The sequence below is a fragment of the Kitasatospora sp. NPDC057595 genome (genome assembly GCF_042800875.1).
Classification (GTDB): domain Bacteria; phylum Actinomycetota; class Actinomycetes; order Streptomycetales; family Streptomycetaceae; genus Kitasatospora.
On the sequence record NZ_JBHVGL010000034.1, the window covers coordinates 1 to 46,797 of the forward strand.

The following is a 46,797-nucleotide window of genomic DNA, read 5'->3' on the forward strand; positions in this document are numbered from 1 at the left end:
GCGGCCACCGTCGCGTGCGGGTCGGCGTCGAACCCCAGCTTCCGGCCTTCGAGGAAGCGCCGCAGCGCCGTCTCGGCGTACCACTCGTCCTCGAAGCCGCCGCGACGAATCGTGCGCCGGCGGCCCGTGAGGGAGGGGATGTCGACGGCGAACGTCCATGTACCGTGCCTCTCCTCGGCCAGGCGCGGACACGCTGCTCCGAGCTGGCGCCGGTCGGCGTCCCGGCACCCGCAGCGGCGGTAGACCCGGCCTGGCCGTCCTGACTTGCGCACTTCTTGCCCCTCCAGCGGTCATTGGCTCTTGATCGGCTCGCGGAGGCTACCGGTGCAACGGGCCGGAGGGTCGTATGCGACCACCATGCGATCACCAACGCCGAATCAGGCCCCTGACCTGCGGCTCGCGGTGAGGATCCGCACCTGGGCGGGCCGGATGTGCGGGAGGCTCTGGCTTGGCCTTTCTCGGCTGTTCGGCTGCCTGCGGAAGGGAGTGCGGACGCCCAGATTCGTTACCTTGTGTAACCGTCCTGGGGTTGTGGCCGGGAGGCTGCGCGGGTTGCGCCCGCAGTGCAGACTCTTGACGGATGGCCGTGTTTGGGATAGGGAGATGGGCCGACCTGGAGGTGTGTGGTGCGGCCTTCGAGCGCCCCTCCATCCGCAAATTGGTCACATAGCGTTACTGGAATCATCAGATGAGCGGTTCGCGGTGGGCGGCGGTCTCACGGACGAGCTGGGCGAAGCGCTCGCGGCTGCGCTTCTGGCGCAGGGCGGCCGTTCGGGTGTCGGCGTCGGGTGGGCGCCGGTCGGTCATTCGTCGTCCGGAGCCTCCGTTGGTGTGTCGCCGGTGAGGCCGGAGATCATCCGGGCGTAGGCGTGTTCGGCGCGTTCGTCGAGCTCGTCGAGGGGGATGCCGGTGTCGCGGGCGTACGCCTCGCGGAAGATGACGTAGCCGACCAGGGCGGATGCCGCCATGACGTGGGCCGCCACCGCGTCGGCGTCGGGCGGCAGTGCGCCTTCGCGCTGGTCGCGCTCCAGGCTGCGGCGGGTCCGGGCGAACCGGGGCAGCGCGTTGACGCCCTCGTCGCCGTCGAGGGCCAGCAGGGCCTCCAGCCGGACGACCTCGGGCTCGGCCAGCCGGTGCCGGAACATCGCGGCCCTGCGCTCGGCGAACGGCAGGTCCCAGAACTGCGGCTCCTTGTCCGCTGCCTGACGGTCGACCAGGTCTGCGACCGAGGCCCGCAGCAGGGCCTGCCGGCTGCCGAAGTACTGGTAGATCTGCCCGTGGTTGACCCCGGCCTCGGTCGCGATCTCCCGCAGGTTCACGCCCGCGAGGACGCCGTCGCGCTGGAGCAGGCGGCGCGCGGCGTCGAGCAGGTCGGCCTCGGTCTCCTGCCGGCTGCGGCGCCGTCGCCGTGGCCGGCCGGTGTCGTTCGCGTCCGGTTTCTCGTCCATGGGCCGGGCTGTCTCCATTCGCCGCGATGTGCTTCCGGGGTCTTGCCCCCGCGCGGGTCCTAGCCTAGGGTCCCGCTAACAACGTTCCGTTAATAACGGAACGTTACGTAAAGCTTAGGGGCATCGCATGGCGACTCTTCCACTCGCGGGCATCCGCGTGCTCGACCTGTCCACCGTTCTCGCGGCGCCGGTCACCGCGACCTTCCTGGGCGACTTCGGCGCCGAGGTGATCAAGGTCGAGGAGCCCGGGCACGGCGACTTCACCCGGGGCGGCGCCGGCGGCGGCCGCACCCCGTACTGGGCCCAGGAAGCCCGCAACAAGAAGTCCGTCACGCTCGACCTGCGCACCGCCCGCGGGCAGGAAATGGCACGCGGGCTGGTCCCGCACTTCGACGTGGTCATCACCAACTACCGGCCCTCGACCCTGGAGAAGTGGGGCCTGGACCCGGAATCCCTGAGCGTCCTCGCGCCGGACGCGATCCTCGTGTACGTCACGGGTTACGGCCTGACCGGCCCGTACCGCGACCGCGGCTCCTTCGACCGGATCGCCAGCGCCTTCGCCGGGTTGACCCACGTCACCGGCGACCCCGACCGCCCGCCGGTGCGCAGCGGGTACTCGACGATCGACTACATGGCCGCCTACCTCGGCGCCTTCTCGGTGGTCACCGCCCTCTACCACCGCGACACGGCGGGCGGCGGCGGCCAGGTCGTCGACCTGGCGCTCTACGAGGCCGGGTTCCGCGCCTCCGAGGACGCCCTGGCGGCGTACGCCACCACCGGCCGGGTCCGTGAGCGGCTCGGCAACCGCAACCCGCTGATCGTCCCCGCCTCCGACTTCACCACCGCGGACGGCCGCCGGCTGTCGCTGCACGCGGGGACCGATCCGCTGTTCCGCCGGCTGACCGCCGTCATGGGCCGCCCGGAGCTGGCCGACGCGCCCGAGTACGCCACCCGCCTCGCGCGCAGCGAGCACGCCGACGGCCTCTACGCGATCATCGCCGAGTGGGTCGCCGGCCACACCGCCGACGACCTCGCGCGGCTGCTCAACGACGCTGGCGTGCCGGCCTCGCCGCTCATGAGCATCGCCGACATCGCGGCCGACCCGCACTACCGGGAGCGCGGCAGTGTGGTCCAGGTCGAGGACGCCGAGTTCGGTGAGCTCCCCATGCCCGCCCCCTTCCCGCGCCTGTCGCGGACCCCCGGCAGCATCCGCAGCACCGGGCCGGCGCTCGGTGAGCACAACGCGGAGGTCTACCGGGACCTGCTCGGCCTCGGCCCCTCCGACCTCGCGGCCCTGCGGGCCGGGGGAGTGATCTGATGAGAGCGGTCGAACCGGCGGCCTTCGGCGCCCGCCTCGACCGGCTCCCGCTCAGCGCGTTCCACCGGCGGCTCGTCCTGGCCCTGGCCGGCATGATCCTCTTCGAGTGGGTCGAGACCTACTCCTTCGCGTTCGTCGCCCCCGCGCTTCGCTCTCAGTGGGGCCTGTCCCTGGGGGACATCGCCGCTGTCGCCGGCGTCGCCTCGCTCGGCGCGTTCGCCGGCGGCATCCTCGCGGGCCGGCTCGCCGACCGTGCCGGGCGCCGCCGCACGATGCTCGTCTTCGTCACGGTCTACTGCGCGGCGACCGTGCTGTGCGTGCTGGCGCAGAATCCCTGGCAGCTCGTGGTGGCGCGCTTCGCCGCCCACTTCGGCACCCAGGGCATGGCGGTGGTGGCCATCGTCGTCCTGACCGAGTTCGTCCCGGCGGCCCACCGGGGACGGTTGCAGACCTACAAGGTGGTCATCGGCTCGCTCGGCATTCCCGTCGCCGGATGGTCGGGCTACCTGCTCGTGCCGTACGCGGACTGGGGATGGCGGGCGGTCTTCGCGCTCGGGCTTCTCGGGAGCGTCTTCGCCTGGCTGATCCGCCGGTGGGTGCCCGAGAGCCCGCGCTGGCTGGCCGCCCGGGGCGACCTCGTGCGCGCGGAGACGATCGTCCGCCAGATCGAGCGCCAGTGCGGGGTGGACACGGCGGAACACGGGCCCGCGGCCCAGGCCGCGACGGCGGCCGGGTCCCCGCCCGCCGCGCCCGCGCCCGCGCGCCTGCGGGACCTGCTGGCCGGCACCCGCCGCCATACCTTCCTCACCGTGTCGGCGATGTGGACGGCCGGGCTCCTCGCGTACTCGGCCTTTCAGACCTGGACGCCCACCCTCCTCTCGGAGAACGGTCTCGAACTCGACGACACCCTCCTCCTGTCGGCCGTCCTCGCCACCGCGGCTCCGCTCGGCGCGCTGCTCGCCGCACCGCTCATCGACCGCTGGGACCGGCGCGTCAGCCAGTTCGTCCTCGGCCTGCTGACCGCGTTCGCCCTGGTGCTCTTCGCGCTCGTCCGGTCCCCGGCCGCCGTCCTGGTCCTCGGCTGCGCCGTCAACCTGCTCTTCCAGATGGCCATTCCGTTCCTCCAGGTGTACTCCGCCGAGGTCTTCCCCACCCGGATCCGCGCGCTCGGCTCCGGCACGGCCAACGCGCTGTCCCGGGTGGTCAACCTCGCGGCGCCCGCGCTGATCGCCTTCCTCTACACCGGTGTCGGCTACACGGCCGTCTTCGTCTTCCTGGCCTGCCTCGCCGCCGCGGGAGGCGTCATCGCCGTCACCGTCGGACCCCGGACGACCGGACTCAGCCTCGAAGCCGCCGCCCACGACGAACCCCACACCCCGTCCGCCGGCACCCCGCACTCCGCGCCCCATCCGCACCCAGGAGCACCCCGCCCATGACCGTCACCGACCTCTCCTACGCCTCGGCCACCGAACTCCTCGCCCTCATGCGACGCCGCGCCCTGTCGCCCGTCGAGCTGATGCACCACACCCTCGACCGGATCCGCACCCACGACGGCGCGCTGAACAGCGTCGTCCGACTCGACGCCGAACGCGCGCTCGCCGAGGCCGCCGACGCCACCGAGCGGATCGCCCGCGACGACGCCGCACTCGGGGCGCTCACCGGACTGCCCGTCCTCGTCAAGGACGGTGAGGACGCCGCCGGCCTGCCAACCAGCCACGGCACCCGCGCCTTCCGCGACAACCCGCCCGCCGCACACGACAACCTGCACGTCGCCAGGCTCCGCGCGGCCGGCGCCATCATCGTCGGCAAGACCAACATGCCGCCCATGGGCGCGGGCGTCCACACCGCCAACGAGGCGTTCGGCACCACCCGCAACCCCTGGGACACCACCCTCTCCCCAGGCGGCTCCAGCGGCGGTTCGGCCGCGGCCGTCGCCGCCGGACTCGTCGCCCTCGCCACCGCCGGCGACGGCGGCGGCTCCACCCGCATCCCCGCCGCCCTGTGCGGGGTCGTCGGCCTCAAGCCGAGCCGCGGTCGCATCCCGCAGGGGCTGGCCCGCACCACCCACTGGCCCCGCAACACCGTCCTCGGCTGCGTCACCCGCACCGTGCGGGACACCGCACTCCACCTCGACGTCGCCGCCGGACACCACCCGGCGGACCCGTACTCGCTGCCCGCGCCCGCCGCCCCCTACCTCGACGCCCTCGACCGGCCCGTCCGGCGCCCGCAGGAACTGCGCGTCCGCGTCATGCGCACCTTCGGCGTCGCCGAACCCGCCCAGCCGCAGCTCGCCGCCCTCGAACGGACCGTCGACACCCTGTGGGCCCTGGGCTTCCGCGTCGTGGACGAGGACGCCCCGCTGCCCGGTGCCGACGACTTCCCGTTGTTCGCCCAGCTCCGGCAGAAGGTCCTCGCCCGCGCCCGGCTCACCAGCGTCCTGGACACCTACACCACCCGCCCGCAGGACTTCGAGCCGTGGTTCGCCGCCGCCCTCGACCAGGGCCGCGCGGTCACGATCGAGGAACTCGCCCGGTACTGGGAGCACCGAACCCGCCTCGACCGATGGGCGGCCGCCCTGTTCACCGACCACGACCTCCTGCTCACCCCCACCGTCCCGACCACCGCCTGGCCGGCCGAAGGCCCCGACATCGAAAAGGCCCTGCGCGAGCGGACCATCCCGATCGCCTACACGTCCGTCTTCAACGACACCGGACACCCGGCGATCAGCGTGCCTTCCGGGCCCGCCCCCGGCGCCGCGGGGCCGCCCTGCGCCGTCCAGCTCGTCGCACCCCACTACCGCGAGGACCTGCTGCTCGCCGCAGCGGCCCTGCTGGAAGAGGCCAACGGGGTCCGCCACCCCTGAGCGCCACCGGAAGGACCACCTTGTCGGGCCGGCTCGATCCCGCTCGCGGAGACCGGCCACCAGGGCCTCCCGCTCACCGGCCCGCCCTGGCGGCGGGCCCCGCAGCTCGGCACCCTGCTCAACGCCGCAGCCTGACCGAACTGATCGTCCTCAACCGGCCCGAGACGGTGACGGGCAACTCGGCGGTGACCGGGCCCTCGGTGATGACGGCCACCGCCAACTCGACCAGCGCCGAGGGCACCCCGACGGCGGCGCCGGCTACGACGACGGGCGTGGCCCCGGTCAGTCCCGGGAGGAACGAGGCTTCTGGCCAGCGGGTTTGGAGAGCAGACCGGAGCCCTGCGCATGGGGGGACGGCGAGAGGAAGCGGGGAAGCGCCAAGCAGCGCTCCGGCAGGCGGGGACGGGTGTTCATTCCGTCCAGCGCCTTCGGTTGCCACTCGTCGTGCCGTTCTTCCTCGCCGCCGTGCCGGCGCAGGCCGCCGGCGGCTCGCTGAACGTGTCGGTGGAGGCGGTCCCGGGGACCGTGAAGTCCGGTGAGGGCGCGTCATTCCGGGTGCAGTGGACGTGCAGCGGCAGCGGAACGTGTGACGACGCGAAGATCTCGGTTCCGGTACCGACGGCGCTGGCGTCGTCGAACGCGTTCCCCACGCCCACCCCGTCACCGCCGGTGACGGGCTCACCGTGACCGGACCGGCCGACGGCACCCTGCTCATCAAGGGGACCGTCGCACCCGGTCAGACCGCGACCGTGACGTATCAGGTCAAGGTCAAGGCCCACGGTGGCCAGGGCGACCACCGCCTCGGGAACTTCCTCGCCCCGGCCGGCCAGGAGCCGCCGACCGCGTGCGTCCCGCAGAACCCCCTGTGCACCGAGAACCCGACCCGCCCGTCGGCCACGCCGGGGTCCGAGGGGCCGGGTGGGATCCTGCCCAGGACCGGTGCCCAGATCTCGGCCGCCGTACTCGCCGCAGCCCTGCTGCTCGGGTTCGGCGGCTGGATGGTCGTGCGCAGCCGACGCCGCCACCCCGGTGAGGGCGCCGACGAGTCCTGACACGCGGCCCCGGGCCCCAACCCGACAAGGGTTGGGGCCCGGGGCCGGGGTTCCCACGTGCCGTCCCACGCGCCGCGTGGCTACCGGCGCTTCGCGGTGGGGGCGCGGCGCGCGGGGTGTTCGAGCCCCTTTCGGCGGTGGAGACCGAGGGGGTTCGTGGCGGTGCCGCTCGGAGGGGGATCCGAGCGGCACCGGTGGCGAGGGGTGTCGAGGCCCTGGCTCAGAGGACCTCGTAGTTGGCCATCATGGCCATGTCCTCGTGTTCGAGGTTGTGGCAGTGGAGCATGTAGCGGCCTCGGTAGCCGTCGAAGCGGACGAGGACCTCGACGACCTCGTAGGGGCGGACGTCGACGGTGTCCTTCCAGCCGGCGTCCGTGGGGGCCGGGGGCCTGCCGCCGCGGGAGAGGACCAGGAAGTGGGCGAGGTGGAGGTGGACCGGGTGGTGGAAGTCGCTGCTGAAGCGCCATCGCTCGACGGTTCCCAGGCGGGGGTTCGCCAGGGACTCCGCGCTGTTGAAGGGCTTGCCGTTGATCGTCCACATCGCGTGTCCGTCGTCCCCGCCGCTGCGGCGGAAGTCGAACCGGCGGGTCTTCGTGGCGGTCCTGGGGTCGGGCGAGGCGGGGGTTCCGGAGAGCTGGGTGGGGATCCGGCTGGTGTCGTTCTCCTTGCGGGTGACGCGGAAGCGCATCACCTGGCGCATCCTCCCGTCGGCCAGGGTGTTGACCAGGGTGACGTGGCTGCCGACGGGGCAGGCGGCGAAGTCGACGACGACGTCGAAGCGTTCGGCGGGTGCGACGGGTATCGCGCTGAGGGTCCGCGGCGCCGGCAGGAGGCCCGCATCGCTGCCGACCTGGACGAACGGCAGGTCGTCCCCGTGTTCCCGCTCCAGTGCCAGGCGGTAGCGGCGGGCGTTGGAGGCGTTGAGCAGCCGGAGCCGGTAGCGGGTGGCCGAGACCTCCAGGACGGGCCAGGGGGCGCCGTTGACGAGCTGGACGTCGCCGAGCACTCCGTCCATGTACGCCTCGTCCACGCCGGGTGTTCCGACGCAGCCCGGTGAGACGGCGGGGTAGCGGAACGAGCCGTCCTCCTCGAAGGCCCGGTCGCACAGGAGGAGGGGAATGTCCTTCTCGCCCTTGGGCAGGGGGAGGGCGTCCTCCTCGTCGTCGTGGACGAGGAACATGCCGGCCAGTCCGCGCCATACCTGCGGTGCGCTGAAGTCCATGCGGTGATCGTGGTACCAGAGCGTCGCCGCGCGTTGGTTCAGCGGGTATTCGTAGGACTTGTAACCCTCCATGACGTTCCAGTCGGAGGCCGCCACGTTCATGCCGTGGTCCGCCTGGTGCGACTTGTAGCTTCCGTTGCGCAACTCGGCGCCGCACTGCGCGGGGAGGAGCAGGTCGGTGGGGTAGCCGTCCGAGTCCGGTGGTGTGACACCCCCGTGGAGGTGCATGGAGGTGGGGACGGACAGCTTGTTGGCCAGTTGGACGACCATCGGCCGCCCCGACCGGCCGACGAACGTCGGACCGGGGAAGATGCCGTCGTACCCCCACACGGTCGTCTTCGTGCCGGGCACGATCTCGACGGCGGCCTCGCGTTGGGTGAGGTCGTAGTAGTCCGTGCCGTTGACGGTGCGGACCGGGGTCGCGACGGGCGGCAGGGCCAGCGGCACGGTGAAGGCCTCGGGCGGTCGCAGTGCGCTGGTCAGCACCTTGCCGGTCTTCTCGCCCGTCACCGCGGCGTACGTGGCCGCGCCGAGGGGGACGGCCAGGCCCGCGCCGGCGCCGGCCGCGAGGGTGAGGAACCGTCGGCGGGAGGTCACCGGCCGTCCTCCCAGGCGGGCTTCCGGGGCCCGGGCCGGGCCGGGCGGAAGGTGAAGGCCCAGTACGTCAGCGCCGCGCCGAGCCCGAAGATGGCCATGCCCAGGGGGAGGTGGCCTCCGAGCATCCGGGCTGCGCCCAGCCCCTGCTGGGCGCTGAGCAGGCCGAGCAGGCCCACCGCGCCGAGCAGGGGCCACAGCGGTCCGCGCAGCGCCCGCCACACGGCGGCGGCGGCGAGGGCCTCGACGACGACCAGCGCGCTCAGGAGCTGCGCGTTGGCCGCGTGCCAGGCGAGGAACTCGACGTCGCCGGTGACGAAGAGACCAGCCAGGGCCGCCTGGAAGAGCGTGTCGAGGAGAAACAGGACGGAGACGGCTCTGAACAGGGTGACTGCCCGAACCCACGGTGACCGGGGTGCGTCGGTCACCAGGAGGGCCTGTCGGGCGAGAGACTCGGCTCGGGCCGGAACGGATGCCGGCGCGGCATCGCGTGTGTGGGCCATCTGCGTTTCTCCGATCTTCGTGGTCCGGCCCCGTCCTGTCACGGGGGCGCTAGTGCTGTGGTGCGGGCGCGGCTGCTCGGGCCGGGTCCGCACGGAGTTGACGGGAGGCGAGGAGCGTGAGGGCTCCGGCCGCCGCCAGGACCCCGAAGGCCAGCCGGTAGGACGCGCTTTGGGCCTCCGCGCCTCCGAGGTGTTCGGCGGCGTTCAGCTGGATGGTCGCGATCAGGTTCACGCCGACGGCGGCACCGACGTTGCGGCACAGCGTCACGGCGCCGGTGTAGGAGCCCAGCTGTTCGGCGGGGGCCGTGTTCTGGACCTGGACCAGGCAGGTGGCGGTGGTGAAGCCGGTGCCGAGCCCGACGCAGAGCTGGGTGACGACCGCGAGCGGCAGCGACGGGTGCGTCGTCGTGATGAACAGCAAGGGGCCCAGAGCCAGCAGCACGGCTCCGGAGGTGGCGACCGTCCGGGCGCCGAACCTGCTGATCAGGCCTCCGCAGACGGCGGCGCCGCCGACCCAGCCGAGCGCGCCGACCATGACCACGAGACCGCTCGCGGTCTCCCCGGTCGCGCCGCTCCGGGTGAGTGCCAGCGGGAGCTGGGTGACCGAGGCGTAGAGCACGACGGAGGCGCCGATCGACACGACCGCCGCGGCCCGGATCTCCCGCCGGCGCACGAACGCCACCGGGACCAGGGAGGCCGCCGGGTTGCGCCGTACCTGGGCGATCTGGAGCGCGGCAGCACCGATCAGGACCACACCGGCCAGGACCAGGACGGGCAGGGCCGGGGAGACCAGGAGCGTCAGCAGCGCGGTCAGGCCTGCGGAGAAGGTCACCAGGATCGGGACGTTCAGCCGCGCCCGGGCCCGTGTGCCACGGCTCGCGCCCGGTGCCAGGCGTGCGACGACCAGGGCGGTGCCGAGCGCGATCGGCAGGTTGAGGGCGAAGACCCAGCGCCAGCCGACCGTGGCCTGCGCCGCCGACCCGAGGGCCGGCCCGACGACGGCGGCCAGCCCCCACACGCCGGACAGCAGCCCCTGCATCCGGGCGCGCCCGGCGGCGTCGAAGAGCTGGCCGACCAGGACGTAGGACAGGGTGACGACGGCTCCGGCCCCGAGCCCCTGCAGGGCCCGGGCGGCGATCAGCAACGGCATGTCCGGGGCGGCGGCCACGCCGGCCGAGCCGGCGGCGAAGAGCAGCAGGGCGACGCTCATGGTCGCCTTCGAGCCGAACCGGTCGGCGGCGGCGCCGGCCACCGCGGTGGCCAGCACGCTGCACAGCAGGAAGCCGGACACCAGCCACGGGTAGAGCTCTTCGTGGCCGAGCGTGCGGGCCATGGTCGGCAGCAGCGAGCCGACGACGGTCGAGTCCGCGGCGGCGAGGAAGAGCGCCAGGAGCGCGCCGGCGATCAGGGCGCGGCGCCCCGCCGGGGCGCCGCCTCCCGTCTTCGCCGTCTCCGGCGCCTCGTCGAGGAGGGTCACCGGGCCCCGCCGTCGGACTTGAGGCTGCGCTCGAACTCCTGGAACCCGTCCTCGATGCCGATGTGGATGTCGTTGAGCACGAGGTAGCCCTGGGCCACGAGCGGGGAGTCCCGCAGTTCCTCGACCAGGAAGTAGTACGCCTTGAGGTCCTCGGTCTCCAGGAGCGCGAAGTCGGTGAAGGTGGTGTGGAACGCCTCGGCGTCGAAGAAGCGGGCCTTCACCCGGTCCGCGTACTTGCCGAAGACGGGGTGGATGTGGGCGGCCTCCAGGGCTCCGCGCTCCTCGCGGGGCAGGTTCAGCCAGGCCGGCGTGAACGAGTACTTCAGGATGACGGCGTACTTCATCAGGGGATCCTTCGCTTGTGGGACTTCAGCGGACTTCAGGAGACTTCAGGGGTCTTGCGGGTGGGGCCACGGCTCCGGGACCCGTCGGGGGACACGGGCCCCGGAGCCGTGGAGCTCTGTCAGACGTGGATCGAGGTGGCGCCGCTGAACCTCTCCAGGAGGGCGCGCGTCTCCTCGTCGATCGCATCGTCGAGCTTGGTGATCGGCCCGGACAGGGCGTGCTTCGAGAAGGCGATCCCCAGCTGGGTCTGCATCTCGTGGATCAGGTTGCCCTCGGTGTAGTCCAGGCCGAAGACCGTCTTCGCCTGCTGCTCGAACAGCCCGGCCAGGCGGAAGTTCAGCTCCTCCGTCGCGGTGATGATGCGTCGCATCGCCGCGTGCTCCTCGGCGTCGAAGGACGGGATGAGCTGGTCGATCACCCAGTGGTCGGTCCGGATGTGACGTTCCTCGTCCAGGTTGTGCAGGTGGAGCAGCTTGGACAGGAAGTACTGCATCTGCGGGTCGTGGGACCGCGTGCGGCGCTCGATGACGGTGATCAGCGACTCGCCGATGTACGCCGTGCAGCAGAGCGCCGCGAGCTTGACGTACGGGGACTCGTCGCCCAGGAACAGCGCGAGGCGCTCGGCGAAGAGGTTGTCGGGCAGGGTGAAGTCGGTGCCGCCGAGCTCGCGCACGTACCGGTAGAAGGCGTTGGCGTGGTTGAGCTCCTCCGAGGCGAAGCAGGAGAGCGCGTCGTGGAGGCCGCGCCCCTCGGTGAACGGGTCCTCCTTGCCCTGGACCTCGGACAGCACGATGGACATGACCGCCGAGACGTGCCGCTCGATCTCCGCGAGCTGGGCGAGCTCCTTGACCGCGTAGGCGACGGCGGCCTGCTCGTGGCCCTCCTCGGCGAAGCAGACCCGGGACAGGAAGGCCAGTTCGGCCTCGCCCCGCGCCTTCTCCCAGGGGAGGGCGTTGGGGTGGAAGGTGTTGATGTGGGCGAGTTCGTTGACCCGCTCCAGCGCCTGGGCGGTCACGCGGCCTCCACCTCGATGTAGCTGAGCGCGTTGTAGATCGTGCGGGCGGTGTCGACGATCTCCCGACGGCCGTGCATCACCCGGGTGTTGTCGATGAGGGCGACGTCGCCGTCCTGCCATTCGAGGTTCTCGGTGAGCCGCTCGGTGACCTCCTCCACCTCCGCCAGCAGGGCGGGGGCGAACTCGGTGCCGTCGGCGAACGTGATGCGGGGCTTCTCGTAGTTGGTGGAGGGCCCGAGGATCGAGTTCGCGAAGGCGATCCGGTCGCCGAACAGGGTGGACGCCGCGGCCGGCGTGCGGAACGCGTAGGTGATCCCGCCGTCCTGCTGGAGGGCGACCTCGGTGCCCGGGGCGGCGGCCGCGAGGCTCAGGAGGTGGTCGAAGGTGATCTCCTCCTGCGGCACCCGCTGCTGGAGCATGTGGAAGGCCATGGCCCGCCACTGCTTCTCGCCGACGTACCGGGAGTAGACGATGTCCTGGGCCGAGAAGGCGGCCCTGGCCTCGTCGGAGAGCGCCTCCCACACCCGGTGGCCGTCGCAGACGGTGGTCTGCGAGCCCTCCCGGGCGGCCTTCTCGGAGAAGAACCAGGCGAGGTGGGAACGGAACGGGTTGTTGCCGTTCTCGGTGTGCAGGCCGATCGGGCCCGTCCCGGCGTCGACCTTCTGGGCGACCTCCGAGTAGAAGTCCCGCGCCGGGTCGATGGTGGTGGAGACGCTGGTGTTCTTCACCAGTGCGGTGAACGACTCCATGTCGGCGCCGAACCCGCGCAGCAGGAGGAAGCCGGACTCGGCGAGCAGCTTCAGCAGGTGGTCCCGGTCGATGTCGGCGATCGAGCCGGGGCCGGCCGGCGTGATCACGAGGCCCCGGCCGTGGCCGTAGGGCGCGGTCAGCAGTGCGGTGGTCATGCGTGCTCCTCGATCAGGTCCTGCTGCAGCAGGAACTCGCGGACGGCCGGCCGCTTCGGGCGGCCGGTGACGGTGAAGCAGGTGAGGTAGCGGGGGTCGGACTCCCGCATCAGACGGATCTCGGTGACCCGTTCGACGTCGGACAGGTGCTCCTGCCCGAAGGCGGCGATCCGGTCACGGATCTCGTCGTGGTCGCCGTCGTCGTCCACGACGAACAGGCCCCGGACGGTGTCCAGACCGTCCGCCAGGACGACGGCCTCCCGGACGAACCCGAGCTGCCGGTACTGGCCCTCGACCCACTCCGGCGAGATGTTGCGGCCGCCGGCGGTGATGATGATGTTCTTCTTGCGGCCGACGATCCGGATGTAGCCGTCCTCGTCGATCTCCGCCAGGTCGCCGGTGTGCAGCCAGCCGTCCTCGTCGACCGCACAGCTGGACGGGTCCTCGACGGTGTACCCGGCGAACAGCGAACTGCTGCGGACGTACAGCTCGCCGTCCTCGGCGAGGCGTACCGAGACGTGGTCGAGCGGCTTGCCGACGGTGCCGGGGCGTACGTTCCCGGGGAAGTTCCACGCCACCACCGAGCTGTTCTCGCTCAGGCCGTAGCCCTCGTAGAGCGGGAGCCCGTACTCCTGCAGCCGGACGAGCACCTCCGGCGGCACCGGGGCGCCCCCGCAGGCGATGAAGACGCTGTCCGGGTGGCCGAACAGCCGCTCGCGTCGCTGCGCCAGGCTCTCGTCGGGCCGGGCGTCGCACACGGCGAGCAGCAGGGCCGCCATCGTCGGCGGGACCACCATGGCGGTGGGCCGGGCCGAGCGCAGCAGCGCGAGCATGCGCGGCGCGGCGTCGCCCGAGGTGCCGACCAGGGCGGTGCCCGGCGGCAGGAACGCCACCGATCCGCCCGCCAGGAAGGGCATGTACAGACCGGTGACCTGCTCCACGAGCAGGCTGAGCGGCACGATGGACAGGTACCGGTGGAACACCTGGGGGTCCGTGCGGGCGGCCAGCGAGGCCAGGAGCGACTCGACCCCGTGACGCCTGATCATCACACCCTTGGGGACCGAGGTGGTCCCCGAGGTGTGGATGATCTTGAAGACGGCGTCCTCGTCCTCGGAGGGCGGGGCGGCGGGCCCGCGCTCGCCGCGGTCGGCGGCGGACAGGAGTTCCGGCAGGTCGACCGGGAGGACCGGGCAGTCCCGCGTGAACACGTTCTCCGCGCCCCACTGCGCCAGCCGTTCGCGGCCTCGCCCGTCGACCAGGCAGGCGTCGGCCGTGGCCAGCAGCGAGGCGGCCTGCTCCGCGGAGAACGCGGTCGGGACGGGGACCTCCACCGCACCGGAGAAGAGCAGCCCGAGGTCGGCGACGACCCATTCGGCCGAGTTCTCGGCCAGCAGGCCCACCCGAGGGGCGCGACCGATGCGGGCGGCCAGGGCGGACAGTTCGGCGGCGAGCTCCCGTGCGGCCCCGATGATCTGACGGTACGTCCAGGTCTGCGAGGCGCCGCCGGTGGCGGAGAGCACCTCCACCATGGTCCGGTCGCTCTCGGCGCGGGCCAGCAGCCCGCCGATGAGGGAGGCGCGGGGCTCAGACACCGGCGAGCTCCCTGCGGCTCGGGATCAGCTTCATGTCGATGGAGTTGAAGTGGTAGCGGCCGACGCCGTTGACGAAGGACGAGGTCTGGTCGGCGATCACCGCGTAGACGACCAGGGGCTTCTGGTCGTAGAAGGTCCCCCAGTTCTTCAGCTCCTCCGGGTCGAGGCGCCCCGGGTCGGCCTCGCCGACCGGGTTGAAGATGATGCCGAGCCGGCGCTGGAGGGCCAGCGAGCGCTGCGTCGAGGTCATGACGGCGTACCGGCAGCCCCGGCTCCACAGGACGACGGCGAGTGCCTTGAAGAGTTCGGCTCCGGCCGTGGCGCGGACCGAGGCCACGGACCCCAGCTGGATGATCTCGCCACGGTTGACCGGGACCTGCCGGTGCGAGGAGATCAGGCTCTCGACCGGGACGTCCAGGTACGTCTCCAGGAAGAGCGGGTCGGCGCCGGCGACGGTGATCCCGGTGCAGGCCAGAACCTCTTCGGCACCGGACTCGGAATCCTTCTCCAGATAGGAGAGGAAGAATTCGGGGTTCACTTCGACATTTGCGCCGAAGCTGTCGGAATAGACCTTCTGGACGAGCTTGGCGGATTCCATCCACCATGTTGATCCGCGTTCAGACAGAAGAATTCTCATGAGATTCTATCTCCCCGTTGATGTGCGCGTTTCTTGATGCGGCAGCGAGGATCTCTCCGGGTCGCTGCCGGGTGAGCCGCCGCCGACCATCACTGGAGAGCGGCGACAGTGATGTCGTCGAGGCCGTGCTCGGTGGCGTTGACGTGCTGATTCGCCGGCCACCCGGCCAGTGGCCCACGTGGCCCACGTGGCCCACGTGGCCCACGTGGCCCGCGCGGTGCGGCGGAAGCGGCGAAGAGGCCCAGGGCCAGCGTGGCCGGCGACAGGAACTCTGCGGATTCGATGGGTTCCGCGAACATTTCTCACCCCCCAGGGAAATGTCGTGACGCGCCTGGGGTCTGCGCTCTCGCCCCCCCTGGCGATGAGGAAACCATACCGCACCAAGCGGAAGGTCCCAAGCGATTTACGGGTGGATCTCCGTGCACGCAGCAGCCGTTGAAAAATTGACTTCCCGCGCCCCGTCGGGTGCCTTTTCCATTGCCCTTTTTCGGACGATTGGCCGCGCCGCTTCCCCGATGCCTACACGCCGGCGCGGACGCGCTCGCCGACGGACGCGGACGGGGGCTCCGCGTCCTCGCTCTCGCGCACGCCGTGCCGCTGCCACCACCGGGCCATCGGGGCCGGGGCCCACCAGGCGGCGCGCCCCAGCAGGCGCAGGACGGCGGGCATCAGCAGCAGCCGCACGATCGTGACGTCGAGGACGATCGCGACCGCCATGCCGACGCCGATCATCTTCACGAAGCTGATGCCGGAGGTGGAGAAGGCGGCGACCACCACGACGAGGAGCAGCGCGGCACTGGTGATGATGCGGGCGCTGCGCTGGACGCCGGAGGCGACGGCCTCGACGGGGTCCCCGGTGCGGTCCCACTGCTCGCGCATCCGGGCGAGCAGGAACACCTCGTAGTCCATCGACAGCCCGAACAGCACCGCGAGCATCAGGATCGGCTGGCTGGCGTCGATCGTCCCGGTCGCGGTGAAGCCGAGCAGGGAGTCCCCGTGCCCCTGCTGGAACACCCAGACCACGACACCGAAGGCGGCGAACAGCGACAGCGCGTTCATCAGCACCGCCTTCGCCGGCAGGACGACCGAGCCGAAGGCGAGGAAGAGCAGCAGCATCGTGGCGAGTGCGGCGGTCAGCGCCATCCACGGGAGGTGGGATCCCAAACTGTCGAGCTGGTCGACGAGTTCGGCGCTGGTCCCACCGACCAGCGTGGCGGAGTCCGCCGGCGGCTGCACACCGCGGATCGCGGTGACCAGGCCCCGGGCCTCCTTGCTCATCGGGTACTGCGAGTATCCGACCCGGACGAGGGCCGAGGAGCCCGCGGCGGAGACCACCCGCGCGTCGTCGACACCGGGGACCTGGGCGACCCGCTGGGCGAACGCCGCCAGCTCCGCCCGGGACTCCGGCCGGTCGGCCGGCCGGTCGCCGTTCAGCGTCACCACGACGGACATCGGCGAGGTCAGGTTGCGGGCGAAGTCGCGGTCGAGCTTCTCGCTCGTCACCCGGCTCCCGGTGCCCTCGGGCAGCACCTTCTCGGTGACGCCGCCCCAGTTGGCCTGCAACAGCGGGAGACCGACCGCGAGCAGGAGCGCGACCACCGGCACGGCGACCAGCACCGGCTTCGCCATGACCGCGCGTGCGGCGCGGTACCAACGGCCCTGCTGGGAGCGCTCGCCGGCGTGGGAGCGCCCCCCGGCGCGGCCGGAGCCCGGCAGGGGGATCCGCAGCGCGTTGACCCGTGTCCCCAGGGCGGCGAGCAGCGCCGGAAGGACGGTCAGCGACGCCGCCATGGCGATCGCGACAGCCGCGACGCCGCCGTAGCCCATGGACCGCAGGAAGCCCTGCGGGAAGATCACCAGACTGCCCACCGAGACGGCGACGGTGACACCGGAGAAGGCGACGGTCCGCCCGGCCGTCGCCATGGTGTTGCGCACGGCGGCGGCGACCTCGCGCCCCGCGTCCAGCTCCTCCTTGAACCGGCCCACCATGAACAGCGCGTAGTCGATGGCCAGGCCGAGGCCCAGCATCGTCACGATGTTCAGCGAGAAGACCGAGACGTCGGTGACCCAGGTCAGCATCCGCAGGACCGTGAAGGACCCGAGCACGGCCACGGCCCCGATCACCAGGGGCATGGAGGCGGCGGCGAGACCCCCGAAGATCAGCACCAGGAGGAGGAGCAGCAGCGGCGCGGAGAGCGTCTCGGCGCGCGACGTGTCCTCCTTGGTCAGCGCGCTCACATCGTCGAAGACCACCGCACGGCCGGTCAGGCCGAGGGTCACGCCCTCCGCCGCGAAGGAGCCCTTGATCCGGCCGAAGAGCTCCTTCGCCCCGTCGGCGTCGGGGGCGTTGAGCCGGAGCGAGGCGAAGGTCGCGTGCTGGTCGTGGGAGACGAACGCCGGCGAGCCCGTCGTCCAGAACGTGCGGACCGCGGCCACGTCGCTGCCGGACAGCCTGCGCAGCGAGTCCTCGACGGCCGTACGGAACTCCGGGTCCTGCACGGTGCGCCCCGGGTCGCTGAACAGCGCGATCACGTCGGTGCGTTCCCCCGGGAACCGCTGCTCGATCCGTTGCGCGGCCCGCTGCGACTCGCTGCCGGGAGTGTCCCAGCCCCCGCCGCTCAGCCGACTGCCGACCTGCCCGCCCCAGACCACTCCCACGGCGACGACGACGAGGCCCAGTACGAGCACGAGCCGCCTTCGCCGGACGACCAGGTCCCCCCAGCGCGAAAACACGACACCCCCATCCCCCGGCACTGAACGCAGCGCCGGGAAAGCGCAGTTAACAGTGTTCGCAAACGCCGTTAGCTAAAGCTATCTGCGTTAATCTTGTCAAGTGCGGGCACGCGCCGGTGCCCGTCCGGAGAACAGGAGCCACATGACCGCCCAGAGCGCCGCACTGCAGGACCGGAGGGCCCGGTTGCGCGAGGAGACCATGGCCGAGATCCTCCGCACGGCGAGGAAGCTGCTGGTGAACGAGGGCCCGAACGCCGTGTCGCTGCGGGCCATCGCCCGCGAGATGGGCATGACCGCCCCGAGCCTCTACCGCTACTACGGGCATCACCGTGACCTCGTGCAGGCCCTGACGGCCACCCTCTACGACGATCTGGCGGCCCATCTCATCCAGGCCAGGGACCAGTCCGAGGACTCCACGCCCGCGGGGCGGTTCCTTGCCTCCTCCCGCGCCATGCGGGACTGGATCCTCGGGCACAAGGCCGAGTTCACCCTGATCTTCGGCAAGCCGGTCAGTGATGCGGACTGCAGCCCCGGCGATCCCTGTCATGAGGCCAGCTGGCGCTTCGGGGGTGTCTTCGTCGGCCTGATGATGGAGTTCTGGAGGGCGGGAACGATCCCGACGCCCGCCCCCGGCACGCTCGACCCGCAGTGGTTGAGTCAGCTGGAGGAGGTCCGCGAGCACGTGGGCGCGGAGCCTCCCCTGGAGGTCCTCTGCGTCTTCGTCCAGGCCTGGGCCCGGCTGTTCGGGATGGTCTCCATGGAGGCCCTCGGCCACCTGGCCTTCGCCCTGTCCGACCCGGAGCCGATGTTCGAGCACACCCTGCGCGAGATCCTCGCCATGCTCCACCCAGCTCCGGCCGGTGCGGGCTCGGAGTTCGAGGCCGGGGTGGCCACCGTTCCCGCCTGATGTTCCCGCGAGCCGCCGGCGGCCTCGGCCCCGGCCGGACCGTCGTCCTGGCAGGTTGCGGCGGCAGGCCGGCGTGCAGGCTGAACCCGACGGGCACCGCACGGCGGACGGCGGACAGCGGGGCCCCGGTGGTGCCGGGGCCCCGCTGTGGTTGCGGGCGTGGTCACGGGCGGGGGCGGCGGCGGGGTGGCGGGGGGAGGGCGGTGCGGTCGGCCTTGCCGTGGGCGGTGGTGGGGATCGCGGCGAGCGGGACGATGCGGGAGGGCACCATGTGCTCGGGCAGGTGGTCGGCGAGGTGACCGCGCAGGGCGGTCTCGTCGAGCTGGTCCGGGGCGCCGTCGGCGGGGACGGCGTACGCGACCAGGGTCCGGCCGTCGCGGAGGACCGCGACCGCGTTGCGGACCCGGGGGTGGCGGCGCAGGGTGGCCTCGATCTCGCCGAGTTCGACGCGCTGGCCGCGGATCTTCACCTGGGTGTCGATCCGGCCGAGGTAGTCGAGGTGGCCGTCGGGCGACCAGCGGGCCAGGTCCCCGGTGCGGTAGACCCGTTCGGTGCGGCCGGCGATCGGCAGTTCGACGAAGCGTTCGGCGGTGAGGTCCGGGCGGCCCGCGTAGCCGCGGGCCAGGGAGGGGCCGGCGAGCAGGAGTTCACCGGGGACGCCGACGGGGGCGAGGTCACCGGACTCGTCGACGACGTAGGCGCGGACGTTGGAGAGCGGGCGGCCGATCGGGACCAGGTCCCCGTCCTCGTGCGGGCGGCAGGCCCAGCCGGTGACGTCGATGGTGGCCTCGGCGGGTCCGTACATGTTGTGCGCGGCGGCCTGCGGCAGGGCGGCGGTCAGGGTGTTGGCGAGCCCGGGCGGCAGGGCTTCGCCGCCGCACAGCACCGTGCGGAGGGTGGTGCAGCGCTCGACGCCGGGCTCGGTGACGAACAGTCCGAGCATCGACGGCACGAAGTGCACCATGGTGACCCCGTGCCGCTGGATCAGCTCGACCAGGGCCTGCGGGTCGCGGTGGGCGTCCGGCGGTGCGACGGCCAGGGTGCCGCCCGCCAGGAAGGCGAGCAGGAGTTCCCAGAGGGAGACGTCGAAGGTGTACGGGGTCTTCTGCAGGAGGACGTCGGCGGGGCCGAGGCGGTGGCGGTCGAGCATCCCGGCGAGCCGGTTGGCGAGGGCGGCGTGGGTCAGTTCGACGCCCTTGGGCTCGCCGGTGGAACCGGAGGTGAAGATGACGCAGCAGAGGCCGTCGACGACGGCGGGCTCCGCGCGGTGGCGCTGCCAGTCGAAGGGGGCCGGGACGGGGGCGGTGGCGGACGGTACGCCGGTCAGCGGGAGGACCGGGACCGGGTGCCCGTCCGGCAGAGGTGGCGCGGTGGCGTCGGTGAGGAGCAGCGCCGCCAGGGTGGAGTCCAGCATGGCGCGCAGCCGGGCCGGCGGGTGTTGCGGGTCCAGCGGGACGTACGCGGCGCCGGAGAGCAGGATGCCGAGGACGGCGGTGACCAGGCCGGGGCCGCGGCGGGCGGAGAGGCCGACCACCGCGCCGGGGCCGATGCCCCGGGCGATCAGCCGGCCGGCCAGGGCGGCGGCGGCGTCCAGGAGTTGGCGGTAGGTGAGGGTGTCGTCCCCGTACCGCAGGGCGATCGCGTCGGGGGTGCGTGCGGCCTGCCGGCAGATCGCCTCGTGGACGGGGGTGCGCGGGGCGGGTGTCGGGTCGGGGTTGAAGCCGAGCAGGGTCGGCAGGTCGGTGCGGTCGCTCATCCGGCCACCGCCTGGGCGGCGATCGCGCGCGGGGTCGGGGACCCGGCGAGGGCGGCGATGTCGATCGGGGTGGCGAGTGCGCGCTGGACCTGGGAGATCATCCGGATGAAGAGCAGGGACTCCCCGCCGAGGGCGAAGAAGTCGGAGTCGGCGCCGATGTCGGGGACGCCCAGCAGGGTGCGCCAGATGTCGAGGACCCGGCCGAGCGGTGCGTCGACGGAGGCGACGGGGGAGGCGACGGCGACGGCGACGGCGGCGGCGGAGGCGGCGGGCGCGGCGTCGAGCCAGTGCCGGGTGGCGGCGAACGGGTGGGTGGGCAGGGCGGCCCGGTGAGCGGGGGCGCCGGCCCGGACGGCGGGCCAGTCCAGGTCGACGCCGTGCGCCCAGAGCTGCCCGAGGCCGCCGAGCAGGTCGGCGCGCCGGGGCTGCAGGGCGACCATGGCGGTGTGCCGGGCCGCGGGGATCTGCCGGGCGCTGCCGATCAGTCCGGTGCCGGGACCGACCTCGACCAGCACCAGCCGGGAGCGGTCCGCGACGGCCTCCACCGCGGCCTGGTAGCGGACCGGGCTGCGCAGCTGCTCGGCCCAGTAGCCGGCCCGGCGGACGCCGCCCACCGGCAGCAGGCCGCCGTCGACGCTGCTGACCACCGGGACGGTGGCGGGGCGGGCCGGGACGCCCGCGGCGACGGTGCCGAGGGCGGTGGCGGCGTCGGCCATCATCCGGGAGTGGAAGGCACGGCGGGCGGGCAGCGGCCGGTGCGGCACGCCGTCGGCTTCGAGCCGTTCGCGCAGTCGGTCGATCGGGGCGACGGGGCCGGAGACCACCACCACCTCGGGGGCGTTGAGCGAGGCGAGGTCCAGCTCGTCGAGGTCGGCGAGGTGGCGGCGGACCGTCGCTTCGTCGGAGAGGACGACGAGCATCCGGCCCTCGGGGGCGCGCTGCATCAGTGCCCCGCGTTCGACCACCAGCCGCAGCATCTCCTCCGGGGTGAGTTCCCCGGCGAGCGCGGCGGCGGCGAACTCGCCGACCGAGTGGCCGATCAGCGCGGCGGGCTTCACCCCGAGGGAGAGCAGCAGCCGGCCGAGCGCGTACTCGTGCAGGACCAGGGCGGGCTGGGTGAGGTCGGTGCGGTGGACCAGTCCGTCCGGGTCGCTGCCCAGCAGCAGGTCGCGCAGGTCGACGCCGAGCAGGCCGTGGACGTGGTCGGCGCCCCGGTCGAGGTCGGCGGCGAACCCCGGGAAGCGGCGGTACGGCCAGGCGGCCATGCCGGGGGCCTCGGCGCCCTGGCCGGGGAAGAGCAGGACCACCTCGGGTCGGCGCAGCGCGGTGCGGCGGGGAGCGACGGCCAGCGCCCGGGCGGCGGAGGCCGGGTCCTCGGCGACCACGGCGAGGCGGTGCGGGAAGTGCCGGCGGTGTTCGCGTCCGGTGGCGGCGGCGTCGCGCAGCGGCAGCTCGGGCCGCGCGTCCAGGTGGGCGGCGAGTCGTTCGGCGGCGGTCCGCAGGGCGTCGTCGCCGCGGGCGGAGAGCACCAGCAGCTCGGGGCCTTCGGCCGGGGGCGCCGGTGCGGCGGCGGGCGGGGCCTCGGTGAGGATCACATGGACGTTGGTGCCGCCGAGGCCGAAGGAACTGACGGCGGCACGGCGGGGCGTCCCGGGGACGGCGGGCCAGTCGCGGGCGACCGTGTCCACGGTGAACGGGCTTGCCGGGTCCAGCAGTTCGGCGCGCGGTTGGCTCACCCCGGCGAGTGGCGGGAGCTGCCGGGTGCGCAGTGCGAGCACGGCCTTGATCAGCCCGGCCACCCCGGCGGCGGCCGACAGGTGCCCGATGTTCGCCTTGACCGAGCCGAGCGAGCAGCGGGCCCCGCCGGCCTTGAACACCTCCTGCAGGGCAGCGAGTTCGATCGCGTCGCCGACCTCGGTGGCGGTGCCGTGCGCCTCCAGGTAGCCGACGGTCGCCGGGTCGACACCGGCCCCGGCGTAGGCGCGGGCCAGGACGTCGACCTGGCCGGCCACGCCGGGAGCCGTGTAACCGACCTTGGCGGCGCCGTCGTTGTTGATCGCGGAGCCGGAGATCAGCGCGTGGATCAGGTCGCCGTCCCGGCGGGCGTCCTCGGCGCGTTTGAGCGCGACCACGCCGACGCCGCTGCCGGGCACCGTCCCGTTGGCGCCGGCGTCGAACGGCCGGCAGCTCCCGTCCGGCGACATGATGCCCTTGGGCTCGTACTGGTAGCCGGACTGCTGGGGGAGCGCGAGGTAGGCGCCGCCGGCCAGGGCGAGATCGCAGTCGCCGGTGCGCAGGCTCTGGCAGGCCAGGTGGACGGCGGTCAGCGAGGTGGAGCAGGCGCTCTGGACGGTGATCGCCGGGCCGCCGAGGCCCAGCCGGTACGCGATCCTGGTCGCCAGGTGGTCCTTCTCGTTGGCGAGCACCACGGAGAGCAGACCGTCCGTCTCCAGCACGGCCGGGTCGGCGAGCACGTGCTGCTGGAGGTAGTAGTTGTAGCCGGTACCGGCGAACACGCCGACCCGGCCCGGCGGAGCGTCGGTGATCAGGCCGCCGGACTCCAGGGCCTGCCAGGCGGTCTGCAGCAGCAGCCGGTGCTGCGGGTCCATCAGGTCCGCCTCGCGCGGCGGGATGCCGAAGAAGGCGGAGTCGAACAGCTCCGGGTCGGCGAGGGTGCCGCGCACCGGGACGTAGCCGGGCTCGTCCAGCCGCTCGGCGGGGACGCCGGCCGCGAGCAGCTCGGCGCGGTCGAGCCGGCTGACGCTGATCCGGCCGGCCACCAGGTTCGACCAGTACTCGTCCAGGTCGGCGGCGCCGGGGAACCGGCCGGCCATGCCGACGACGGCGATCTCCTGGCTCATCTCGGTCCTCCCGTGGTCGTCGCGCGCAGGTGTGCGGCCATGGTCTGCACGGTGGGGAAGCGGTAGAGGTCGGTCAGCGGGATCGGGCGGCCGCCCAGCTGCTCCTGGAGTCGGCGGCGGACCAGGGCGACGCCCAGTGAGTCGCCGCCGACGTCGAAGAAGCCCTCGTCGGTGTCGAAGTCGTCGGTGCCGAGCACTCCGGCCCAGACCTTGGAGATCAGCTCCTCCAGGTCGCCGGCCAGGACGGCGGAGGGGGTGGTGGCGGTGACCGGGGCGGAGGGGCCGGCGGGAGCGGACAGCGCCCCGAGGGCGCGCAGGTCGACCTTGCCGTTGCGGTCCAGCGGGAAGGCGTCCACCGCGAGCCAGCGCTGCGGGCGCTCGTACGGGGCGAGCCCGGGTTCGACGGCGGCGCGGATCCCGGCGAGCAGGTCGGCGGGCGCCTTGACGGCCGCGCACAGCCGCTCGGCGGCGACGAACACCACGGCGTCCAGGACGCCGGGCCGCTCGCGGATCCGGCGCTCCACGTCGACCGGTTCGACCCGGTGGCCGGCGATCTTCACCTGCCGGTCGGCGCGGCCGAGGAAGCGCAGCCGCCCGTCGGCGCCCCAGCGGACCAGGTCGCCGGTGCGGTACTCGCGTTCGCCGGAGCGCTCACCGGAGCGCTCACCGGAACGCTCATCGGAGCGTTCGCCGGAGCGCTCACCGGGGCGTTCGACGAACGCCGCGGCGGTGCGCTCCGGGTCGCCGAGGTAACCGTCGGCGAGGCCGGCGCCGGTGGTGCGCAGTTCGCCGACGGCGCCGGGCGGTACGGGGCGGCCGGCGTCGTCGGTGATCCGCACGCCGGTGCCGAACACCGGTGAGCCGATCGGGAACGGGTCGGGCACCTCGTGGGCGCCGTCGGCGTGGAAGACGGTGGTGAAGGTGGTGTTCTCGGTCGGCCCGTAGCCGTTGGTGATCCGCAGCCCGCCGCACTGCCGCAGCACCCGGCGGACGTGGTCGGGCGAGACCACGCCGCCGCCGGTGAACAGCTGGCGCAGGCCCGCGAAGGCCTCCGGCCGGTGGTCGGCGACCAGGTGGAACAGGCCGGAGGTGAGCCAGGCGTGGGTGGTGCGGGAGGCGGGGAGGAAGTCGGCCAGGCCGCCGGGGGTGGGCTCCCCGGGCGGGTGCACGACCACCGTGCCGCCGGCGGCGAGCGGTACCAGCAGCTCCAGGGTGGAGGCGTCGAACGCCAGCGGGGAGAGCCGCAGCATCCGGGCCCCGGCCGGGCGGGCGAACAGCTGACCGTCGTCGGCCAGCCGCAGCACCGCCCGGTGCGGGACCACGATGCCCTTGGGCTCGCCGGTGGTGCCGGAGGTGAAGGAGATGTACGCGGCCGCGCCGGGCCCGGCCGGTGCGCCGGTCCGCGGCGGGGCGGGCGCGGTGTCCGCCGCGAGGTCGGCCGGCGGGCACCGGGGGACGGCGGCGAGGGCCGGGTCGTCCGGGGCGCCGCCGATGCGGGCGGTCGGGGCCACGGCCTCGGCGATGCGGGTGCGGCGGTCGGCGGGAACGCCGGGGTCGACGGCGACATAGGTGGCGGGCAGGCTCAGGACACCGAGCACGGCGACGGCCTCGGCGGCCGAGCGGGGCAGCTCCAGCACCACCCGGTCGCCGGGTCGGACGCCGAGGGCGCGCAGCCGGTCGGCCTGGGCGAGGGCGCGGTCGAGGAGTTGGCGGTACGTCAGAACGGTTCCGCCGTGCGGATCGTCGACGGCCACCGCGTCGGGCTGCCGCTCGGCCTGCCGCTCGAAGCGGGTCCACAGGTCGTCCTCTCCGGTGAACTCGCCGCCCCCGCCGAGTTGGTGGAGCCTGAGCAGCTGCCCGTCGGAGATTCCGGTGACCTCGCCGAGCGGGGCGTCCGGCCGGGCGGCGAGTTCGGCGAGGACGGTCCGGAAGGACTCGGCGAGTTCGCCGGCGTCGGCCGCGTCCTGCGCCGAACTCGCGTACTCCAGGGCCAGCCTGGGCCGCCGCGACCAGTCCTGGACGAACAGCACGGCGTCGAAGACGGAGCCGTGGCAGTGGCCCTCGTGCACCCGCCACTCGCCCTCGGCGGTGTCGAAGCGGTCCGGGACCAGGTCGTGGTGGGCGGCGAAGCCGAGCTGGGCGACCGGGTTGCGGGCGGCGTCGACCTCGCCGGCGAGCGCGTCGACCACCCGGGCGAAGGGCAGGTCGGCGTCGCTGACGGCGTCGGCGAGCGCGGCCGCGGTGGCGCGCACGTAGGCGGTGCCCGGCTGCCGGTCGTCGATCCGGCAGCGGACCGGGACGATCCGGGTGCACAGGCCGATGAGGTCGGCCATGCCGGCCTCGGACCGGCCGGCGGCGGCCACGCCGAGCAGCAGGTCCGAGGTCCGGGCGCGGCGGGCGGCGGCCAGGGCCCAGGCGGCGAGCAGGACGGCGGTGACGGTGGTCCGGGCGCGGCGGGCGAGCCCGTCCACGCCCTCGGCGACGGCGGGCTCCAGTGCGAAGACCAGTCGTTCGCCGCGTCCGTCGGCCTCCTCCGCGCGGGGGCGGTCGGTGGGCAGGGTGGCGACCAGCGGGGCGCCGGCCAGCCGGGCGGTCACCCGCTCGGTGGCGGCGGTGAGCTCACCGGCGGCGTCCTTGGCGGCGAGCCGGGTGGCGGTCCACTCGGGGGACGGCGCGGCGGCGGGCAGCGCGCCGGGTCCGTCCTGGTAGAGGCGGGCGAACTCGCGCCAGAGCACGCCGATGCTCCAGCCGTCGGCCAGCGCGTGGTGCAGCAGCACGGTGAGCAGGGTCCGGTCCCCGGCGTCGGTGCGCACGAACACCACCGGCGGCTGCTCGAAGGGGCGCAGCAGTTCGGCGGCGCGCCGCCCGTACAGCTCGTGCACGGCCCGGACCGGGTCCGTGCCGGCGGGCAGGCGCTGGTGCAGCAGCCGCGGGCCGTGCTCGGGGGGCAGGACGCTCCGGCGGGCGCCCCGGCCGTGTTCGCTGAACAGGGTGCGCAGCGACTCGTGCCGGGCGGTGAGCGCGCGCAGGGCGGCCTCGGTGCGGGCGGGGTCCAGCCCGTCCGGCGGCTGCAGCGTGAACATCAGGTGGTACGACTGGTCATGGCCGGCCAGATGGGCGGCCAGCATGGCCTTCTGGCCGGGCAGCAGTTCCCGGTCGAGCGCCTCGGCGGCCGGCTCGCGCGGCGCGGGCTCGGTGCGGACGTAGTCCGTCGCCCCGGCCAGTGCCTCGGCCAGCGGGAGCGCCCCGAGCAGCCGGGCGACCTCGACGTCCTTGGCCAGTGCGCGCTGGCCGCCCGCGGTGAGCGCGATCGCCTGCAGCGAGGTGCCGCCCAGGGCGGTGAAGGACTCCCGGGGCGACCGGGCCGCCACCTCCTCGGCCGGAAGGCCGAGGAGGTGGGCGATCAGGGGCGTCCACTCGGCGAGCGGGCCGACCTGCAGGGTCATGCCCGGCCGCCTTCGGACACCCGCTCCGGCCCGACCTTCTCCGCGACGGCCAGCAGGTCGCCGAAGCGCGGGTTCTCCAGCACGTGGTTGAGCTCGACGGCGATGCCGAGCTCCTGGCGGGCCAGCATGGACAGCCGCAGGGCGCTGAGCGAGTGTCCGCCGAGGTCGAAGAAGTCGTCGTCCCGGTCGACGGCGTCCACGCCCAGGACCTCCATCCAGATCCGTTCGAACTCGGTGGCCAACGCGGTGTCCCGGTGCTCGCTCATCACAGGTGCCTCTCCTTGGCCGTGGGCGGGATGTCGAGGTAGTGGCGGGTCGGGGCGAAGGGGTAGCCGGGGGCGGGGACCCGGCGCAGGCCCCGGTCCAGTTCGGGGTCCCAGGGGCCGCCGATGCCGATCTCCCAGAGCAGGCCGACCGAGGCGAGCAGCTGGTCGTAGCCGTTGGACAGCGGTGGCGGCTCGACGTCGAGACGGGGCAGCACCTGGGTGCCGATCTCCAGCCAGGCGGCCGGGTCCGGTCCGGCGGCGGGCGGGGCGAAGCTCCGGTCGTGCTCCTCGTGCAGCCGGGCCGCCCAGTAGCCGGGGTCGACGGCCTGCTCGGCACCGACCGGGGTACCGTCCGGGGTGTACAGCGGGACGGTCGGCGCGGCGCAGCGCAGGCCGTCGGCGGGCCGGCCCAGCGTCAGGCCGATCGCGTCGGTGAAGTCCAGCACACCGGCGGCGCAGGCCGCGGCGAGGGCGCCGACGCCCTGGCCGACCAGGGCGGACGGGCGCACCCCGCGCCGCCGCAGCGCGTCGATCCAGGCCTGGGCGACAGCGAAGCGACCGGCCAGCTCCCGGGTCTCCAGGTCCGGATCGCCGTCCACGGTGCGCAGTTCGGCGTAGCCCCGGTCGACGATCTGCCGGAAGTGCGGGTCCAGGTAGTAGGTGTGCGTGCTTCCGGGCAGGCGTCCGCCGCCGGTGAGGAAGTAGCCGACGCCGCGCTCGGCCTGCCGCGCGGTGGCGCGGCGCACCGGGCGCAGTGGTTTGAACTCCTCGTCGGGCGTGCGGATCAGGCAGCCGCGCCAGGGCAGCTCGGCCCGGCCGGTGCGCAGGGTGTACCCGAGGTCGGGCAGGTCCGCGGCCGGTACGCCGGCAAGGTGCTCGTTGACCCGGGCGAGGCTCTGCGTGGCGGCCTCCTCGGTCTTGGCGGAGACCAGCAGCAGTTCGCTGCCCTCCCGGCGCCTTGGCCCGCCGCCGCGGACGGGCGGGGCCTCCTCCAGCACGACGTGGGTGTTGGTGCCGCCGATGCCGAAGGAGCTGACACCGGCCCGGCGCACGCCGTCGATGGCCGGCCACGCGTGCGCCTCGGTGGGCACGTACAGCACCGACTTGTCGAGCCCCAGCGCGGGATTGGCCTCGGTGAACCGGGCGACCGGCGGGATGGTGCGGTTCTTCAGGGCGAGCACGGTCTTGACCACGCCGACCACGCCGGCCGCGGTGTCCAGGTGGCCCATGATCGACTTGAGCGCGCCGAGGGCGACGGGTTGCCGGTCCGGGCGGTCGGTGTCGAAGACGGTGCGCAGCGCGGAGACCTCGATGGGGTCGCCCAGGACGGTGCCGGTGCCGTGCGCCTCGACCAGGCCGATGGAGTCCGGTTCGAGCCCGGCGACGGCCAGCGCCGAGCGGACCGCGGTGGCCTGGCCCTCCGGTCCGGGGGCGGTGAAACCCGCCTTGCGGGCGCCGTCGTTGACGGCCGCGGTGCCGGCGATCACCGCGTGCACGGTGTCGTTGTCCCGGATCGCGTCCTCCAGCCGCTTGAGCACCAGGATGGCGCCGCCGTCGGCGTCCACCGTGCCCTGGGCCTGGCTGTCGAAGGTCCGGCAGCGGCCGTCGGGGGAGAAGATCCCGCCGGGCTCGTGGAAGTGGCCCCGCCGGGTGGGCGGACCCACCGAGGCGGCGCCGGCCAGCGCGATGTCGGCCTCGTGGGTGAGCAGGCTCTGCACCGCCAGGTGGACCGCGACCAGCGAGGTGGAGCAGGCGGTCTGCACGGTGAACGCGGTGCCCTGCAGGTTGAGCTTGTAGGCGATCCGGGTGGCGGCGAAGTCCTTGTCGCTGGAGACCAGGATCTGCAGGCCGCCGGCGGACTTCACCGCGCGGGCGTTGGGCCACAGGATGTCCAGCAGGTACACGTTCAGGCCGGTGCCGACGTGCACGGCGATCCGGTTGCCGTCCGGGGCGATCGGCGGGTAGCCGGCGTGCTCCAGGGCGCTCCAGGCGCACTCCAGCAGCACCCGCTGTTGCGGGTCCATCAGGACGCAGTCCTGCGGGGAGTAGCCGAACAGCCGGCCGTCGAAGCAGTCGTAGTCGTCCAGCACCGAGCGGGCCGGGACGAAGTCCGGGTGGTCGATCACCTCGTCCGGGTAGCCCCAGCTGCTCAGCTGCTCGCGGTCGAAGAAGCTCATCGCCTCCACGCCGTGCTCGATGTTGTGCCAGAAGCGGTCCAGGTCCCGGCCGGCGCCGGGTAGCCGGATCCCCATCCCGATGATGGCGATCCGGTCCTGCCCCAGGTCGTCAGGCATGCTCGTCCCCTCTCATCAGTCGACGCCGGCGGGCGAGCTGTTCGCGGCCCTGCCGGCGCTGTGCGAGCCGTTGGTCGACGACGGGTGCGGTCGCCTCCGGCCGGAAGTGGGCGGCGCAGGCCGCCGCCGTGCTGAAGCGGAAGAGGTCGGTCACCGAGATCTCCAGGCCGATCTCCGCCATCCGCTGCTGCACCGTGATCAGGGCGAAGCTGTGCCCGCCCACGTCGAAGAAGTTGTCGCCGGGCTCCAGGTCGGGCCGGCGCAGCACCTCGGCCCAGAGCGCCCGGATCCGCTCGGTCAGCGAGTCGTCGCCGGACCGCACCGGGGCGGGCGCGGGCGACGGCGCGGTGCGCTCGGCCAGCAGCCGGCGGGTGTCGACCTTGCCGTTGGCGTTCAGCGGGATCCGCTCCACCGGAACGATCCGGGAGGGCACCATGTAGCCGGGCAGCTCCTCGCGGACCAGGGCGCGCAGCTCGCGCTCGCCGCCGGCGCCGGGGTCGGCGACCACGAAGGCGAGCAGTTCGTCGCCCTCGGCGGCGGCCACGCAGGAGCGCACACCGGGTTGGCGCAGGAACGCGGCCTCCACGTCGGCCAGTTCGACCCGGTAGCCGCGGACCTTGACCTGGTCGTCCTCCCGGCCGAGGTAGACCAGCCGGCCGTCGGGTGCCCACTTGGCGAGGTCCCCGGTCCGGTACAGGGTGCCCGGGGCGTACGGGTCGGGGCCGAAGCGCTCGGCGGTCAGCTCGGGCCTGCCGAGGTACCCGGCGGCGACCAGGTCGCCGCCGACGTACAGCTCGCCGGGCACGTTGACCCCGGTCGGGCGCCCGCGGGCGTCCAGGACGTAGCAGCGGGCGGAGGGCAGCGGCACGCCGATGTCGCCCTCCCGCACCTCGCCGAGCCCGGCGGCCGGGACCTGGGCGACGGTCACGTGGATGGTGCCCTCGGTGATCCCGTACATGTTGACGAAGACCGCGGCCAGCCGCTCCGGGTCGACCAGCGAGGCCAGCCGGGACCAGCTGAGCGCCTCGCCCGCCAGCACCACGTACCGCACCGGGGACTTGCCCGGGCCGAGGGTGTCGAAGAACGGCGGCAGCGCCCGGTACAGGGCGCCGGGGGTGAGGCTGAGCACCGTCACCTGCTCGGCGTGCACCAGCCGGGCCAGCCGCGGCGGGTCGACCAGGTCGGCCTGGTCGGCGATCACCAGCCGGGCGCCGGAGGAGAGCGCGCCCCACATCTCCCAGACCGAGACGTCGAAGGAGAAGGAGTGGGCGCCCAGCCAGCGGTCCTCGGGGCCGGTCTCCAGGCCGGCCGGGGTCGGGTCGCAGAGCGCGTCGAGGCCGCGGTGGCGGACCATCACGCCCTTGGGCACGCCGGTCGAGCCGGAGGTGTGGATGAGGTACGCGAGGTCGTCCGGGTCGGGCAGGACCTCGGGCGCGGGCCGCGGGCCGTCCAGCGTGCGGGCGTCCAGCAGGGTCCGCCGCCCGGCCAGCTCGCCGGCCGGGCCGAGGGTGTCCGGCTCGACCAGCAGGACGGCGGGCTCGGCGCTCGCCAGGATCAGCTCCAGCCGCTGCTTCGGGTACTCGGGGTCGAGGGGTACGTACACCCCGCCGGCCTTCCACACGCCGAGGATCGCGGCGACCACGGCCGGCGAGCGGCCCAGCAGCAGGCCCACCCGCTCGCCGCGGGCGAGGCCGATGCCGGCCAGCCCGGCGGCGATCCGGTCGGACCAGCGCTCCAGCTCGCCGTACGTCACCCGGTCGCCCCGGTGCACCAGTGCCACCGCGTCCGGGGTGCGGGCGGCATGGCCGCGGAACGCGCCCAGCACGGAGGGGTGTTCGGCGCGCCGCTCGGGAACGGGCGGGTTCCACCCGAGGGTGAGCAGGTGGTGCTCCTGTGCGGAGACCGGGCCGGGCTCGCCGTCGCCGACCACCGCGGCCAGCAGGGTTTGGTACTGCTCCAACAGCCTTTCGGCGGTGGCCGGTTCGAACAGTTCGGTGGAGAACTCGGCGCGCAGGAACGGCGCCCGGGTGGAGACGTCCACGGTCAGTGCGAGGTCGAACTTGGCGGCCTCGATCTCGACGTCCACCTCGGTGGTCCGCAGCGCGGCGAACTCCGGCACGGCGAAGCTGAAGTTCTGCACCGTCAGCATGGTCTGGAACAGTGGGGCGTGGCTGAGCTGCCGCTCCTCCCCGACGGCCTGCACGATCTGCTCGAACGGCACGTCCTGGTTGCCGAGCGCAGCCAGCGCGGTGCGCCAGGTGCGGGCGGTCAGCTCGGCGAAGTCCGGGTCGCCGGACAGGTCGACCCTGATCGGCAGGGTGTTGACCAGGCAGCCGACCAGCCGCTCCTCGGCCTCGTCCAGCCGGTTGGCCACCGGGACGCCGATCACTACCTCCTGCTGGCGGGCGTAACCGGCCAGCAGCTTGGCGTACGCCGTGAGCGTCACGCCGAACAGGGTGGTGCCGCGCTCCTTGGCCCAGGCGGTGAGCCGGGCGACCAGCTCCGGGGCGAGGGGGCGGCGCAGCACCGCGCCGGCGAAGCTCAGCACGCTGGGTCGGGGATGATCCGTGTGCAGGGTCAACTGCGGTGCACCAGCGAGTAGTTGGCGCCAGTTTTCGAGCCGGCGGGTGTGCTTCGACCAGAGCGCTCGCTGCGCCTCGGCGTAGTCCAGGTAGCTGGGGCCGGCCGGCGCGCCCGCGCCGGTGTTGTACTCCTCGGCCAGGTCGTCCAGCAGCAGGCCGACCGCCCAGCCGTCGCAGGCGATGTGGTGCACCAGCACCACCAGCGCGTGCCGTTCCCGGTCCCAGGAGACGAGGTGGGCGCGCAGCACCCGGCCGCCGGCCAGGTCGAACGGGCGGGCGGCTTCGGCGGCCACCAGCTCGCGCAGCTGGGCGTCCTGCCCGGCGCGCTCGGCGGGGCCGCCGTCCAGCAGGGTGATCTCCGGCTCGGCGTCCTCGATCACGCGCTGGACCAACTCGCCGTCCCGCAGAGCGAATCCGGTGCGCAGGACCTCGTGCTTGGCGGCCACCCGGCGCAGTGCGTCGCCCAGGGCCGCGCGGTCGAGCCCGCCCTCCATGCGCAGGGCGAACGCCACCACGTAGGCGGGGTTGCCGGGCTGGAGCTCGTTGAGGAAGTAGAAGCGTTCCTGGGCGAAGGACGCGCGTGCGGTGCGGGTCATACCGGTTCCTCCGTCTCGACGGCGGTGTCGTGCACGGCGGCGAGGCCGGCCATCGCCTTGGCGCTGCGCCGGGCGGCCGGTCCGATCAGCAGCGCGGCGGCGCCCACCAGCGCGGCGACCGCCGCCCAGCCCCAGAAGCCCTGGGCGATGACCAGGCCGGAGAGCAGCACCGGGCCGGCCACGTTCTGGCTCGCCACATGCAGGTCGAAGGTGCCCAGGTACTCGCCCTCGGCGTGTTTGGGGGCGAGGCCCAGGGCCAGGCCCCAGGCAGAGGCGGACTGCATCACCTCGGCCACCGACAGGGCCAGGACGGCGCCGACGATCGCGGCCACCGCCAGCGCGGTGTGGTGCCAGACGGCGGTCAGCGACACCGCGAGGCAGCCCGCCGCGATCCACAGGCCGGCCCTGCGGCCGATGGCGGCGGCGCCGGCCAGTGTCTCGGCGCCCTTGCTGGCCCGGACCTGGAAGAGGATCACGAAGCCGGTGTTGATCACCAGCAGCAGCGGGACCAGGAAGGGCCGCACCTCGGTCCGGTTGATCGTCCACAGCGGCAGCACCACCATCAGCAGGCTGATGTGCGAGGCGAGCAGCGCGGACAGTCCGACGACGCTCAGGTAGCGCAGGTCGCGGATCGCGCCGAACCTGCGCGGGCGGCGGGCGGCGGGGCTGGGCGCGCCGGCCGGCAGCCCGGTCGCCAGGGCGGCCGCGGCGCCGAGCAGTACGGCCGAGACGACCGGGATCAGCACCAGCAGCCGCGAACTGAGCGCGGCGAGCGCGGCGATCCCGATGCCGACGCTGAAGCCGATGTTGAGCATCGAACGCATCATGGCGTTCAGCCGGACCCGCTCCCCGTCCGGGATGAGTGTGGCGACCATGGCGCTCTCGGTCGGGCCGGTGCCGTAGTCGAGGAAGGCGATCAGGACCACCAGGACGTAGAACTCCGCCGCGTTGGAGACCGCCGAGTACAGGCCGAACCCGACCGCGACCGCCGCGAACAGCGCGCACAGCAGGGTGCGCTTGGGCACCCGGTCGGCGATCATGCCGAACAGCACCGAGGAGACCAGCCCCGCGAAGCCGGCCGCGGACAGGCCGATGCCGACCTGGCCGGCGGACAGTCCGACGTGCAGGGTGAAGTAGACGACGCTGCCGCTGAGGAACACGCCCTTGCCGGCGGCTCCGGCGAAGCGGATGGCCAGCAGGCGGCGGCGCAGCGGGTCGGCGGGGATCAGCCGGGCGAGGCGGCCGGTGGGCACCGTGTCGTTCCCGCTCACGTCAGTACTCACCGCGGGCGAAGGCGAGCAGTTCGGAGACCCGCTCGGGGATCTTGGAGCGGGACGCGCCGAGCGGGGCCAGCGCCCGGCACCAGGCGTCCAGCCGGTCGGCGTCCAGCCCTGCCGCGTCGGCGAGTTCGTCGCGCCGCCGCACCATGACGGTCCGGTCCCAGCCCTCCAGGACGTAGTCGGCGGCGTCGAAGCAGCGCTCGCCGACGCAGGCGATCGGGCTGCGGGCGATCAGGCCCCGGGTGTCGGAGGCCAGGACGTTGCCCAGGTGCAGGTCGCCGTGGAGCAGCACCTGCTCGGCCGGGTCGGCGAGCAGTTCGGCGGAGATCCGGCGGGAGGAGGCGCAGTCCAGGCCGCCGCGCTCGCTCCAGCCGTACAGCACCTGCAGCCAGTCGGCGATCCGGCGCGGCGCGGCCGCCGGGTCACCGACCGCGTGCAGCTCGTTGAGGAAGCGGGCGTACTCGGCCGGGGCGGGTTGCTCGGGCAGCGGTTCCACCGAGGTGCCGGGGACGACGGCCTCCAGCAGGGCGGCGCCGCGGGCGGCCGCGAGCACGCCCGGCACCCGGCCGCTGGGTGCGAACTGCCGGAGCATCGCGACCTCTTCGGCGAGCGCGTGGGAGTCGGCGGCGAGCTTCAGGCTCGCCGCGCCGCGCGGTCCGGTGCAGGGCAGCAGCACGGCGGAGACCCTTGCGGTGAAGTCGGTCCCGATGTCGGAGCCGATCTCCAGTTCCCACTCCCGGGCCAGGGCCGCCACCTGCTCGGGCAGGGCGCCCAGCCAGCGGTGGTTGACCTTGCCGGTGCTGGCGTAGTCGGCGGTCGCTTGGAATTTCGCGGTTATCTCGTCCAGATCAAGCAACGTGGATCATCACCAATCAGCAAGCGGCGGACGATCTTTGAGGCGATCAACGGCGACAGCCTGGCGGACCCGCGTTCAAGCCGGATGGAAGCCGCGTGCAAATTCCGTTCAAGGGATGGTCCTTATGCGTCACTCCTTGACTCGAAGTGTTCAAGATAGGTTCAATCGCAGCCATAACCGTGCAGTAACTGGGGAGATACGGTGGGTGGAACGATCTGGTTCGGCCTTCTGGGGCCCCTGGAGATCCGCGTCGCCGGAGCGGCGGTCATGGTGCCGGCCCGCGTCCGGATCCTGCTGGCGAGCCTGCTGTGCCGCGCCAACCAGACGGTCGGCGTGGACGAACTGGCCGACGCCGTCTGGAGCAACCAGCCGCCGCGCGCCGCCGTCACCACCCTGCGCAGCCACGTGCTGCGGCTGCGCCGACTGCTCGGGGAGGCGGCCGGACGGGTCGAGACCACCGGATCGGGCTACCGGATCGGCCTGGACCCGCACACCGAACTGGACGCCACCATCTTCACCGCGCGCGGCGAGTCCGCCCGCGCCGCCGCCCGGCGCGACGACTGGCAGACCGTCTCCCGCTCGGCCGCCGCCGCCCTGGAACTGTGGCGCGGATCGCCGCTGTCCGACGTGCCCTCGGATCCGCTGCACCGGGACGAGGTGCCGGGCTGGCTGGAGGCCCGCATCGAGCTCGCCGAACTCGCCGCCTGCGCCGACCTGCGGCTCGGCCGCACCACCGAGGCGATCCGGGTGCTCCGGCGGCTGGCCGCCGAGGAGCCGCACCGGGAGGGCGTGCACGCGCTGCTGATCGAGGCGCTGGCCGCCGCCGGGCGGCGCGCCGAGGCGCTGGCGGTCTACCGCCGGGTGCGCGCGGCACTCGCCGCCGACCTCGGCATCGAACCCGGCCCGCAGATCGCCGCCGTGCACCAACGGGTGCTCGGGCCGGGCGGCGCCGCGCCCCCGCGGGACACCCGCGGTGCGCCCGCCTCCGCCGAACCGGCCGAACCGGCCCGCCGGCCCCCGCCCTTCCCGGTCACCGTGCTCCGCCAACTCCCAGCCGACCTACCGACGTTCACCGGACGGAGCGCCGAACTCGGGGTCCTGCTGGACTCGGCCACCGCACCGGTCGGATCACCCGCCACCGTCCAGGTCATCGCGATCGAGGGGATGGCCGGCGTCGGCAAGACCCGGCTCGCCGTCCGCGCGGCCCACGAACTCGCCCGGGCCGGCCGGTTCAGCCAGCTCCAGCTCTACGTCAACCTGCGCGGCTTCGACCCGGACCACCGCCCGCTCGACCCGTCCGACGTCCTGGACGGGCTGCTGCGCGCCCTCGGCGTGGACGAGTCCCGGGTCCCGGCCGGACTGGACGCCCGCGCCGCGCTGTTCCGTGACCGCCTGCACGGCCGCGAGGCGTTGCTGCTGCTCGACAACGCCGCCGGAGAACCGCAGGTCCGCCCGCTCGTACCGGCCGGGCCCGGCTGCCTGGTCCTGGTCACCAGCCGCCGCCGGCTGGCCGGTCTGGAGGGCGCGAGCGCCCTGCCGCTCGACCCGCTCAGCCCGCCGGAGGCCGTCTCGCTCCTGGCCGCCGCCGCCGGGCCCGACCGGGTCGCCGCCGCCCAGGAGGCCGCGGAGCGCATCACCCGGCTCTGCGGCCGTCTCCCGCTCGCCCTCGCCCTGGCCGCCTCCCGGCTGCGTGCCCGCCCCGCTTGGGGCCTGGCCGACCTGGCCGAACACCTCGAACACGGCGGCATCCGGGCGATCGTGGCGGGCGACCGCTCGCTCTGCACCGCCTTCGACCTCTCCTACCGGGGCCTTCCGGAACCCGCCCGGCGGTTCTTCCGGCTGCTCGCCGACCACCCCGGCCGTGACTACACCGCCCGCTCCACCGCCGAACTCGCCGCCCTCGAACCGGCCTCCGCGCGCGAGGCGCTGGAGTCGCTGGTCGACGAGAACCTGCTGATCCAGGAGCGGGCCGAGCAGTACCGGCTGCACGACCTGCTGCACGCCTTCGCCGTCGAGGCCGCCGCGGCGCACCGGGAGGCCGGTGGAACGGCCTCGAGGGTTCGATGAAGTGACGAATCATCAGAAGAAGGGTCGATCAGGTGGTTCCGGATGGCGGCGTCGAGCGGGACCGGCACCGTGAACCGCCGTCCCCGCGGCGGGATCACCTGGGAGATCGCCGGACCGGGCGGGTGGCGCGGATCGCCGGGCCGGCCGAGGACCGCGGGCCGGGGGGCGCCGCCGCCCCTCCCGGCGGGGGCGGATCCCCGGTCAGGACGGTCCGGTAGAGGGTCTGGAGCTCCTTGCCGGGACCGGCGCCCAGCTCCTCGGCCAGCCGCCGCCGGACGGCGCCGTAGCGGTCCAGGGCCTCCGCGCCCCGCCCGGCCGCGTGCAGCGCCTGGATCAGCACGTACTCCAGGGGCTCCGCCAGCGGATACTCGATGGTGAGGTCGGGCACCGCGGAGATGACCGCGGTGGGCCGGCCGAGCCGGAACTCCGCCTGCGCCCACCGCATCACCGCGTCCAGCCGCCGCCGGTGCCAGCTCGCCCGGACCTGCGCGGCCCATTCGCCCGCGAGGCCGGCCAGCGGCTCCCCCCGCCACAGGCCCAGGGCCTCGGCGAGCGTCGCGGCCCGGGCCTCGTCGTCGCGCTGCCGGTCGTCGCCCTGCTCGACCAGCCGGCGGAACCGGTGGAGGTCCACCAGCTCGGGGTCGATGTCCAGTACGTAGCCGGCGTGCCGGCGCTCGATCCGCGCCGCCGTCCCGCTGCCGGGGGCGGCCGCCTGTCTCAGCAGCCCCCGGATCCTGCTCAGGTGCGCGTAGAGCACGGACCGGGGGTCGGCGGGCGGGTTGTGGCCCCAGACCCGGTCGATGAGCGCCTCCATCGCGATCGGTCTTCGGGCGTCGACGGTCAGCGCGGCCAGGACCACCTGCTGCCGAGGCGTCCCCACGTCGAGTGGCCGGCCCGCCGAGCGCAGCTCGATCTCGCCCAACAGCCGGAAGTCCACATGTACCCCCCGCGTGATCAACGGCGCCCGCGACACGTCCCCGGCGTCCCATGCTGGCTGGCCCGCAAGGTGACCGCAAGGTCGGTGCACAGGACGTGCCGCCAGGGTGTGGGGCGTCCGGGCCGCGACGAACGCCGGCCACCCGAGACCCCTGGAGGAAAGCACCATGCGGATACCCCTTCGCCGACGCTCCGACCGCTCCCGGCTCACTCCGGCCGCCGTGGTGGCGGCCGTGGCGTTCGCCGTCTTCACGGCCCTCGGCGCCACGCCCGCCCAGGCGGCGGGACCCGTCCACCACGAGCTGGTGAACGTCCGGACCGGGCTTCGCGCCGACGTCATGTGGGCGTCGACCGACGCGTACACCGGCGTCTTCCTGTGGCCGGACAACACCAGCGCCTCCCAGGAGTTCGAGCTGCTCGACAGCGGCAACGGGTACTTCCGGATCAAGGCCCGCCACTCCGGCCAGTGCCTCATGCTCGACTGGCGGGCGGGGACCTACTCGAACGGCACCGGCGTCATCCAGTACCCGTACTGCGACGCCGGCTACGCGCCGGCCGAGTGGACCACCGCCTGGGTGGGGCACACCTGTATGTGCTTCCCCACGACCATGATCCTGAAGAACCGGGCCACCGGCCGCTGCCTGGACGCGGACGGCCCGAGCGGCACGCCCGGAGTGCAGTCCCGCCTGATGCAGTGGGACTGCATCACCACCGACGAGGCGTGGAACACGGCGAACCAGAGCTGGAGCCTCCCGTAGCCGAGCCGAATGACGGCTCGGAAGGGCGGGCGGCCGGGTGGCCGCCCGCCCTTCCGTCGTACCCGGCGCATTTCCGGAGGGGGGTCATCCGATCTTGGCCATTTCTTCACGGCAGCGGGTGGCGGGTACATGCCAGGAGGATATTTCCGGCAATCGAAGGAAAGGGTTCGGGAATACGGCTCTGGTATTCTGATGAGCAGTCAGACGGATCGCTGCGGGCGCATGATTGCCATCATCCACAGAGAAGAGTCGACCTTGAAGAAGTCCGTCATCATCACCGGTGCCTCCTCGGGACTGGGGCTGGCCACCACGCGCGAACTCGCCGCTGCCGGAAGCCATGTGATCATGGCCTGCCGAAGCGTGCCGAAGGGGGAGGCCGCCGCGGCGGAGATCCGCGCGGCGATTCCCGACGCGAGTCTGGAGGTGGTCGAACTCGACCTTTCCGCGCTCTCGTCGGTTCGCGCCGGTGCCCGGGAAATCCTCGCGAAGTCCGACCGGCCGCCACTGCACGTGCTGATCTGCAATGCCGGAATCCAGGTGGTGAACGGTGTCCAGCGATCCAGTGACGGTTATGAACTGACGTTTGCGACGAACCACCTCGGGCATTTCCTGCTGACCCAACTCCTGGTCGACCACATCGTCGAGCCGGGCCGGGTGATCCTGGTTTCCAGCGAGGTCCACCAGGGGCCCCGGAAGTCGATGGGATTCCCGGCCCCGCGCTGGGAGGACCCGCAGGCGCTGGTCGATCCGGACCGCTCCGTGCTGGGCGATTCGGCCAAGTCCGGCCGGATCCGTTACGCGACCTCCAAGCTGGCGAACCTGTACGCCACCTACGAGCTGGCCCGGCGGGTCGTGCCGCGCGAGATCACGGTGAACGCCTTCGACCCCGGGCTGATGCCCGGCACCTCGCTGGACCGCGACTGGCCGCCGCGCATCCAGCGGGTCTACGCCCAGCTGACCCCGTTGCTGGTCAAGACGCTGCCGGGGGCCCGCTCCGTCGAGCAGTCCTCCGCCGACCTGGCCTGGCTGGCGACCGCGCCGGAGCCGGCCGGCACCACCGGCGCCTACTTCTCCGGCCGGCAGCCGCGCGAGAGCTCCAAGGAGTCGCACGACCGCACCCGGGCCGCCGAACTCTGGACGGCCTCCGAGCGGCTGGTCGCCGCGCACGGCTGACCCGGGCGGCACGCCGAGGGCCGTTCCGGAGACCGACTGGTCTCCGGAACGGCCTTCATTGTTTCAACCGCCCTGCACCCGAAGGGTGTTCAGGAGAGCGCCAGTACCGTCCCGGGCGAGCCCGACGAGGTCAGCCGGTGCAGCGCCCGGTCGACGCAGCGGTCGGCCAGCGCCGTCACCGTCAGCGCCGGCGGCACCGCCCCGGTCGAGCCGGGTATCAGCGAACTGTCGATCGCGAACAGGTTGTCGTAGCCGAGGACGTCGCCCGCCGGGCCGGTGGCCTTCCCCAGGACCACCCCGCCCAGGCAGTGCGCGGTGAGCGCCGGCGTCACCACATCCACCCTGATCCCGGGGTTCGCCCGGTCCAGCTTCGAGGTGGTCGCCGACATCGCGTCGGTGACCCGCTGGATCCGCGGGTCCGACTTCGGCCAGGTCAGCCCGACCTTGCCGGTGGCCGGCCGGTAGTCGAACCGGCCGAGCGCCGGCGGCACGGACAGGCCCAGCATGGTGCTGGCGAGCGAGCCGAGCTCCGGGTAGCCGAGCGGGAATCCGAGGAACGTCACCGGGGTCTCGGGGTCCGCCCAGTCGGTGGCCACGATGTGCGAGGGCCCGCCCTGCGCGGTGTCGCGCAGCGGCAGCCCGGCGCGGACGATGATGTGGTCCCCGCCCGTCCCCCAGTTGCGCCCCACCTGGTCGCCCAGCTTGGGGAGACCGCCCGTGGCCTTGGCCCGGACCAGCAGCCTCGTGGTGCCGAGCGAGCCGGCCGCCAGGAAGACGTAGCGGGCCGCGAACTGCGGACGGGCCGCGACCAGCCCCTGTTCGTCGATCCGCTCCGCCGAGATCAGGTACCGGTTGTCCACCGTGCTGATGTCCGTCACCTGGTGCAGCGGCAGTACCGAGACCCGTCCGGTGGCCTCGGCGGCCGCGAGGATCGAGCGGTCGACGCTGCGTTTGGCCCCGCTGTTGACGCCGAAGTCCGAGTGGCCGAGGATCGCCGACCGCACGGCGGTGCCGGCGATCTCGTTGCGGACGATCTGCCAGTCCACCGCCATGTCCGGGCGCAGCGTCGGCAGCCCGGCCCGTGCCGCCTCGGCCAGCAGGTCCCGCGCGTTGGCGTAGTACGGGGAGTTGAGCACGTCGTCCGGGATGGGGGCGACGCCGATCAGGCCGCGGGCCCGCGGGTACCAGACGTCCCGCATCTCGGCGTAGTCGAGCGAATCGCCGAAGCTGCGGCGGAAGAAGTCCTCCCGGGGCGCCATCATCACCGCGTTGTTCACCAGCGAGCCGCCGCCGACGCCCGCGCCGGCCAGGCCGATCACGCCGTCGCCCACGAAGGCCTCCAGCACCCCGGTGAACGGGTGGAAGCTCTGCTTGGTGAACGGCGAGGTGGTGGCGAGCCACGCGGCGCGGCCGTCCGGGGCCTGCGGGGTGCAGAAGGTGTCGCCCGCGGGCGTGATCGGCCAGCGGCGTCCGCGCTCCAGCAGCACGCTGCTGAAGCCGGCCTGGGCCAGCCGGAGCGCCGCCACCGAGCCGGCGTACCCGCTGCCGACAATGACCACGTCGACGGGCTCGGCGGCCCGGGCGACACCGCTCAGCAGGCCCCCCGACAGGGCGGCGGCGCCGGTGGCCGCCGCTCCGTAGCGGAGAATCTGCCGTCTGTTGAACACGGGTCCGTTCACTTCGTCCTCTCGAATGGCGCCGATGGCGGCGCCGGCGCTGGCGGTGCTGCTGGCGGTGCTGCTGGGGCGCTGACCGGGCCGGGGCTTCCTCAGGCCGTCACGCGGACGCCCATGCTCGCGATCCCGTACGAGCCCTGCGTGGTGCGCAGGCGCGGCGGGTCCTCCGGGTCCAGGGCGAGCCGGTCGAGGTGCGGGTAGAAGGAGCGGAACGCCGTCTCGGCGAGCAGCCGGGAGAGCGCGGCGCCCGGGCAGAAGTGCGGTCCGGCCCCGAAGCCCAGGTGGTCGCCCTTGGTGTCGCGGTCCAGGTCGAAGACGTCGGGGTTCTGGAACTTGCGCGGGTCGCGGTTGCCGGAGCCGATCAGCACGTGCACCAACTCGCCCGCGGGGATCGTGACATCGTGCAGGGTGACGTCCTCGGCGGCCCGGCGCAGCAGCCACTGGGTGGGGCTGTAGAGCCGCAGGTACTCCTCGATGAAGTCCCGGGTGAGGTCGGGCTCGGCGGTGAGCCGGTCGGCGAGCGCCTTGTCGGTCAGCAGCATGTGCACGCCGCCGCCGAGCAGGTTCATCGTGGTCTCGTGGCCGGCCGCGACGAACGACCAGGCCATGGTGACCAGTTCGTCGCGGGTCATGTCCCCGGCCTCCAGCTGCACGACCAGCTCGCCGAGGATGTCCTCCTGGTTGGGCTTGCCCTTGCGCTGGTGGGCGAGTTCGCCCATGTAGTTGCCGAATTCCACGATGTCCTCGAAGAATCCGGGCGCGAGGTCCGGGTCCATCCCGGCGGCGACCGCGAAGGACGCCATCACGGCCCCCGACCAGCGGCGCAGGTCCGCCTTGCGGTCGAGCGGGATGCCGAGCATCCCGCCGACCACCTTGAGCGGCAGCGCGGTGGTGAAGGCCTCGACGAACTCGACCTGCTCCTGCGCCAGGATCTCCTCGATCAGCTCGTCGACGATCTCCTGCACCCAGCCGCCGAGGGTGCGGACCAGTCGGGCGTTGAACGCCTTGTTGGCCATGTGGCGCAGCCGGGTGTGCTCGGGCGCGTCCCGGTTCACCAGCATCGGGAGGTTGAGGTAGTCGCCCTTGCGGATCTGCGAGGAGAAGAGCTTCTTGTCCTTCAGCGCGAGCGAGACGTCGTCGTAGCGGCTGAGGACGTAGAAGTCGGACCCGTCCCACATGCCGCCGGGGGCGTGGAACACCGGGTTCTCGTCCCGCAGCCGCACGTAGGTCGGCCAGGGGTTGAGGTGGTACTCGGGGTCACCCAGGTCGATCGTGATGGTCATGGTTGCCCTCTCTGTCAGGCATGGCTGTCCGGACTGCTGAGACGTGCGGGGACGTGCGGGGACGTGCGGGGACGTGCGGGAACATGCGGAGACGTGCGGGATCGTGCGGGGGAAGGCCGGCCCCGCCCGCCGCTGCAGGGTGGGCGGGGGCGGGGCCGGCGGCTCAGCCCGCCGTCGGGCTCTCCATGAAGCCGCTGGCGGTGAAGGACTCCAGGTAGGTGCGCACCAGCGCGGCGTCCAGCGGCGGGCAGCTGATGCCCGTCCCCTCCAGCGCCGCCCGGGTGTCCTCGGCGGCGGACTTCGGGAGCCGGACGTCGTCGACCGCGTCGTTGAGGAAGGGCACCAGACCGAGCAGCGCCATGGTGCCGGCCTCGCGCCCGGTCACCTTCTCCTTCCAGCGGGCGAACGTCATCCGCTCCATCGGGTAGCCGAACTCCTCGACCAGGTCGAAGAACTCGATCCAGGTCAGCTTGGTGTCATTGACCAGGTGGAAGGTCCGCCCGCTCAGCTCGGGCCGCCCGGCCAGCTCCACCACCGCGCGCGCCACGTAGTCGATCGGCGCGGGCTGCAGCGGCATCTCCACGTGGTCGGGCGCGATGCCGGCCTCGGCGCAGCCCTTGATCACCATGCTCAGGTGGTCCAGCCGGTTGAACGCCCCGGAGCTGCTGTGCGGGCCCGAGTTGATGCGGTGGATCGTGACCGGCACCCCGCGCTCGTGCGCGGTGCGGACCATGTGCTCGGCGACCCACTTCGACTGCGCGTAGCCGACCACCAGCGGGCCGCTGGTCAGCAGGTCCTGGCTCTCCGGCACGCTGTCGGCCTCGAACTCCTTGGAGGAGAACACCCCGACGGTGGAGATGAAGTGCACGGGCCTCGCCGCTCCGGCCGTCGCCAGCCGCAGCACCTCGCGGGTGCCGTCCACGTTGGCGGCCTCCAGACCGCTGTAGGGGTACGTCCACTTCACGGTCGCGCCGCAGTGGAAGATGTCGCCGATCCGCGCGTGCAGGCCGGTGAACTGCTCCTCGCCGAGGCCGAACCGGGGCTTGGAGAGGTCCCCGACGACCGGCACGATCCGGGTCGCGGCATCGCCGACGTCGACCCCGTAGGTGGTCAGGTTGGCGAGCACCCGGCGGAGGGCGTGCTGCTCGTTGTCGGCCCGGACCAGGCAGTGCACCGTGCCCGGGCGGCGCTCCAGCAGCTCGGCGAGCAGGAAGGCCCCGACGAAGCCGGTGGCACCGGTGAGCAGGACGTCCTGCGGGGCCGTCCCGGCCGGCTCGGACGGCACGGTGGCGGTGATCGACGCCTCCAGCTCCGCCTTCTCCACCATCTCCGCGACGGTCATCGAGCGCACCCGGCGGCTGCCGAGGCCGCGCGGGCGGGCCGCCGCCCGCGGCGCCGCGGGGGCGGGGGCGGGGGCGGGGGTGGCGGTTCCCGCGGCGGACGTCGCGGCGGGCGCGGACGCGGGGGCGCCCGGGGCGACGGCGGCGGCGGGAGCGCTGCCGGACGGCGGCTCCTCGCCCGCCGGGGCCGGTGCGGCAGGCTGCTCCAGCTCGTCCGCGACCCACTCCGCGAGGTCGGTCAGCCGGCCGCCGCTGAACACGATCTCCAGCGGCAGGCCCACCTCGAAGTCGCGGTCCACCTGGCTCTTCAGCTCGGCGAGCATCAGCGAGTCGGCGACCGTCGTGACCTCGGTCTCGGGGTCGACGTCCTCCGGCGCGGAGCCGAGCACGGCGGCCAGCAGCCGGACCAGGTGCCCGGTGACCGCCCGCTCCCGTTCGGCGGGCTCCGCCGCGCGGAGGGCGGCCAGGTCCACCGGGCCGACGGCTCCCGCCGCTCCCGCGGGCCGGCCGCTGGACACCATCCGCTCCAGCAGGGCCTCGCTGACCGGGCGGAACGACACCCCGCTCAGTTCGGCGACCAGCGAGCCGTCCGGCGCGGTCAGCCGCAGGTCCCCGGCCAGGGAGCCGTCGGCGGTCGCCCGGGTCACCACCGTGCACAGCACCTCGTCCGCCGCGACGGCGCCGTGCACGACCATCCGCTCGTAGCCGGTGCCCAGGTGGACCGGGCGCTCGGCCCAGTCGGCCGGCTGCGGGTGCCCCGCGATCGCGACCAGCTGCACGCAGGCGTCCAGCAGCAGCAGGTCGGCCCGGACGCCGGCCGCGACGCCCTTGGTCCGCGCGTCCGGCGGCACCAGCCGCCCGACCGCGACGCCCGGTCCCCGCCGCGCGGACTCCACCAGCTGGAAGCTCGGGCCGAGTCGGAACGCGGGGTGCCAGGCCCGGCGGTAGAACTCCTCGCCGTCCAGGGTGTCCTGGCAGCGCGTCCCGGCGTCCTCGAAGAGCGCCGCGGGTGTCACCTCGGCCGGGTCCCCGCCGGCCGGGGCCGCCGGGACGACCAGCGCCCGCAGGTGCTGCTGCCAGCCGGCCACCGGGTCCTTGCTGTGCACCCGGACCTCGGTCTTGCCGTCCGTCAGCGGGCCCAGCACCACCTGGACCGTGCGGGTGTCCTGGTCGGAGAGGACCAGCGGACGGGAGATCGAGAGGTCCTCGATCCCGACCGGTCCGTCGAAGGCCCGCTCGGCGCAGCGCAGGACCAGCTCCAGGTAGACCACGCCGGGCACCACGAGCCGTCCGTGCACCCGGTGCTCGGCGAGGAACGGCAGGGCGGCGAGGGAGAGTTCGCTCTCGCCGATCACCTCGCCGTCCGCCGTCTCCAGGATGTGCGGGCGCAGTGCGCGGCCGCCGCGCGAGGCGGTGGCGGTGCCCGCGGAGGTGTTCTGCGGCCAGTACTCCTGGCGCTGGAAGGGGTAGGTGGGCAGCTTGGCCGGGGAGGCCGGCCGGGTCACCACGGCGGACCAGTCGACCTCCCGGCCGCGGGCCCACACCTGGGCGAGGGACTCCAGCAGCACCCGGTGGGCCGAGGGCCCGTCGGCCGCCGGGGCCAGTCGCAGGGCGTCCTGGTCCCCGCCGCTGAGGGCGAGGGCGCCGGTGCCCAGTTCGAGGATGATCCCGACCCCGCTGTCCAGGGCCGACGCCAGCGCCGCGTCGAGCGTTGCGGGCCGGTCCGGCGCGCTGTCCGCGGAGCGGTTCCAGTACTCGGCGGTGGCCACCTCGGGGCCGGCCGGACCGGCCCGGTGGTCGAGGACCAGGTCGACGGCCGGGATGCGCAGCCGGACGTCGGCCAGGTCGGCCGAGCGGCCGGCCAGGGCCAGCCGGGCACCGTCCGCGATGCTGAAGACGCCCGCGAGGGCCGCCGCGGCGTACGCGCCGGCGCCCTGGCCGACGATCACGTCCGGGTCGACACCGACCGAGCGCCACCAGGCCCCGAGCGCCACCGTCGCCGCGTAGCGCGAGGCCGGGCCGTCGGCGGCGGCCAGTTCCTCGCCGGGGACGCCGAGGGCGGCGGCCACCGCGTCCACGGTCTCGGTCACCACCGGCAGCTTCCCGTACAGGCCGTCGGCCCGGGCGCCGCCGTCGGTGGCCACGAAGGCCGCCTGCGGCACCGGCCCGGCACCGCGACGGCCGGTCACCACACCGGGGGCGTCGGCGCCCTCGGCCACGGCGCGCAGTCGCTCGGCCAGGTCGGCGGAGGTCTCGACCACCACGGCGGCGCGGTCGCTGAGGTCGGCCCGGCCGACACCGGCCGACCAGGCGAGCTCGGCGGGCGTGAAGGCGTCGGCGGTGGCGGTGAACTCGGCCAGCCGGGCGGCCGATGCGCGCAGGGCCACCGCGCCGGAGCCGGAGACCTTGACCACCACGGGCCCGTCCGGGACCGGTTCGGCGGCGGCTTCCCGGACCGGCGGGGACTCCAGCACGACGTGGGCGTTGGTGCCGCCGAACCCGAAGGCCGACACGCCCGCGATGCGCCGCTCCTGCTCCCAGCGGGTCAGCTCGGTCGGCACCGAGACCGGCAGATCCGCCCAGGCCACGTGGGGGTTGGGCTCGACCAGGTTCAGGTGCGGCGGGATCCAGCCGCGCTGGACCGTCAGCACCGCCTTGATGAAGCCGGCGATGCCCGCCGCCGCCTCCAGGTGGCCGATGTTGGTCTTCACCGACCCCAGCGCCACCGGGCTGTCTTGTGCCCGGCCCTCGCCCAGCACCCGGCCCAGCGCCCGCACCTCGATCGGGTCGCCGAGCGGCGTGCCCGTCCCGTGCGCCTCGACGAAGCCGACCTCGGCGGCGGCGATCCCGGCCACCGAGAGCGCCCGCCGCACGACCTCCTGCTGGGAGGAGGCGCGCGGGACGGTCAGGCCGGAGCTCTTGCCGTCCTGGTTCACGGCGGAGCCGCGGACGACGGCGAGGATGTCGTCACCGGCGGCGAGGGCGTCGGAGAGGCGCTTGAGCACGACCACGCCGG

At 73.6% G+C, this 46,797-nt stretch carries 31 protein-coding genes and 1 pseudogene; 8 read left to right on the plus strand and 24 right to left on the minus strand.

Features of this window, described 5'->3' with window-relative positions; translation table 11 throughout:
- From ACFU9E_RS33195 to ACFU9E_RS33205, 3 genes and pseudogenes are all read right to left on the minus strand, one after another.
- Positions 1–272 (minus strand): annotated as a pseudogene (locus tag ACFU9E_RS33195) (hypothetical protein); the annotation flags it as partial.
- 412 nt (positions 273–684) lie between these two features.
- A complete protein-coding gene (locus tag ACFU9E_RS33200) occupies positions 685–807 on the minus strand; it encodes a hypothetical protein (RefSeq protein WP_380687564.1) in 123 nt (40 codons plus the stop codon).
- The gene (locus tag ACFU9E_RS33205; RefSeq protein ID WP_380687566.1) at positions 804–1,448 is read right to left on the minus strand and encodes a TetR/AcrR family transcriptional regulator; all 645 of its coding nucleotides are present in this window, start codon (positions 1,446–1,448) and stop codon (positions 804–806) included. The genes ACFU9E_RS33200 and ACFU9E_RS33205 overlap by 4 nt, the downstream gene beginning before the upstream one ends.
- Positions 1,449–1,575: 127 nt before the next feature.
- Between ACFU9E_RS33205 and ACFU9E_RS33210 the strand changes: the two genes are divergently transcribed.
- The 4 genes from ACFU9E_RS33210 to ACFU9E_RS33225 all read left to right on the plus strand — a co-directional run bounded on the left by ACFU9E_RS33210 (position 1,576) and on the right by ACFU9E_RS33225 (position 6,681).
- Complete coding sequence (locus ACFU9E_RS33210; protein ID WP_380687568.1) at positions 1,576–2,766, plus strand: CaiB/BaiF CoA transferase family protein; 1,191 nt, start codon at positions 1,576–1,578, stop codon at positions 2,764–2,766.
- Complete coding sequence (locus ACFU9E_RS33215; RefSeq protein WP_380687570.1) at positions 2,766–4,202, plus strand: MFS transporter; 1,437 nt, start codon at positions 2,766–2,768, stop codon at positions 4,200–4,202. The genes ACFU9E_RS33210 and ACFU9E_RS33215 overlap by 1 nt, the downstream gene beginning before the upstream one ends.
- Positions 4,199–5,629: an amidase gene (locus tag ACFU9E_RS33220; RefSeq protein ID WP_380687573.1), complete on the plus strand. Its 1,431-nt coding sequence runs from the start codon at positions 4,199–4,201 to the stop codon at positions 5,627–5,629. Before ACFU9E_RS33215 ends, ACFU9E_RS33220 begins: the two co-directional genes overlap by 4 nt.
- Before the next feature lie 683 nt (positions 5,630–6,312).
- A complete protein-coding gene (locus ACFU9E_RS33225; protein WP_380687575.1) occupies positions 6,313–6,681 on the plus strand; it encodes an LPXTG cell wall anchor domain-containing protein in 369 nt (122 codons plus the stop codon).
- A 220-nt stretch (positions 6,682–6,901) separates the two neighbouring features.
- Here the strand turns inward: ACFU9E_RS33225 and ACFU9E_RS33230 are convergent, their stop codons facing one another.
- From ACFU9E_RS33230 to ACFU9E_RS33270, 9 genes are all read right to left on the minus strand, one after another.
- The gene (locus ACFU9E_RS33230; RefSeq protein WP_380684663.1) at positions 6,902–8,500 is read right to left on the minus strand and encodes a multicopper oxidase family protein; all 1,599 of its coding nucleotides are present in this window, start codon (positions 8,498–8,500) and stop codon (positions 6,902–6,904) included.
- Positions 8,497–8,925 carry a hypothetical protein gene (locus ACFU9E_RS33235; RefSeq protein WP_380684664.1) on the minus strand — a complete coding sequence of 143 codons (429 nt, stop codon included), beginning with the start codon at positions 8,923–8,925 and terminating at the stop codon, positions 8,497–8,499. The genes ACFU9E_RS33230 and ACFU9E_RS33235 overlap by 4 nt, the downstream gene beginning before the upstream one ends.
- A gap of 124 nt (positions 8,926–9,049) precedes the next feature.
- A complete protein-coding gene (locus ACFU9E_RS33240; RefSeq protein ID WP_380684666.1) occupies positions 9,050–10,477 on the minus strand; it encodes an MFS transporter in 1,428 nt (475 codons plus the stop codon).
- Positions 10,474–10,821: a darcynin family protein gene (locus ACFU9E_RS33245; RefSeq protein ID WP_380684667.1), complete on the minus strand. Its 348-nt coding sequence runs from the start codon at positions 10,819–10,821 to the stop codon at positions 10,474–10,476. The genes ACFU9E_RS33240 and ACFU9E_RS33245 overlap by 4 nt, the downstream gene beginning before the upstream one ends.
- A gap of 119 nt (positions 10,822–10,940) precedes the next feature.
- Positions 10,941–11,837 carry a hypothetical protein gene (locus ACFU9E_RS33250; RefSeq protein WP_380684668.1) on the minus strand — a complete coding sequence of 299 codons (897 nt, stop codon included), beginning with the start codon at positions 11,835–11,837 and terminating at the stop codon, positions 10,941–10,943.
- Positions 11,834–12,742 (minus strand): TauD/TfdA family dioxygenase, encoded by a 909-nt coding sequence (locus ACFU9E_RS33255; protein WP_380684669.1) that lies wholly within the window; start codon positions 12,740–12,742, stop codon positions 11,834–11,836. Before ACFU9E_RS33255 ends, ACFU9E_RS33250 begins: the two co-directional genes overlap by 4 nt.
- Positions 12,739–14,334, minus strand: a complete 1,596-nt coding sequence (locus ACFU9E_RS33260; RefSeq protein ID WP_380684670.1) for an AMP-binding protein — start codon at positions 14,332–14,334, stop codon at positions 12,739–12,741. The genes ACFU9E_RS33255 and ACFU9E_RS33260 overlap by 4 nt, the downstream gene beginning before the upstream one ends.
- A complete protein-coding gene (locus ACFU9E_RS33265) occupies positions 14,327–14,971 on the minus strand; it encodes a thermostable hemolysin (RefSeq protein ID WP_380684671.1) in 645 nt (214 codons plus the stop codon). The genes ACFU9E_RS33260 and ACFU9E_RS33265 overlap by 8 nt, the downstream gene beginning before the upstream one ends.
- A 519-nt stretch (positions 14,972–15,490) precedes the next feature.
- A complete protein-coding gene (locus ACFU9E_RS33270) occupies positions 15,491–17,659 on the minus strand; it encodes an MMPL family transporter (protein WP_380684672.1) in 2,169 nt (722 codons plus the stop codon).
- 187 nt (positions 17,660–17,846) lie between these two features.
- Between ACFU9E_RS33270 and ACFU9E_RS33275 the strand changes: the two genes are divergently transcribed.
- The gene (locus ACFU9E_RS33275; RefSeq protein ID WP_380684673.1) at positions 17,847–18,611 is read left to right on the plus strand and encodes a TetR/AcrR family transcriptional regulator; all 765 of its coding nucleotides are present in this window, start codon (positions 17,847–17,849) and stop codon (positions 18,609–18,611) included.
- Positions 18,612–18,774: 163 nt separating this feature from the next.
- Here ACFU9E_RS33275 and ACFU9E_RS33280 read toward each other — a convergent pair whose 3' ends face one another.
- The 8 genes from ACFU9E_RS33280 to ACFU9E_RS33315 are packed head-to-tail and all read right to left on the minus strand — an operon-like array spanning position 18,775 to position 34,548.
- On the minus strand, positions 18,775–20,367 hold the full coding sequence (locus ACFU9E_RS33280; RefSeq protein ID WP_380686740.1) for an amino acid adenylation domain-containing protein: 1,593 nt from the start codon (positions 20,365–20,367) through the stop codon (positions 18,775–18,777).
- Positions 20,364–23,228, minus strand: coding sequence for a type I polyketide synthase (locus tag ACFU9E_RS33285; RefSeq protein WP_380686738.1), 2,865 nt, complete (start codon positions 23,226–23,228; stop codon positions 20,364–20,366). The genes ACFU9E_RS33280 and ACFU9E_RS33285 overlap by 4 nt, the downstream gene beginning before the upstream one ends.
- On the minus strand, positions 23,225–26,674 hold the full coding sequence (locus tag ACFU9E_RS33290) for an amino acid adenylation domain-containing protein (protein ID WP_380715592.1): 3,450 nt from the start codon (positions 26,672–26,674) through the stop codon (positions 23,225–23,227). Before ACFU9E_RS33290 ends, ACFU9E_RS33285 begins: the two co-directional genes overlap by 4 nt.
- The gene (locus tag ACFU9E_RS33295; protein WP_380684742.1) at positions 26,671–26,940 is read right to left on the minus strand and encodes a phosphopantetheine-binding protein; all 270 of its coding nucleotides are present in this window, start codon (positions 26,938–26,940) and stop codon (positions 26,671–26,673) included. Before ACFU9E_RS33295 ends, ACFU9E_RS33290 begins: the two co-directional genes overlap by 4 nt.
- Positions 26,940–29,234, minus strand: a complete 2,295-nt coding sequence (locus ACFU9E_RS33300) for a beta-ketoacyl synthase N-terminal-like domain-containing protein (protein ID WP_380684740.1) — start codon at positions 29,232–29,234, stop codon at positions 26,940–26,942. The genes ACFU9E_RS33295 and ACFU9E_RS33300 overlap by 1 nt, the downstream gene beginning before the upstream one ends.
- Positions 29,227–32,412 (minus strand): amino acid adenylation domain-containing protein, encoded by a 3,186-nt coding sequence (locus tag ACFU9E_RS33305; protein ID WP_380684739.1) that lies wholly within the window; start codon positions 32,410–32,412, stop codon positions 29,227–29,229. The genes ACFU9E_RS33300 and ACFU9E_RS33305 overlap by 8 nt, the downstream gene beginning before the upstream one ends.
- Entirely contained in the window at positions 32,409–33,683 is a 1,275-nt protein-coding gene (locus ACFU9E_RS33310; RefSeq protein WP_380684738.1) for an MFS transporter, read from the minus strand. Before ACFU9E_RS33310 ends, ACFU9E_RS33305 begins: the two co-directional genes overlap by 4 nt.
- Position 33,684: 1 nt before the next feature.
- Positions 33,685–34,548, minus strand: a complete 864-nt coding sequence (locus ACFU9E_RS33315; RefSeq protein ID WP_380715594.1) for an aminoglycoside phosphotransferase family protein — start codon at positions 34,546–34,548, stop codon at positions 33,685–33,687.
- Positions 34,549–34,749: 201 nt separating this feature from the next.
- On the opposite strand from ACFU9E_RS33315, the gene ACFU9E_RS33320 reads away from it, so the two are divergent.
- The gene (locus ACFU9E_RS33320) at positions 34,750–36,615 is read left to right on the plus strand and encodes a BTAD domain-containing putative transcriptional regulator (protein WP_380684735.1); all 1,866 of its coding nucleotides are present in this window, start codon (positions 34,750–34,752) and stop codon (positions 36,613–36,615) included.
- 94 nt (positions 36,616–36,709) lie between these two features.
- Here ACFU9E_RS33320 and ACFU9E_RS33325 read toward each other — a convergent pair whose 3' ends face one another.
- On the minus strand, positions 36,710–37,537 hold the full coding sequence (locus ACFU9E_RS33325; protein ID WP_380684734.1) for a BTAD domain-containing putative transcriptional regulator: 828 nt from the start codon (positions 37,535–37,537) through the stop codon (positions 36,710–36,712).
- A 181-nt stretch (positions 37,538–37,718) separates the two neighbouring features.
- Here ACFU9E_RS33325 and ACFU9E_RS33330 point away from each other — a divergent pair, with 181 nt between their 5' ends.
- Together ACFU9E_RS33330 and ACFU9E_RS33335 are read left to right on the plus strand one after the other, a co-directional pair.
- Positions 37,719–38,309, plus strand: a complete 591-nt coding sequence (locus ACFU9E_RS33330) for an RICIN domain-containing protein (protein ID WP_380684733.1) — start codon at positions 37,719–37,721, stop codon at positions 38,307–38,309.
- Between the two features lie 255 nt (positions 38,310–38,564).
- Positions 38,565–39,482, plus strand: a complete 918-nt coding sequence (locus ACFU9E_RS33335; protein WP_380715596.1) for an SDR family NAD(P)-dependent oxidoreductase — start codon at positions 38,565–38,567, stop codon at positions 39,480–39,482.
- Between the two features lie 89 nt (positions 39,483–39,571).
- Here the strand turns inward: ACFU9E_RS33335 and ACFU9E_RS33340 are convergent, their stop codons facing one another.
- The 3 genes from ACFU9E_RS33340 to ACFU9E_RS33350 form a co-directional block, all read right to left on the minus strand.
- Positions 39,572–41,149 carry an FAD-binding protein gene (locus ACFU9E_RS33340; RefSeq protein WP_380688276.1) on the minus strand — a complete coding sequence of 526 codons (1,578 nt, stop codon included), beginning with the start codon at positions 41,147–41,149 and terminating at the stop codon, positions 39,572–39,574.
- 101 nt (positions 41,150–41,250) lie between these two features.
- Entirely contained in the window at positions 41,251–42,441 is a 1,191-nt protein-coding gene (locus ACFU9E_RS33345) for a cytochrome P450 (protein WP_380688278.1), read from the minus strand.
- 163 nt (positions 42,442–42,604) lie between these two features.
- The gene (locus tag ACFU9E_RS33350; RefSeq protein ID WP_380715598.1) at positions 42,605–46,786 is read right to left on the minus strand and encodes a thioester reductase domain-containing protein; all 4,182 of its coding nucleotides are present in this window, start codon (positions 46,784–46,786) and stop codon (positions 42,605–42,607) included.
- Positions 46,787–46,797 lie beyond the last annotated feature (11 nt).

Coding starts and splice junctions, on each gene's coding strand:
- ACFU9E_RS33200 (WP_380687564.1), bottom strand. CDS start 807: ATGACCGACCGGCGCCCACCCGACGCCGACACCCGAACGGCCGCCCTG.
- ACFU9E_RS33205 (WP_380687566.1), bottom strand. CDS start 1,448: ATGGACGAGAAACCGGACGCGAACGACACCGGCCGGCCACGGCGACGG.
- ACFU9E_RS33210 (WP_380687568.1), top strand. CDS start 1,576: ATGGCGACTCTTCCACTCGCGGGCATCCGCGTGCTCGACCTGTCCACC.
- ACFU9E_RS33215 (WP_380687570.1), top strand. CDS start 2,766: ATGAGAGCGGTCGAACCGGCGGCCTTCGGCGCCCGCCTCGACCGGCTC.
- ACFU9E_RS33220 (WP_380687573.1), top strand. CDS start 4,199: ATGACCGTCACCGACCTCTCCTACGCCTCGGCCACCGAACTCCTCGCC.
- ACFU9E_RS33245 (WP_380684667.1), bottom strand. CDS start 10,821: ATGAAGTACGCCGTCATCCTGAAGTACTCGTTCACGCCGGCCTGGCTG.
- ACFU9E_RS33255 (WP_380684669.1), bottom strand. CDS start 12,742: ATGACCACCGCACTGCTGACCGCGCCCTACGGCCACGGCCGGGGCCTC.
- ACFU9E_RS33265 (WP_380684671.1), bottom strand. CDS start 14,971: ATGAGAATTCTTCTGTCTGAACGCGGATCAACATGGTGGATGGAATCC.
- ACFU9E_RS33275 (WP_380684673.1), top strand. CDS start 17,847: ATGACCGCCCAGAGCGCCGCACTGCAGGACCGGAGGGCCCGGTTGCGC.
- ACFU9E_RS33280 (WP_380686740.1), bottom strand. CDS start 20,367: ATGAGCGACCGCACCGACCTGCCGACCCTGCTCGGCTTCAACCCCGAC.
- ACFU9E_RS33285 (WP_380686738.1), bottom strand. CDS start 23,228: ATGAGCCAGGAGATCGCCGTCGTCGGCATGGCCGGCCGGTTCCCCGGC.
- ACFU9E_RS33290 (WP_380715592.1), bottom strand. CDS start 26,674: ATGACCCTGCAGGTCGGCCCGCTCGCCGAGTGGACGCCCCTGATCGCC.
- ACFU9E_RS33295 (WP_380684742.1), bottom strand. CDS start 26,940: ATGAGCGAGCACCGGGACACCGCGTTGGCCACCGAGTTCGAACGGATC.
- ACFU9E_RS33300 (WP_380684740.1), bottom strand. CDS start 29,234: ATGCCTGACGACCTGGGGCAGGACCGGATCGCCATCATCGGGATGGGG.
- ACFU9E_RS33305 (WP_380684739.1), bottom strand. CDS start 32,412: ATGACCCGCACCGCACGCGCGTCCTTCGCCCAGGAACGCTTCTACTTC.
- ACFU9E_RS33330 (WP_380684733.1), top strand. CDS start 37,719: ATGCGGATACCCCTTCGCCGACGCTCCGACCGCTCCCGGCTCACTCCG.
- ACFU9E_RS33345 (WP_380688278.1), bottom strand. CDS start 42,441: ATGACCATCACGATCGACCTGGGTGACCCCGAGTACCACCTCAACCCC.